Annotated in this window: 26 protein-coding genes (2 of these 26 only partly in view); 17 read left to right on the forward strand and 9 right to left on the reverse strand. The window is 55.9% G+C overall.

Going from position 1 to position 57671, the window contains the following annotated elements:
• A protein-coding gene (locus PH7735_RS21195; RefSeq protein ID WP_058310424.1) for a calcium-binding protein crosses the window boundary here: on the forward strand, positions 1-5141 show its end. Its footprint begins 7195 nt before the window's first position; the window shows 5141 of its 12336 coding nt (coding positions 7196-12336); its start codon lies beyond the left edge, outside the window; its stop codon occupies positions 5139-5141.
• A 141-nt stretch (positions 5142-5282) separates the two neighbouring features.
• Here the strand turns inward: PH7735_RS21195 and PH7735_RS06290 are convergent, their stop codons facing one another.
• From PH7735_RS06290 to PH7735_RS06300, 3 genes are all read right to left on the reverse strand, one after another.
• Positions 5283-7076 carry a DUF3604 domain-containing protein gene (locus tag PH7735_RS06290; RefSeq protein WP_058310425.1) on the reverse strand — a complete coding sequence of 598 codons (1794 nt, stop codon included), beginning with the start codon at positions 7074-7076 and terminating at the stop codon, positions 5283-5285.
• Between the two features lie 64 nt (positions 7077-7140).
• Positions 7141-8751 carry an arylsulfatase gene (locus PH7735_RS06295; RefSeq protein ID WP_058310426.1) on the reverse strand — a complete coding sequence of 537 codons (1611 nt, stop codon included), beginning with the start codon at positions 8749-8751 and terminating at the stop codon, positions 7141-7143.
• The gene (locus tag PH7735_RS06300) at positions 8751-9734 is read right to left on the reverse strand and encodes a SphA family protein (protein ID WP_145865273.1); all 984 of its coding nucleotides are present in this window, start codon (positions 9732-9734) and stop codon (positions 8751-8753) included. Before PH7735_RS06300 ends, PH7735_RS06295 begins: the two co-directional genes overlap by 1 nt.
• Before the next feature lie 105 nt (positions 9735-9839).
• On the opposite strand from PH7735_RS06300, the gene PH7735_RS06305 reads away from it, so the two are divergent.
• Positions 9840-10514 (forward strand): Crp/Fnr family transcriptional regulator, encoded by a 675-nt coding sequence (locus PH7735_RS06305; protein WP_058310428.1) that lies wholly within the window; start codon positions 9840-9842, stop codon positions 10512-10514.
• Between the two features lie 21 nt (positions 10515-10535).
• Here PH7735_RS06305 and PH7735_RS06310 read toward each other — a convergent pair whose 3' ends face one another.
• Entirely contained in the window at positions 10536-13469 is a 2934-nt protein-coding gene (locus tag PH7735_RS06310) for a calcium-binding protein (protein ID WP_058310429.1), read from the reverse strand.
• Positions 13470-13770: 301 nt separating this feature from the next.
• Between PH7735_RS06310 and PH7735_RS06315 the strand changes: the two genes are divergently transcribed.
• The 4 genes from PH7735_RS06315 (at position 13771) to PH7735_RS06330 (ending at position 17536) form a co-directional block, all read left to right on the forward strand.
• Positions 13771-14550: a HalD/BesD family halogenase gene (locus PH7735_RS06315; protein WP_145865274.1), complete on the forward strand. Its 780-nt coding sequence runs from the start codon at positions 13771-13773 to the stop codon at positions 14548-14550.
• Between the two features lie 79 nt (positions 14551-14629).
• The gene (locus PH7735_RS06320) at positions 14630-14893 is read left to right on the forward strand and encodes a DUF3302 domain-containing protein (protein ID WP_058310430.1); all 264 of its coding nucleotides are present in this window, start codon (positions 14630-14632) and stop codon (positions 14891-14893) included.
• The gene (locus PH7735_RS06325) at positions 14890-16017 is read left to right on the forward strand and encodes an HlyD family secretion protein (RefSeq protein ID WP_058310431.1); all 1128 of its coding nucleotides are present in this window, start codon (positions 14890-14892) and stop codon (positions 16015-16017) included. Before PH7735_RS06320 ends, PH7735_RS06325 begins: the two co-directional genes overlap by 4 nt.
• Before the next feature lie 247 nt (positions 16018-16264).
• On the forward strand, positions 16265-17536 hold the full coding sequence (locus PH7735_RS06330) for a calcium-binding protein (protein WP_058310432.1): 1272 nt from the start codon (positions 16265-16267) through the stop codon (positions 17534-17536).
• 146 nt (positions 17537-17682) lie between these two features.
• Here the strand turns inward: PH7735_RS06330 and PH7735_RS06335 are convergent, their stop codons facing one another.
• The 3 genes from PH7735_RS06335 to PH7735_RS06345 form a co-directional block, all read right to left on the reverse strand.
• Complete coding sequence (locus PH7735_RS06335) at positions 17683-18186, reverse strand: hypothetical protein (protein ID WP_058310433.1); 504 nt, start codon at positions 18184-18186, stop codon at positions 17683-17685.
• 83 nt (positions 18187-18269) lie between these two features.
• Entirely contained in the window at positions 18270-18755 is a 486-nt protein-coding gene (locus PH7735_RS06340) for a fasciclin domain-containing protein (protein WP_058310434.1), read from the reverse strand.
• A gap of 275 nt (positions 18756-19030) precedes the next feature.
• Positions 19031-19945, reverse strand: a complete 915-nt coding sequence (locus tag PH7735_RS06345; protein WP_058310435.1) for an MYG1 family protein — start codon at positions 19943-19945, stop codon at positions 19031-19033.
• A 360-nt stretch (positions 19946-20305) separates the two neighbouring features.
• Between PH7735_RS06345 and PH7735_RS06350 the strand changes: the two genes are divergently transcribed.
• The 4 genes from PH7735_RS06350 to PH7735_RS06365 all read left to right on the forward strand — a co-directional run bounded on the left by PH7735_RS06350 (position 20306) and on the right by PH7735_RS06365 (position 24779).
• On the forward strand, positions 20306-21622 hold the full coding sequence (locus tag PH7735_RS06350; protein WP_233488273.1) for an alpha/beta hydrolase family protein: 1317 nt from the start codon (positions 20306-20308) through the stop codon (positions 21620-21622).
• Positions 21623-21923: 301 nt separating this feature from the next.
• A complete protein-coding gene (locus tag PH7735_RS06355) occupies positions 21924-22412 on the forward strand; it encodes a peptidase associated/transthyretin-like domain-containing protein (RefSeq protein WP_058310436.1) in 489 nt (162 codons plus the stop codon).
• Positions 22413-22431: 19 nt separating this feature from the next.
• Positions 22432-23037 (forward strand): ferric reductase-like transmembrane domain-containing protein, encoded by a 606-nt coding sequence (locus PH7735_RS06360; RefSeq protein ID WP_058310437.1) that lies wholly within the window; start codon positions 22432-22434, stop codon positions 23035-23037.
• 251 nt (positions 23038-23288) lie between these two features.
• Positions 23289-24779 carry a calcium-binding protein gene (locus PH7735_RS06365; protein ID WP_058310438.1) on the forward strand — a complete coding sequence of 497 codons (1491 nt, stop codon included), beginning with the start codon at positions 23289-23291 and terminating at the stop codon, positions 24777-24779.
• Positions 24780-24878: 99 nt separating this feature from the next.
• Here the strand turns inward: PH7735_RS06365 and PH7735_RS06370 are convergent, their stop codons facing one another.
• On the reverse strand, positions 24879-26693 hold the full coding sequence (locus PH7735_RS06370) for a BCCT family transporter (protein WP_058310439.1): 1815 nt from the start codon (positions 26691-26693) through the stop codon (positions 24879-24881).
• A gap of 478 nt (positions 26694-27171) precedes the next feature.
• On the opposite strand from PH7735_RS06370, the gene PH7735_RS06375 reads away from it, so the two are divergent.
• Both PH7735_RS06375 and PH7735_RS06380 read left to right on the forward strand, forming a co-directional pair.
• The gene (locus PH7735_RS06375) at positions 27172-27450 is read left to right on the forward strand and encodes a hypothetical protein (RefSeq protein WP_058310440.1); all 279 of its coding nucleotides are present in this window, start codon (positions 27172-27174) and stop codon (positions 27448-27450) included.
• A gap of 203 nt (positions 27451-27653) precedes the next feature.
• Positions 27654-29414 (forward strand): calcium-binding protein, encoded by a 1761-nt coding sequence (locus tag PH7735_RS06380; protein ID WP_058310441.1) that lies wholly within the window; start codon positions 27654-27656, stop codon positions 29412-29414.
• Positions 29415-29439: 25 nt separating this feature from the next.
• On the opposite strand, the gene PH7735_RS06385 is transcribed toward PH7735_RS06380, so the two are convergent.
• Positions 29440-30555, reverse strand: a complete 1116-nt coding sequence (locus tag PH7735_RS06385) for a TIGR03032 family protein (protein WP_082645145.1) — start codon at positions 30553-30555, stop codon at positions 29440-29442.
• Positions 30556-30771: 216 nt separating this feature from the next.
• Here PH7735_RS06385 and PH7735_RS06390 point away from each other — a divergent pair, with 216 nt between their 5' ends.
• From PH7735_RS06390 to PH7735_RS20525, 5 genes are all read left to right on the forward strand, one after another.
• A complete protein-coding gene (locus PH7735_RS06390; protein WP_058310443.1) occupies positions 30772-41460 on the forward strand; it encodes a beta strand repeat-containing protein in 10689 nt (3562 codons plus the stop codon).
• A gap of 418 nt (positions 41461-41878) precedes the next feature.
• Positions 41879-47314 carry a hypothetical protein gene (locus tag PH7735_RS06395; protein WP_058310444.1) on the forward strand — a complete coding sequence of 1812 codons (5436 nt, stop codon included), beginning with the start codon at positions 41879-41881 and terminating at the stop codon, positions 47312-47314.
• A 217-nt stretch (positions 47315-47531) separates the two neighbouring features.
• Positions 47532-47939 (forward strand): GFA family protein, encoded by a 408-nt coding sequence (locus PH7735_RS06400; protein WP_058310445.1) that lies wholly within the window; start codon positions 47532-47534, stop codon positions 47937-47939.
• 225 nt (positions 47940-48164) lie between these two features.
• Positions 48165-48713, forward strand: a complete 549-nt coding sequence (locus tag PH7735_RS06405) for a YaeQ family protein (protein WP_058310446.1) — start codon at positions 48165-48167, stop codon at positions 48711-48713.
• 606 nt (positions 48714-49319) lie between these two features.
• On the forward strand, positions 49320-57671 hold the 5' portion of the coding sequence (locus PH7735_RS20525) for a putative Ig domain-containing protein (protein WP_058310447.1). It continues 2412 nt past the right edge of the window; only the first 8352 of its 10764 coding nucleotides appear in the window; the start codon lies at positions 49320-49322; its stop codon lies beyond the right edge, outside the window.

Consider the following 57671-nt stretch of genomic DNA (forward strand, 5'->3'; position numbering starts at 1 on the left):
TGATCGGGACAAGCTTTGCAGATTTCCTGACGGGTGATGCGGCCGCAAATATCATGCAGGCCGGATTGGGCGACGATACGGTCGATGCGGGGCTTGGCGATGACCTGATTGCCTATTCCGGTGGCATGGACATCGTGCGGGGCAACGATGGTCTTGATACGCTCGACTATTCAATGTTTGGCAGCGCCATTGATCTGGATTTGCGGATCATGGGGGATGCGGTTGTTACCGGCGACACCAATTCATGGGACACAGGCCCACGCCGTGTGATCACCCTGTTGCCCGACATGGATATCGAAAATGCCATCGGGACAGATGCAAATGACCGTCTGCAAGGCAACGACCTTGCCAATATGCTGAATGGCGGTTTGGGCAACGATGAGCTGTTCGGTTTCGACGGCGACGACATGTTCGCTTACTCGGGTGGGCAGGACAGCTGGGACGGGGGCGCGGGTGTCGATACCGCCAACTTCTCGACGTTCCGGTATGCGGTGTCGGTCAACCTTGGCACTGCAAGCCCGGGCTTTAACGCCTCTCATCGCGGCGGCAGCGACCTGTCTTCTGGGACCTTTGTCAACATGGCCCGGATGACGGGCATCGAAAACGTGATTGGCACGACCTTTGATGACCGCCTGACTGGGGATACCATGGACAATGTTTTGTCCGGTTATGGTGGCAACGACATTATGAGCGGCCTTGAAGGGGCTGATGTGCTTCAGGGCGGGTCGGGCGATGACCTTCTGCGTGGCGGTGCCGGAGCGGATACGCTGCAAGGCGGGGACGGGATTGATACTGCGGGCTATGAAAGTTCAAGCGCGGCAGTTTCGGTTGCGTTGTTTGACGGCACCGGATCCGGTGGCGAGGCCGAAGGCGATACGCTGTCACTTATTGAAAATGTCTATGGGTCTGCACATGCGGATTTCCTGTTTGGCGACAACGAAGCAAACGAACTTGTTGGCAACGCGGGCAATGACCTTCTTGCTGGTGAGGGCGGCAATGACCGTTTGCTTGGTGGCACGGGCGACGACGAACTTCAGGGTGGTGACGGCTTTGATCTGGCCTTTATCCGCGCTGCCCAATCGGATGTTTCGGTCGAACAGGGAGACGGCTTCTTGCGGTTGACCTCGGCTCAGGGCGTTGACATGATCCACGATGATGTCGAGTTTATCGAGTTCACCGACGGCATTTTTTCCCATACCCAGGTTGCCGCATTGGCCGGTCCCGGCAATGATACGCTGATCGGGACCTCCGAGGTGGACTACCTTGTGGGGCAGGGTGGTGCCGACCAGATCGAAGGTCGCGAAGGCAACGACCATCTTCTTGGTGGTTCGGGCAACGACACCATGTTGGGTGAAGCTGGCGCGGATCGTCTTGATGGCGGGTCTGGCAATGACGTTCTGGACGGTGGTCTGGGGCGTGATCTGATGGCCGGCGGCTCTGGAAGTGATCTCTATACCGTGGATCAAAGTGACGATCTTGTTCAGGAAGGCCTGAACGCGGGCAACGACACTGTGCAATCTTCGGCAGACTATGTGCTTTCGGACAATCTGGAGAACCTGACGCTGACGGGTGAAGGCGACATAGCCGGGACCGGTAATGCGCAGGGCAATCGTATTGTCGGCAATGCCTATGACAACACTTTGACCGGTGCGGGTGGCGATGACACCCTGTTGGGTGGTTTGGGCGTCGACACTGTTGTTCTGGGCATAGCGCGCAGTTCTGTCAGCATCTCACAAGGCAGCGAGGGCCTGATCCTGAGGTCTTCAGAAGGTGTCGATGTGATTGGCCGCGATGTCGAGGTGATTTCCTTTACGGATGGCGACGCAAGCTATGGCGATCTGGCGGCCACTTTGCCCTCTGCGGTGCAGGGAACCAATGCTGGCGAAACCCGTACGGGGACACCGAATGCGGATATCATTGCGGGTCTGGGTGGCGATGACCGCCTTGAAGGTCGGGCACAGAATGACATCCTGTTGGGTGGAACCGGCAACGATGCCCTTCTTGGTGAAGAAGGCTGGGATCATCTTGAAGGCGGGATCGGCAACGACACGCTGGATGGTGGCACTGGTGCGGATCGCCTGTTTGGCGGGTTTGGCAACGATATCTACGTCGTGGATCGGGCTGATGACGAAGTCTTTGAAGATGAAGGTCAGGGTATCGACGAGGTGCAGTCCGATGTCACCTTCGCTTTGGCGCGCAACGTCGAAAACCTTGTTCTAACCGGATCTGGCGATATCGATGGCCTTGGCAATGAAGGCGCCAATGATCTGACGGGCAACACCGGCCACAACCGTCTTATGGGGGCGGATGGCGACGATACCCTGACCGGTGGCGCCGGTGACGATACGCTTGTTGGCGGCGACGGTGAGGACACTGCGGTTTTTGCAAGCACGCTGGCAGATGCGGATGTCATCTTTGGTGCCGCGAATTCGCTGAGCATTACGGATGGTGCGGGAACAAACCATTTGGAAGGTATCGAAATCCTGAGGTTCACAGACCAGACGATTACGGTGACCGATCTGCGCAACGACCTGATCCGTGAACAGCATGTTCAGGTCGGCCCCGGAAATTATCACGACACAGATTATGGCATCGACAACTCGGTCGAAGGCGGAGGGACACAGTTCCTTAATGCTGGTACGGCCAGTCAGGGCAGCAACCAAGGCAACGAGCTGCACTTTACCACCGCTTTCCTCGATGACGGCGGGCGGGCCTACTATTCCGGCAGCGGTTTCCTCAATCAGGCCACCGCCACGGCGAATGCTCTGCGAGCGGACTTTACTGGTGGCAACACAACCCAGATGTACCTCCAAAGCATGAGCTTGCCTTTGCTCGATCTGATCAATGCGGACTGGGCCTATTTCCAGACGCATGTCTTCAGTGGCGATGACAGGTTGCAAGGGTCCTATTTTGCGGACCATCTTGTTGGCTACGAAGGCAATGACACCATTCTGGGCGGCTATGGCGACCGTGAAAGATATAACCTGCTTACGGAAAACCCTTCGCCACGCCCATCTCCCGAGCGTCGTCCGGGCTATTACACCAATGATCCCGAACACTTTCTTGATGATGGCAACGACACGCTGGACGGCGGCGGCGGTGATGACCTTATCGACGGGGACACCGGTCACGATTCACTGATCGGCGGGTCCGGAAACGACGAACTGTGGGGTGGTGGCGATGATGGCCACGACACGCTGCGCGGTGGGACGGGTGACGATACCCTGCATGGCGGGGGCGGCGAGGATCTTGCCGTTATCATTGCCGTCAGCACGGAAGCAACCTTCCGTATGAACGCCGGGATGCTGGAAATCACGTCGGATGACGGCGTCGACCTGATCGACGCTGATGTGGAAGAGATACAGTTCTACGACCTGACGCTCACCTATACGCAGGCCTTGGAGCTGGCGCGGGTCAGCCCATCGGCGACCGCTTCGGATGACACTCTTGTCGGCACCCCCGCAGGCGAGACCCTGTCTGGGCTGGCTGGAAACGATATCCTGTTTGGTCGTGCGGGCAACGATCAGCTTCTGGGCGGGGAAGGCAACGACACCCTGCATGGAGAAGACGGCGCAGATACATTGAACGGCGGTGAAGGTCGCGATGTGATGAATGGCGGCGGCGGGGATGACACTCTTCTGAACTCTGATGGCAATGATGTGATGGATGGCGGAGATGGCATCGACAGCGTCCGGATCAATGCGAACTATGCCGATGTGGTGGTTGGATATGACAACGGTATTGTCATCTCGTCGACCCAAGGCGTGGATCTGATCGTCAACACCGAGACCTTTATCTTCAATGACCAAACCATTGAAGGTGAAGAGATGTTTATCCGCGCTCTGAACGGCGCGCCGGTCTCGTTGCTGCCTTCCACATTGAGATCGGACGAAGGTGCGGTTCTGCTGGAGCTGTCTCAGTATTTCGTTGATCCGGATGGCGACGCCCTGACGTTTACCCTGTTTGGCTTGCCCCAAGGTGTGACATTGGACGCGGCCACCGGACGGATCAGCGGATCGCTCACGGCAAGCGCAGAGCCGTTTGAGCTGTCTGTGACGGTCGAAGATGCAAACGGCAACTCGGCAACCGAATCCGTGTCGTGGCGTGTTGAAAATGTAAACGATGCGCCAACCGGCGGTCTTGTGATTGATGGCGTTCCAATGGCGGGCCAGACCTTGAGCGTGGTCTCGACCGTGGCCGATGCTGATGGCATCGATCCGGCAACTGTTCAGTATCAATGGCTGCGTGATGGTATCGAAATTGCCGGAGCAAACGGTCAGACCTTTGCACCGGTTGCGGGTGATGTTGGCGACACGCTGACCGTGCGTATTACCTATACCGATCTTTATGGCACGGACGAGGAAGTCAGCAGCGCCGGTGTCGAAGTTCTGGCAAGTTCCGTTTCCCTGACCGGAGACGGCGCCGCCAACAGGCTTGTCGGGGGGATCGGAGATGATCGCCTGAGCGGCCTTGCGGGCAACGACACTCTGATCGGGAACAGCGGCAATGACACCTTGTTGGGTGGTGATGGTGGGGATGTTCTGAACGGTGGCGAAGGCAACGATAGCATTGTCGGGGGCACAAGTTCGGATGACCTTCGGGATGTTGTCTATGCCGGTGCGGGCAACGACTCGGTCGACGGTGGTTATGGTAATGACGAGCTGCGCGGTGATGCGGGCAATGACACCATCGCGGGGGGCTTTGGCGCCGATACGGTGATCGGGGGCACCGGCAACGACACCCTGACGGGGTCTGCCTTTGCCGACCAGATCTTTGGCAGCGCCGGAGATGACTTTGTGAACGGCGGCTTCGGGCATGATCTGTTGAACGGGGGCGCTGGCGGCGACCGGTTCTTCCACATCGGGATCTTCGATCACGGGTCAGACTGGATTCAGGATTACAACGCGGCGGATGGCGATGTTCTGCACTTTGGCAACGCCTCGGCCTCGATCAACCAGTTTCAGGTCAACACAACCCATACGGCCACGGCTGCCGGTGAACGGTCGGGGGATGACGACGTCGAAGAAGCGTTCGTTATCTACCGTCCCACAGGGCAGATCATGTGGGCGCTTGTGGATGGCGGTGGTCAGTCATCGATCAACCTTCAGATCGGGACACAGGTTCACGATCTTCTTGCATAAATCGCCAGACTGTGGTGTCCTTGGGCGTCGCGGTCTTGTTGCAGATACAAAACAAAACGGGCCCCCTGGCATCACCAAGGGGCCCGCTTGTTTTGATAGGGAAGGCGGGATGCTGGCACACCTCCGCACTTGAAAAGAGGTTTAGCTTTCGGGCGCGTACCAGATCGGCGAGCCCCAAGCGCGCTCCTGAATGGTGGCAGGCACATCTTCGAGCAGAGGCAGACCCGCGCGGACCGCATCATAGGTCGACCAGCGTGGTGTCGGAATTTCGATCACACGCGGATAATAAAAGGCGTTCTCTTGGGGATCAAAGTCTTCGTCTGTCCAGCTTCCGGCAAGGGTCGCACCACCGATGTCATTGGTGAACATGGCTGTCGCCAGATCGACTGTGTTTCCGACAGGTGACAGTTTGCCGGTCAGCGGATCAATCTTGCGCGCGCCGGACCAGACAACATCAATGATCTTTTCGTTGACGTCTCCGTATATATCGACCCAGCCCTTGATGATCTGGATACGGTCAAGGTTGGCGCCCTGAGGGTCTTTTTCGGCATAGACCGTAAAGGTTGGCGCGCTTGGCAGTGAAGGCAGATTGCCCCCCATTGGAGTGCCCAGAAGATATCCTTCTTCGGCCATGGCGATTGGATCAGAGGGATCAGACAGACCGACGCCGCCAAACATGCGCACCTTGATGCGGGGGCCAGAGGTCGCAAAGGTTTCACGGCGTTTCATGGCATCCCAGATCGCGGCACGTGTGTTTTCGGTGGCCCAGACGCCACCGATGGACCCGATGGAAAGGTCCTGACCATCAATCCAGCCTGCAACGCTTCCGGTACGGCGGCGCTCGACAGAGCCGTCTTCCGGCCCATGTGCCCCATCAAACGAGTCTTCGGCGACGGCCGACATCAGCCCGTTGTGATTATCCGTGCCCCCCATAAACCCGTATTTGAAAGGGTTCACCCCAAGCGCGAATTCATAGGAAATGCCTTCGATAAGACCCCCGCGGACGAAATCGCGCTGTCGGAAGATGCGTCCTGAGTTTTTCTGGATGGAATCTGCGTTTTCAAAGCCGGCAAATTCATCGGCTGCCCAGAATTTGCGGTGCACTTCCGAGTTGCCTTTGACCTGCATCATCTCAATCAGGGGTTCGTAATACTGGCGAGTGCGGGCGTAATCGAGATCCATGGCGTTCCCGAAACTGTCAGTGTCGGGGAACATGCGCCCTTTCGAGGCGTTGGAATTGTGCGGGATCGCCAAAAGCTTGCGCCCTTCGGATTCTTGCGCCTTCATCCATGCCCAGAGGTTTTCTTCTTTGTTGATGTCGATATAGCTCGGGACGGACGCGGGCACGTTGTCATCGCGAAACAAAACATTGCGGTGCAGGTTTGCGCCATTCGGGGCGGCGGACCATTCGAACCCGATAAGTGCGGTGAAGTTGCCGGGATCATTGGCTTGTTCTGCGGCTTCGACGATCAATTGCCATGCGGATTTCGCGGTTGCTGGTCCGGCAAAGAAGGGCGGGTGCTGGGGCGTTGCGGACCGGTTCGACGAAACCACATATTTGATGAACCAGTTCTGGCGTTCCTCGATATCCGTCAGACCGCGAAGGGCCACAAGGTCTTCGTTATCATGCCCCGGGGCGTCTTCGAACATGGTCGAATACATCTCGCCGATGTATTCGGCGTGGTCGGTCACAGCGGCAAAATCCAGCGGGCGTTTGTGCTGGGCGACCGTGCCATCGGGAAGGGTCACAGCCTCGCCTTTGGCGAAAGCCAGCGAGTCCGCAGGCATCAGGCGGGTCCCGCCGATATAGGCGTCCAAGGAAAACGCCGTGTGCATGTGTGTTTCACCAAAATAGGCGTTGCGCAGGGGATTGGGATCTGCAGTTGCAAGGGTCGCTACGGTACAAAGCGCAGTGGCAAGAAAAAACGGTTTCATGAACTGGGTTCCTTGTTCGGTATGACCATCAAGGCCACAGCGTTGAGGTTATATGTGTGGTGTGTCAAAGGCCAAGATCCTTGGGAGGGAACTTCTTAAAGGTCGCGGCGTGCGCCTTGAGTTCCGCGCCGAGCGAAGCCGTCCATGCGTTCATACGATGACCCACGGGGTATTCTTCTTTCGGGTCGACATAGAGATTGAAAAGCCAAGGGGCGAGACCGGTTGGCACGACGGTTGCCATATCGATCCACAGGAACTTTTCCTGAGCCATGGCGACAAACAGATGGGCTTTGTATTCCCGCATCCGCATTGCCGTCAGTTTTGACCCCAACCAGTTATAGACATGCTCGCGCAGGCTCTCGCCATTATCGGCCAGCAGGAACGAAGTCTGATCGACGCCGTCATAGTAACGGTCATTTGGCAGGTCGGCGAATGAAACACCGCCCAAGGTCAGAGAGGTATTGAACAGGTCCATCAGGTCAAACAAACCATCCGACGTGCGCCCGGGCTCGATCATACCTTTCCAATAGGCAATTCCGGGCACGCGCACGCCACCTTCCCATGTTGTGCCCTTGGCCCCGCGAAAGGGGGTGTAACCACTGTCCGGCCAGCTATCCATCTGGGGGCCGTTGTCGGAAGTGAAAAACACGAAGGTCTCTTCCAAGAGGCCCAGCGTCTCTAGTTTTGCCATGATGTCACCGACATAGGCGTCCACTTCGACCAGATTATCGCGGTAGGGAAACTTGGACGCCGATTTTCCAACAAACTCTTTGCTGGGAAAGTTGTCGGCGTGCAGTTTCATAAAGGAATGGGACAGGTAGAACGGTTTGTCACCCTGTGCCAGCTCTTCCAGACGCTTGAGAGTGTAGTCGCGCAGCATCTTGTCGCCTTCGGCCATTTTCTCAATCGAATCAATGTTTTCGATGACCTGAGTGGTGCCGTCTTTTTGGCCGAAGATCAGGTTGTTGTCCGATCCGATCGAATGATAGCGGGCAAGTTTGTCTTCATCGAGAACAAGATCGGGAAACCGCATCTGGTACACGTCTTGAGTGTATTCCTTTTGGGCTTTGTAGAACCCGTAAAATTCGTCAAATCCAACATCATGGGGGCGCATGCCTTCGCCCTCGCCAATGTGCCACTTGCCGACCAGCATGGTGTGGTATCCTGCGTCCGAGAGCAGACCCGCGACGCTCAATTCCCCCTCCCAAGGGTTTTGTTTGATGTTGTCACCCGCAAGGATCGGGCGGATGAGGCCGGTGCGCATTGGCAACCGACCGGTATAGATTGCGGCGCGTGTTGGGGTGCAGGTGTATTGCGAATAGGTCGACGTCAGCCGCAAACCTTCTGCTGCGAGGTCGTCAATATGCGGTGTGGCGGCGCCGATAACCTCGCCGCCTCCGTATACCCCGGGATCACCAAACCCCATATCATCCACGATGAATATCAGGATGTTGGGCTTTTTACCGGTCTTCGCCTCGAATGCGGCAAGCTTTTCAGCAGCCAGAGCATCTTGTTCGGGGCGGGGAATGGCCGGTTGCATATAGTCGTTTTGCGCAACTGCACGGCTTAGTTTCGAGGCGGGCGGCGGCGCATCCTGAGCCCAAGCATCGTTTACAAGCACAGATGAACACACAAGTGCCACGGCCGTGCACATTGGCTTCAAAGAAAAAAACATCAGAACACCACTCCTACTGTGAGCCAGAACTTGTCGCTTTCAAATCGACGCTTTGCGCCAAATTCGGAAATATACTTTGCCTTGAAGGTTACAGGCGTGCTGGCAATTGTCGTGGACCAAGACACAATGGGGCCGATCCCGAACACGCGTGCCTCAAGGCTGTTTGCGCCCAGCAACGCCTTGGTCGCATCGGCGCCCGCGCCACTGTCGTCACCGATCTGGTGATAGGCGTATCCGGTCAGCCCCAGCGCCAGCTTGTTGGGCAGGTGGCGCATTACGGTTGCCTCAAGGTGGGCCTCGGGCGCGGATTGGTAGTCTGTCGCGTCATTTTTCGCACTAAAGGTGATCCCGAAGGCGCCGGTCACTTCCCAGCCAGACGCAGGATCAAACCATGTCATGGACACTGTCGGATCAAAGGCAAACCTGTTTTTACTGGCATTCAACGCATCAACCGTCCGGTTGGCGACATCAACGCTGGTGCTTTGGTAATGGCCCGTCGGCAAAAAGAACTGAAGCGCCAAAGTCGTGTGCAGCTTGTCTTTGTTCCAGTTGAACAGTGGGGTGACCGTCATGTCCCCCAAGGCCTGTTCGCCCGTGTCATGCAAGGTGCCGGAAAATCCCGAACTCAACTCGCCCGAATAGACGCCGTTCGCAGAGACATAGGGCAGGTTCACATTAAGCCCGAGACGCGTGTTGCCCCATGTCGCATCGAAGACATGGGTGAAATTGAACTTGTAGGTAAAGACATCAACCTCGGGATCGGTGACGACCACGCCCCCTGCGGACAAGCTTGGGGCCGTGCCATTGAAGAAGACAAAATCATTGTTCCAGTAGCTGCCCGCTGGCGGCAACATGCCCGCCATGCTGTCCCGGCTTCCAAGTAGATAGGCCTCGATACCACCCTCGACTGCCCAGGCCTGCACCGGAAGCGAAATCAGGAGACCCAAAGAAACCGCCTTGAAATAGGAGGATTTGTTGTTCATTGCGCGCGCGCTTTCAAAATTGTGAATGTCAAAATCTTGTTTTTTAAAGCGTAAGCCGAAAGAGTGATTTGAAATGTCCAATTTGAGACTTTTGGAGTTCACGAAATGTTACAGCTTTTAAAGGCACAAGAAGAGTTGACGCAAAACTCGCCGTGGCTCGCAGCCATCGGGCCAGAGTTGACCAACAGTCTGATGTCTTGTGCACAGCTGTCGCGGGTCAAACAGGGGGCCAATGTATACGCGCTCGGGGATGATGACGGATGTATCTACGGGCTGTCGGAGGGGGCCGTGGGCATTCAGGTTGACGATGCGGATACAGGCGTCGCCATCGGGCATGTATTCGGTCAAGGCGCATGGTTCGGAGAAGCCTCGGCGATCACCGGCAAACCGCGTCTGATTGGCGCGCATGCACTTGTCGAATGCACCTTGTTGCGGGTCTCCAAAAGCAATCTGACACGTTTGGAAGCAACCCATCCGCAAATCTGGCGGGCTTTGGGGGTGCTTGCCGTGATGAACACAGCGGTCGGAATTCAGATTGCGCGCGATCTGATGGTGCTTGACGGTAAGGCGCGATGCCTGTCCACGCTGTCGCGGATTGCCGTGACCTTTGGACAGGCCAGAATTATTCCGCTGACGCAAAAACAATTGGCCGAGGCCTGCCGTTTGTCCAGAAGCAGCTTTGCCAAAATTCTGGCGGAACTGGAAAGCGAAGGGGCGGTTGAGCGTAAATACGGCAAGCTGATCGTGAAGGATCTCTCGCAGCCAGATGCACAACAATAGTCAACCGCCCTTTAGCGCCCTTTAGGTCAACAAATCAAAAACGTCGCCGCCGATTTGCAGGTTGATAGAGGCTTGGCCGTCCCCGTCGACCAAAGCCCACATAATTTGGCCGGTTGGACGATAGATCACGAAAGCTTCTTCCACACTGTCATCACCGGACCGTTCGCCCTCTGCGGTGGCTGTGTGGGTGGTGTTGACCTGAAACTGGCTGCGGGTTGCAGCGGCGTTACCAAATTGCAAGATGTCTCCTTCAGCGGCGTAATAATCCTGAACCCAGTCCGATCCGTGATCAAAAATGCCAAGGTGGAAGAAACGGTCTGCGCCTGACCCGCCATTCAGCAAGTCGTGACCAAAGCCACCGTTTACAAAGTCGTCGCCGGCCCCGCCAAACATCTGGTCAGCATAGGCCGACCCTGTCAGTGTGTCATTGCCGGTGCCACCAATAACAGTATCAGCACCAAAACCTCCTGCTATCGAGTCATCTCCAGCGTCGCCGCGCAATTCGTCGTTACCATGGCTTCCTTGGATAACATCGTCATCTGCGCCGCCGTAAATGACATCGCGCAAATCGCCTTCGCCCTCTCCGCCTAGCAGGGTGTCGTTTCCGTCACCCCCGATCAATGTGTCCGTGCCAAGACCCCCTTGCAAACTGTCGTCACCGGCGTTGCCGCGTAACATATCGTTTCCATCGCCTCCCGCGAGTGTATCTGGGCCGGCCCCACCATCCAGCGTATCCTCGCCCGAGGTGCCGGTCTGATCCGTTCCGACAAGTTCCAGGATCTGGTTATAGGTCAGCGTTGTATCGGTGAATTCGAAAATCTCGACGGATTCAAGCTGATCGACGCCGTCGACAGAAGTAATTTCGATCCTGTCGATAAGGTCATCGTAGGTGACGTGGATGTCAGTAGAGGCGGCATCGAACACGGCTGTATCCTGACTGCCCCAGGCCCCGCCCAGAAAATCATTACCGCGACCGCCAACCAGAGTGTTATCACCAGACCCGCCAAACAGCATGTCATCACCGGCCAAGCCTTGCATCAAATCGCCTTGGGATTCACCGTTCAGCACATCGTCACCCGAGGTTCCAACAATCAGTTGGCCGAGTTCATTAAACAGCCGGCTCTTCCAGATGAACGTGTGAAGAAACTGGAACTGTTCCACGTTTGTAATTTGGTCCACTTCGCCGTCACGGTGGATGAATTGCGTTGTGTCATCTCCTGAAATAAGGAAGTCACTCGGCCCACTGTTGTAAACAACCACATCACGTTCATTGCTGCCGGAGAGCAAACCTGTTCCACCGTCTATCGTGTCATTGCCTGCGCCGCCGTGAAACTCGTCATTCCCCAATCCACCAGACAAGGCGTCGGCGCCATCTCCACCGATAAGGGTGTCATGCCCGCTGCCACCGGTAAGGGATTCGCCGCCATCGCCCGCCTCGAACAGCCAGTTCCACTGTGCGAGGTCGTCAAAATCATAAGTGTCGTCTTCGCGGGCGTCTGAATCACGGAAGCGGAACAATTCGATATCCGAGAGAAGATCGACACCTTCTTCGGTTGTCACGGTTAACTCGTTCTGAGACCCTGAAAAAACGGCACTGTGTGTTCGAGAGTTGAAAAGGGCCGTGTCCTGACCATCTCCACCTTCCAGGGTGTCGTCGCCCGCGCCACCTTCGAGATAATCGTCTTCGTCGCCGGCAGACAACAGATCATTGCCACCATCACCAAACAACCATTCTGCCCCGTCGGTACCAGAGATCGTGTCATCGTTTGCCGTTCCCGAAAGGGTGTGCAGCAAGATCTGAAACTGGTCGTTTTGCTGCCCGCCCCAAAGGGTTGCCAACGCGCCGTTGTTCAGTACCGCCAGTTCAGTGCCCCACTCGTGCCCCGCCGGATTTTGGGCCAGATTGAACGTCTCACCACGCGCAGAGCCGTCATCGTTAAATACCCGTGCTACAACTTCGCTTGTCGAATCCTCAGAGTTCATTGTGGAGGTTCTGGAGGCGATAAACCCACCATCAGGCAAAGCAACGATTGAGGTGGCAGCCCCGCTGGTCGAGCTCGTATCACCGGCGAAGGGGCTAAACACTGCTCCGATGGCTTGACCTGTTGAACTGAAAATCCTTCCGTAAATCTCGTTTACGGCATCTGCTTCATGCCAGAGCGCGACAAAGTTTCCGTTTGCCAGACCTGTCAGTGAAGCATCTTGTTGATTCGCTGTTCCGGCCTCATACAATAGAAAGTCTTCGCCCCGAGGAGACCCGTCTGAATCAAAGACGCGGCCGCGCACACCAGAGATTGTTTCATAGTCTTCGTCACCGGAAAAACTGGATTGCCAGGCGACGGCAAAGCCGCCATCGGCCAACGCTGAAATGGCACCTTCAACGTGATATCCACGATCCCATGTCTCAACGACAATTTCATTGCCGGAAAGGTTCCCTTCGTTGGTGAAAACCTGTGCATGAAGAACTCGCCCATTGGGCACCTCTGTGGACCAGCTTACGGCATAATTTCCGCCTTCGAGGGCCGCGATTTGAGGTAATTGCTGGGATCCAAGTGTATTGGTGTTAACTTGGAAAACCGGGCTTTGAATGACGCCTTGCGAGTCGAAGGTGCGTCCGAAAATGCCGGTCGTTCCCCCATAGCCGTCAATGTAGTCAACATATTCCTGCCAAACGATTGCAAAGCCACCGTCGTCAGCGGCGGCAACAGAGGGATGCAGTGGAAGAAGTGTCTGATCGCCGGCCGCGATTTCAATGGCTTCGCCGCGTTCTGAACCGTCAGAATTGTAAACCTGCGCTCGTACACGATAAATGCCGTCCGTGTAGTAACCACTGTTATACCAAGTCAGGACATAGCCACCGTCAGACAAAGCAGCGATGTCCCCTACATTTGCTGTGCCACCTGACTCGACAGAAGGGATGTAGGTATCGTCTAGGATTGGTTGATAAACGGTCATCTGAGTCCTCCACTCTGGTTGCACACAATTTTAGTCCGTTAACGGTTTGTTAACCTTGATGCACGTCATCGATAGCACATCACATTTATTTATTTGAATGTTTTTTTGAGGTCGGGGGAAAGATGACACACAAACCGACGATACCCTTTCGCCGGTCTGTAGTTGCGGGCATCCTCACTTTGAAAAACGTCTGTACGTGTGTGAGACCCAAAACCGGACAACATCATTCCTTTTGGTCCGTTGGGAAAGATGGTCTACTGGAACCGACCCCAAATTGCATTTCACGGACAGAGGACAATCCATGGAGTTGAACGAGATTCTGGACTTGGGCACTTATCCCATTTCTGATCCGGCCTTTCGGGCTTCTTGCAAGGCGACCTATGACAAAACCGGCGTGCTTGTGATGCCGCAGTTTGTCACCCCTGAAGCAATTCTCACGGTTCATGCCGAAGGACAGGAAAATCAGGACAAGGTTTTTGCAAAGACGGAACGCCACACGGTTTACCTGAGTGCGCCTGATCCCGCGCTTGATGAAAACCACCCGCGCAACAGGCTTGTTGTGTCGTCAAAGGGCTGCATTACAGATGATTTGATGCCTCGGGACTCGGCCTTGCGGACGCTTTACAACGACGCGAGCTTCAGGGATTTCCTGTGCGATGTCTTGGGAGAGCAGGCGCTTTATGAATATGCGGACCCTTTGTCGTCGATCAATCTGCACTTTGCCAAAACGGGACAGGAACTGGGATGGCACTTTGACAACTCCTCGTTTGCGATCACGTTGATGGTGCAGGCGCCGGAACGGGGCGGGGCCTTTGAATATGTGAGCGATGTGCGCGACGCTGACGCCGGAGAGATGGGATACGAGGTCGTTGCGGATATTCTGGACGGCCGTGCAGAGGTTCAACAGTTGCATGCAGACGCTGGAACGCTTGTGATCTTTCGGGGCCGTAATTCCATACACCGCGTGGCCCCAAACGAAGGGGACCGCACGCGCATGCTGGCAGTGCTGGCCTATAATACCGAACCAGGGGTTGCGCTGTCAGAAGAAGCACGGATGACGTTTTACGGCCGCAGAGGTTAAGGCCCGCGCCGCTGGTCCTATTTTTCTTTGGACAACGCAGGTGTCGGGGTAACGTGCCTTATCGGGTGGAGGATTCTTTGTGAGCGGATTGGATATTTTTGCGTGGATTGTGTTGGTCGTGCTGATCGCGACAGTGATCACAATCTTTGTTTTCTTGGCAATGCTACCGGGGCGTATCGCGAAACAGCGAAACCATCCCCAACAAGAAGCGGTGAATGTGGCGGGATGGCTTGGGGCGATTGCAATGGGGGTCTTTTGGCCGCTTGCTCTGGTCTGGGCTTTTTATGTCTATCCGGGTCAGGCACTGCCAACCCCTGATGCTGATGGGGAGGCTGCGCAATGATCGTCTTTCTTACCCTGATCTACGTCGCTCTTTTGTTCGTGCTGATGCGCATGAAGGTTATCCCGAACACCAAGGCCGTCTGGTCTACGACGGGTGTTTGGATCGTCCTTCTGACGATCTTCCTGTTTATCCCGATGCAGTGGGGCGCCCCGTCAGGACAGGCCCGTGTGCTGACACGTGTGGTGCAGATCGTTCCGAATGTGTCGGGACAGGTGGTCGATATCCAGACCAAGCCAAATGTCCAGATGAAGCAGGGCGACGTTCTGTTCAACATTGATCCTGTCCCTTTTCAGCAGGCAGTAGACCTTGCCGAAGCCAATCTTGTCCGGATCAAATCGCAGGCTGATCAGGATCTGGAAGCCCTCAAAAGCACGGAAGCCAGCCTGCGTCAGGCAACAGCGCAACAAGATCTCGCCCAAGCGCGATTTGATGACGACAAAGAGCTTGTCGAAAAGGGCGTCTATTCCGAGAACCGTCTGGAACGCCGTGAAAGCGATCTGGATCAGGCCAGAGCCGCAGTGGATTCTGCCAGTGCTGCGGTACGCCGCGCCGAGTCCGAACTGGGCTCGATCATGCCGGATGGTAAAGTCGCCAAGGTTGCAGAAGCAGAAACCCGTCTGGAACAGGCCCTTTGGAACTTGGACCAAACCACCGTGCGCGCGCCTGTCGACGGATACAGCACGAATTTGGCCCTGTCGGTTGGGCACCGTGTCGTGAACCTTCCGCTGGCGCCATCGCTTGCGTTTGTGAATACGGCCGAAACCCGCCCCGTGGCGCAGATCCACCAGATCTATTTGCGTCATGTGAAACCGGGTCAGTTGGTTGAAATGGCCATGAAAACACGCCCCGGCCATGTGATTTTCGGCACGGTTGAAAGCGTTGTTCCCGTCGTTTCGGGAGGGCAGGTGCAAGTCTCTGGTTCCGTTGCTGCGGCCACACAGGTCGCGGCGGAACCTTTCATGGTCCGGATCACGGTCACCGACCCAAACGATAACAAATTCCTCGGGCCGGGATCTGTCGGTACTGTGGCGATCTACACCGAAACGATGGGGGCAACCCATATCATTCGTAAGGTGATGATCCGGATGACAGCAATCATGAACTATCTGAACCCGGCATTGTAAACGCGCATTCATTTGGGCCGGTTGAGGCCCAAAAACACCAAGTTTACCAGCCTGTTAGCCTTGTGTCTCTTGGGCATTATAGGCCAGTAAGTGCCTCTCGGTCCAAGCGCCAAAGCGATTGATGCGCGCACTGTGACATGGTCACGTGACTTGATTGATAGTCAAAACGGTTGCATCGTGCCCTATCGGGCGCACGACCCAAAACAGCCTGCGACGTTTTTGAAGAAATTTATTGGAGGGCAGCGGTATGGCTGGGTACGCCTATACAAACGTTTATTCATTGGAAAACATCCGTCTCGGCTATAGCGCGGACCTGTTGGTGAAAACATCCGGGCACGGAACCGGCGGGAGCATTCGCGAGATACCGGCGGACCGTCAGTCAAACTTTTTGGCCGTAGGTGAGACGCTGCTTTGGGATGGTACATCGATCCTGTTCTTTAACGACGACGTGAATGTGCGCTTTGCAGGATTTGCCGGTGGGTCTGGTGGTATCGTTGTAACGACAGCGCGCGACGAAGGCTCTTATGGGTCGGCCTACCTTCTAACACCCTTGGAATTCGCGGCAGGAGATGAGGTCGAAGTCTATGCCTCTGACCGCGATTGGTTTGGCCCTGCCATTCTGGAGGCCGGCACAACCGGTGACGACCTGATCTTTGGCAGCACGGGATTTGACACGCTCTCTGGCGACGCGGGCGCAGATACCATCGAGGGCAATGACGGCAATGATAGCCTCTCGGGGGGCGCGGGGGATGACAGCCTGTCCGGCGGTGCCGGAGAAGATACGATCTGGGGCAACGAAGGTTCGGATACGTTATTGGGCGGTGATGATAGCGACACGGTTTACGGCAATGACGGCAACGATCGAATTGACGGGGGCGACGGCAACGACAGCCTGTTCGGGGGCAATGGCTCTGATACGATCATCGGTGGCGAAGGCGACGACACGATCCAAGCCGGCGAAGATGCACAGGACCGGCGGGATGTGGTCTATGGCGGCGCTGGCAACGACTCGATCGACGGCGGATACGGCAATGACGAGCTGCGCGGGGACGCGGGCCATGATACCATTGCTGGTGGCTTTGGCGCTGACACCGTTATCGGAGGGGCAGGGGATGACACCCTGACCGGCAGCGCCTTCGCCGATCAGATTTTTGGCGGGGCTGGCGATGATTTTTTGAACGGCGGCTTCGGGCACGACCTGTTGAATGGCGGTGACGGAGCGGATCGCTTTTTCCATATTGGTATTTCGGATCACGGCTCGGACTGGGTACAGGATTATTCTGCGGCCAGCGGCGACATCCTGCAGTTTGGAATTGCAACGGCGACGGCAGATCAGTTCCAGATCAATACCGGTCACACCTCTACTCCGGCAGGGGAACGCTCCGGTGACAATATGATTGAAGAGGCCTTTGTGGTGTATCGCCCCACAGGACAAATCATGTGGGCCCTGGTTGACGGGGCGGGCCAAACATCGATCAACCTGCAAATCGGATCTGATGTGTTTGATTTGATGTTATAAACGCATAATTATCAAACCGCATTCAATTCACGTGAGGGTGCCGAAACGGTTTGGGTTTGGCCACGCCTTTTCACGTGGTCAGAGACGTCGAGACGCCGCAAGGCGACACGCAACAAAGATGGACTGGGTTGCGTGTCTTCGGGCGCTTAGGACATGCAGTCACCCGTTTTGACGGTGACCTTGGGGGTATCCCCGATCACTGCGGAATAGTTGTTGGCACCGACCTTCGCGGAAACGGTGGCCCCTTTCATTTCACTGCGCGACACGGTGATTTCACGCGCGCCCGCCGTATCGTCCACATCGATTGTGAACGCGACAGAGCCGTTCTGATCCAGGTTTTCCAACTGCAATGACACGACCTGATCGCCGTCTTTCACGTTCGGCAACTGAACCATATGGTCGCCGCCAAGCACCACTTCAAACGGCTGGAACACTTCAACGCCCGAGCCCGCGCCCGTCACATCGAAAATCAGCCCACCCTGAGATCCGGTTAAATCAATCGTGACCATGGCAGCATCAATCGGGCAGTTTCCGGTGTTGGTCACAACGAAACGGTCTTTCGGGGCGCCTTCAACGAATTCTACGTGCAAATCTGCCAAGCTGGGCGAAGCGAGCAAACAGGCGGCGGTCAGAAGGGGGAGGATTTTCATCAGAGGTGTCTCTTTCAAGTGTGGGGGGCGTTGTCCTGATATAGGCACCGTCACGGGACGGACGGCGCCCAAAGGATTTTGGGTCAGTTCGGCAGGATCACTGCGTCGATCACATGGATGACGCCATTTGATGCCTTGATGTCTGCGGTGATGACGTTTGCGCCATTAACGGTAACGCCGCCCTCGGTCATGATTTTTACATCACTGCCCTGAACGGTTGGGGCCATCATGTTGTTGCTCAGATCGCCGCTCATCACTTTGCCAGCCACCACGTGGTAGGTCAGGATCGATACAAGCTGATCTTTGTTTTCGGGCATCAAGAGGGACGCAACGGTGCCTTCGGGCAGGGCTGCAAAGGCCTCATCGGTCGGGGCGAATACGGTGAAAGGGCCTTCGCCTTTCAGGGTGTCCACCAAACCGGCAGCTTGAACTGCGGCGACGAGCGTGGAAAAGGACCCCGCTCCAACGGCGGTATCCACGATATCTTTCGAGTGACCATCTGCGAATGCAACGGTCGCGGATGCGAGGGCTGCGACGGATGTCAGGGCCAGAAAAGTACGACGGATCATAAAGTCTCTCCATGTTATCAAACCCAGCTCGGTGCTGGTGAAAGAGAGTACGCGGAGTGTTTGGGATCGGATCACATAAGAAAGTCCGGACCGTCTGAATTGTCTGGAAATTTGGTTTGAATGTCAAAAAATATAAATGAAAACAAAGGTTTTGACGCGCGATGAACTAAACGTGATCATGCGTAAATGGTCGTTCATTCAACAAGTACAAGGTCGCACCCCCCCGCCTTAACCGGCAAGGGAGCACTGTGTTTTCTGGTTCTTTCAACGTGGATCTAGGCGGCCTCCACTGCAATCCGAGCCATTTCAAGGATGGCCTCGCGAGAGTTGGCAACAGCAATAAAGCGGGCGTTGTGACAGAATTTTGCGCCTTTTACGCCAGAGGCCTCTTCCAGTGCGGCGTCTGTCAGTCCTGCCCAGCTTTCCGGAAGGTCTGCACGTTGATCAAAGGTGTCACCGGACAGTTTTATCCCGTTCAGCGTCCAGTCCTTGCCGCGTGGATTGACGACAAACAGCATGTGATCTGCGCCCGCTTTCTCAAGCGCCGAGCGATAGGGCATTCCCATAGGAAGCTCGAGAATAGGAGAGGTACCCGCTTTGGCGATGGCCTCTAAAACGAGGGTTTGCGAGCGCGCCTTTGCGGCAAGGTTGCGAATGAAGGCTTCGACAAAGGCCCGCGCAATCGGCAACGCCGCGAAAAAGGCGTCATCATCGGCGGTGGGGGATGTATCGTCAAACACCGGCTTCAGGCTTCCCAACAAAGACGGCAGGGTCAGGACGGAAAGCTCTCCTGCCACCGACGGGTCGATGGCGCCATTGTCCAGAAGATCGATCGGCAGGACGAACTTTTTGTCAAACGTCGTGTGGATGGTCTCGATATCATCGGCCGGCACGTCCAGCGCCGCGAGATACGCCGCGCCATAGTGTTTCCAGACCAGACCAAACGAGCTGTAGGGTTGCTCGTCTTCGCGCAATGGGCTTGGGCGCTGGTGATGATCGAAAATCTGTGCTTCGACATCGTAATCGCCGCCAACATCATAGATGATCTTGTTCGCTGCCGGTGTCAGCATCTCGCGATCGCGTGACCGGCGCAGGTCGGCTTGCGGATAAAGATGTGTGAGAATGACGGACGACAACAGTTCATCCGCATGAAAGCCGCCAGAATGGGTCACAAGTAGGTCGATTGTCATTGGAGGCTCCGAGAGTGTTGTGGAATGAGGGGGGCGGCTGTTCTGGCCGCTGATTTATGGGTCGAGCGCTGTCTTTTCAGTGTCGGGCGGTCAGATCAACAGTTTTATCTCTGAAACACTCTGGCGAGCGCCAGAAAAGTGCTGCGTCTGACGATTTGAGCACCTCAGCGTGGAATGCTGGCAAAGGGGTAGACCCCTGTATTTTGTCATGAAGTCCACACAAGCATGCACAATAACGGTGCTGTCGGGCCTCTTCTGTTTCGAGCGGCGACAGCGGTTTTCGTGCCCCAACGTCACATCACGAATACTTGCCCTGTCACATTGGCTCGCTACGGTAAAAGGCACAACGGGAGAGAAAACATGACACAACGCGCAATAACGACGATGCCGCTTGCCCTTGCTTTGGGTATGACGGGGAGTGTTCTGATGGCGGACAATCCGATTGATACGCAACTGCCCAATGCACCTGAACTGGCCGCTTATGGAGAGATGGCCGTCGGTGTGCGACAGCTTGAACTGGTCAACCCCGGACAGGTCGAAATCCTGTCGATTGACCCAACAGCGGACAAGCCCGAAACACTGCCAACGTATGACCGGCCCTTAACGGTGGAAATGTGGTATCCGGCCCAAGCGGGCGCGGCGGGCGACACCACAATGAAAGCGTTTTTGCGGGACGGAACCACCGAAGTCACGTTGACGGGCCGTGCGGTGCGTGACGCGGCACCCGCCGGAGAAGGGTATCCATTGGTTCTGATAAGCCACGGGTATCCCGGCAACCGTTTCCTGTTGTCGCATCTTGCGGAAAACATTGCTTCAAAAGGGTATGTGGTTGCCTCGATTGATCACACGGACAGCACCTATCGCACGCAGGCCGCCTTTGGGTCGACCTTGGTCAACCGGTCCCTCGATCAGTTGTTTGTACTAGAAGCGATGGCGCAGATAGCCGGTGCGGGCGGTGACTTTGCAGGCCTGTATGATGCAGAGAACACCGGATTGATCGGCTATTCCATGGGTGGCTATGGCGCAATCATTACCGCGGGTGGGGGCGTAACCGCTGCTTCTGTGGCGTATCCGTGGGGTGGGCCGCATGGCACGCTGGCAATCCATCAGGCCGGCAGCGACACCCACAACGCCCTGCCAGATGCGCGGATCAAAACTGCCGTGGCCTTTGGACCTTGGGGTATGAACGCAGGATTCTGGGACGCAGAGGGGCTGGCCGGTATCCAGATTCCGATGATGTTTATCGCAGGATCTGAGGACGACACGTCTCTTTATGAAAATGGTGTACGGGCAATATGGGAAAACGCTTCGGACATGCCACATGCTTTGTTGACCTATGTGAATGGCGGGCACAACTCTGGCGCCCCCATGCCAGCCCCGGCCGAGAGCTTTTATTTTAATGAAAGTAAAGGCTTTGACATCTCAGAGCACTATTCCGATCCGGTTTGGGACACGGTGCGCATGAACAACATTGCACAGCACTTTGTCACGGCATGGCTGGATGATCACCTGAAAGGTGACGCGGACAAAGCGGCTTATCTTGATCTGGTCGAGGACAGCAATGCTGGTGTCTGGTCCATGAACGAAGACGGAACCGAGAAAGAAGACCACACCTATTGGAAAGGGTTTCGTCAGGGAACCGCCAAGGGTTTGAAGTATGAGGTGAAGGGCAAGTAACGTCGCTCAAAGAACAACGTGTTTAGGGGCGCTCTGGCCATGGGTCAGGGCGCTTTTTTGTGCCCTCGCACGGGGCTTTGGGCCTGCACTCAAACAATGCGCAATAAGAAAGAGATGGGGACAGCCGTTTTTCTGTGCTTGGGGCCTGTTCGGTCTGGGCGATCACGTAACGTTGACCGGCTTTGGTGAATCCGGACCCCGCCAGTACTCGAAATCCTGAATTGACCTGCTACACTTGTCACCAGACCTGTTGGTCCCGAACCAGCGTACCATGTCAGGATTTCCAAGGAAGGAGAGCCGAATGCCCGAGAATTTATTCAACCGTCGATCGTTTCTCACCATTGGAGGGGCCTCTGTCGCGACTGTCGGGTCGGGGTTGCTTGTTCCTGCCCGCGCGAAAGGGCTTGATCCAACCCCCACGATGCGTGGCGGTGCCAACAACTATCGTCCGGGCGCGCCGGTTGTTTCGCGGATCGGAGGCGGCGGATTCTGGATGACAGGCACAGTGCGCCGTGCTGGAGACGGGGCGCCGCTTGGCGGACAACGTATCCAGATCTGGGCGCATACCACCGAGGGGCACGAGCGGGACAAACGCAGCCACGGCGCAACGTTGACCGATGCTTCGGGAGAGTTTCGTCTTGAGATGCCCCAGATCGTACCAGCCTTTGGTCAGGCGCACGGGCATCTGGCCTATGACAGCGGTGATTTCGAAACGGTATTTCTGCGCCCGGTGATGCGTAGTTCGAAAGACACCAGTTTGCGCGTGCATTTTGTTCTGAAGCCCGCCTGATGTGTACGCTTGTGGCGCGATGAGCTTGACGGGAAAGATTGTCTTTTGGAGCGCTCTTTGCGCGGTTCTGATGGGGACGTTTTATGAAGCCGCGACAAGCTCGTTGCTGGCTTGGCGCCAGCCCGTCTATATCGTGGCTGGTTTTGCAGGAATTGCGGCGATGGTGTTTTTGTTATGCCAGCCGCTGCTGATCAAAGGCTACGTTCCCGATTTGCCAAATGCGCAGGCCCGCAAGATACACCGCTGGTTTGGCGGCGGCCTTGTGGTGGCAATCGTTTTGCATGTTGCAGGCCTCTGGGTCACAAGCCCGCCTGATGTGGTTGACGCCCTTTTGTTCAGATCACCAACCCCGTTTTCGGTCTGGGGTGTGCTTGCTATGTGGGCTGTTTTTGCGGCGGCTTGTGTTGCCGTTCTACGCAGGCGGATCGGCCCGCGACTGTGGCGTGTTCTGCATATGATATTGGTCACGATCGTTGTTGGGGGCAGCGTTGTGCATGCCATGCGCATTGAGGGCTCTATGGGTATGACCTCAAAAGTGATCCTTTGTGGTCTTGTTCTTGGCGCCCTGATCAAAACGCTGGTCGATTTTCGGGGCTGGCGTGTCATGCCGCGTCGCAGGCCCTGAGGGCGCAAAGTACGCGACTTTGGGGGATGTGCATGCGCAAGGGGCGCGGTTTGGCACGTATTCTGCGCATCCGTCGGCAAGGTTTCTCTCAAATTGCTACGTTTACGTCGTAATCATCACTTTCCGGCCCGTGCCGCTTGCAGGGGAATTGGTAGAAACTATTTCTGGTTATAGAATGTTCTTATCCACGCCGACTGGCGCTCTGTCAGGGTGCCAACACTTCGCACCCAGCGCCCTTCGGGAGATAACGCATGATCCAGTTCCAAGACACAATCGGGCTTGATGACAGCATCACCGGTTCCGAAGGCAACGATACCATTCTGGCCGGAGCGGGCGACGATACAATCCAGGCGTTGGGTGGCGCGGACAGTGTTGATGCGGGCGACGGTCATGACGTGATATCGGGCGGCGCAGGTGTCGATACGCTGATTGGCGGGGCTGGGAACGATGTTTTCACCTTTGAAGACGGCGAAACTGTTGGCGCGGGCGAAGTCTTTGAGGGCGGCTCTGGCACGGACACGTTGTTGCTCAGCTTTGGCACCACGTTTGATGGCCTTACGCTGGACGCTGGCGCGAGCGTAGAAGTGATTGACGGAAGTGACGGGGCTTTGTTCCTGTCCGGCACGGACGGGGACAACGTTTTTGACCTGAGCGGGGTGAGCCGTTTGACCGAAATCTATGACATCGATCTTGGCGGCGGCCATGACCGGTTTGTCGGGGGCGCTCTGGATGATCTCGTCTTTGGAGGCGCTGGCAACGACACGTTTTTTGGCGGTGACGGTGAAGACGAACTTTACGGTGATGGGGGCGATGACCTGTTCGTGGTTGACCAGACTGCGGTCGGTTACGGCGAAATCTATGACGGGGGCGACGGTGTGGACACCCTTCGCGTTCTGTCCGGGACAACCTTCAAGGATCTTTTTGCACCGGGTGTCGAGGTCATTGATGCCACAGCGGACGGTTTCCTGTCTGGCACTGCAGGAGAAGACAATATCGAGCTGACCGATGTCACAAGCATGATCGGGTTCAGCAACATTGACCTTGGCCTTGGACACGACAGCTTTCGGGGCGGTGCGCTTAATGAGGCGGTCTATGGGCGCGATGGCGATGATCATATCCGTGGCGGTGATGGCAGCGATACATTGGTCGGAGACACGGGCGACGACACGCTGATCGGGGGCGAGAGCGAGGACGATCTGCGCGATGTCATCTATGCCGGTGCTGGCGCGGATTCTGTCGATGGCGGGTACGGCAATGACGAACTGCGCGGGGATGCGGGCGACGATACCATTGCTGGCGGCTTTGGTGCAGATACCGTGATTGGCGGTACAGGGCACGACAGGCTTACCGGAAGTGCCTTTGCCGACCAGATGTTTGGAAGCGATGGCGACGACTTTGTGAATGGCGGCTTTGGGCATGATCTGCTGAACGGAGGTTCAGGGGCGGATCGGTTCTATCACATAGGGGTTGCCGATCACGGATCCGACTGGGTGCAGGATTACAACGCGGCAGACGGGGATATTCTTCAGTTCGGCATCACCTCTGCCACGGTCAGCCAGTTTCAGGTCAACACAACCCACACGTCAACGGCGGCCGGAGAACGTTCGGGTGACGATGCCATTGAAGAGGCCTTTGTGATCTATCGCCCGACAGGCCAGATCATGTGGGCGCTTGTTGACGGGGCAGGGCAGAGCCAGATCAACGTGCAGATCGGACAGAATGTGTTTGATCTGCTGGCGTAACCTGTCTCGAAATTGACGTTCGGCGGGTGATTGATCAACCCAAAGAAAAAGGCGCCGCAAGCGGCGCCTTTTATTCATTTAACGGGTTTTGACATGCCGTTAGCTTGAGCTTGACAGCTTGTCCCGTTTGCCGTCGCGAAACAGCGCCTTACCTAAAGCAACGCACATCAATCCCATTACCACTGTGAAAGGCAGCGCACCGATGATCATTGCGCTTTTCAGCGCTTCCATCGGGTCGGCTCCGCCATTGGTTTTACCCGCGATCAGCAAAGCACCAATCACAAAGGTCAAAAGCAGACCCCAAACGATGCGGTGTTTGACGCCCGTGTCCTGCTCGCCGCCGGACATGATGGTGTTCATCACCAGAATGCCAGAGTCCGCCGAAGTCACAAGGAAGGTCATGATCAGAACAACACTCATGATTGTGATGCCAGCGAGGAACCCGCCTGAAATCATTTCCCCCAATGTCACGAACAGTTTGGCGGTGTTGGAAGCCCCGATGATTGCCCCTTCTGCAGCGCCACTCAGCTCGAGATCAATGGCTGTGCCGCCCAGAATGGTCATCCATGCAAAGCAAACCAGCGCAGGCGCAAAGACGCATCCGATGATAAACTCGCGCACTGTACGACCCTTTGAAATGCGCGCCAGAAACAGGCCCACGAAGGGTGAGAACGCAATCCACCAAGCCCAATAGAACGTCGTCCATCCCGCTTGCCAGCCAAATTGGCGCCCTTCGTTACCGGCAGCATACACGGCCGACAGGGTTTCGGCAGGCAGCTCTGCTGCGGCGCCCGTCAATCCTTGGACAAACCCGTCATAGGACCCCCAGGCGTTTGTGGCGCCTCCCATCAGGTCACCTGCCAAAGGCTTTGCCGTTTCGGGCAGGGCGGCGGCAAAGGCATCCGCCGATTGCGGCCCATAGGCCCCAAAGCTGAGCGAGATAAAGTTCAAGAGATAATCAACAAAAGCGCTGGCGTATGTCGTCATGGCAAACAGGAACGATCCGAACACAACGAAGGTCATCAACAGGATGACCGACAACACCAGATTGAGGTTCGAGAGGTATTTCACCCCGCGACCGACACCCGATACAGCGGACAGGATCGACAGGCCCATGATCACCACGAGACCGGAAATAAGCCCCACCGTGCCCGGTGCAGGCGCGTCGCCAGACATATCCATCATCCATTCCATGCCGGTGATCGCATAGACCCCGTCAATAAACTGGCTGACGCCGAAACCGATCGTCACGGACACACCCAGAATTGTTGCAACGACGCCAAGAACATCAACAACATGCCCGAGAAATCCGTTGACCCATTTGCCGAACAAGGGCGTCAATGCGGACCGGATGGTCAGCGGCATATCCCGCGTATAGGCGTAATAGGCCAGAGAAAGCCCGGTTACGACATAGATGGCCCATGCATGAAACCCATAGTGCAGGAACGTATAGCGAAACCCTGATTGCAAGGCCTCAGGCGTGTTGCCAGCTACGTCACCGGACACAACAAGAGGGTTCGAGCCCCACAAACCAAGGGGTTCCGCCGTCGCAAAGACCATCAGACCGACGCCCAGACCGGCGCCAAACATCATCGAAAACCATGAGAAATTTGAAAACTCGGGGGCCTCTCCCGGTTGCCCCATGATCCGTTTTCCCGTCTGGGGCAACACAGCTACAACAAGCAAGAAGAAGGCAAACAGGCCGACAATGATGATGTAGAAGGTGTTAAAGTCTTCAAGAATGCGCCAGTTCAGGCTGCCCAGAACGCCGTTGGCGTTGGCTGGCCAGATCAGGGCCCAGATCACCAAAGCAATGATAATCCCCTTGCTCAACAGGGCAATTTCGACGCTATGGCCCTCGTAAAAGCCGGATGCGGCTTTCTTGATTTCCAGTTCCGTGTAAGGTTGTTTCATAGTCGCTAGGCCCTCCCCGACCAATTGCGAAATATCCGCAGAGCCTGAAGCACTGCCTTGTACAAATCGTGTTCAATTACGACACTCTTACCGTCTCGACCGGCTTCGGGCGCATGAAACCTCATTTTTCCGTACCTTGCCGTATGGGCGCTTCTCTGGCGCCAACGGGGCTTTTGAGAAGAGGCCGCGGTTGACGAAATGACACTGTGGGAAGGGGCAGGACAGAAAAGCGTTCAATAGGCGGGGCACGTCACGTCAAGCCGGCCCCGATTTCGGAAAAGTTGCCTCGACCCGTAAAAAGGGCTGGACGAAATCACCGAACACAGACACATCAAAGACGCACTGCTTTGCCGGACCGGTTTGGAACGACAAGCAAACAGACCTGCTAACCCCGGCGCTCTGATAACGCAAACAAAGCCTGCCCAAACCGCCGCATTCTTTCGGTGCTTTGAACATTCTGCCTTCCAAGGATTTCCTGATGACCTCTTCCAGCGAGACAACCAAAACCCACTACATTTGCCAGACTTATGTGACGACCAAGGCAGGGCGAAACGGTGTAGAGGGGCTGAAGATCGAAAAACAACTTCAGTATACCTCTGCGGCCCAGGCCCGGGAACGCGCCGAAAGAGAAGCCCGCGCAGACGGGTGTGCCGGTGCCGATGCGTATGAGGTTGAAGAAGACCTGAACTCTGGCGAAGTCGGGCCGCCGAATTTCCTTGCGCGAATTGGGAATGTTCCGGAATTTGACGACTTCTGAAGTCTTGCGCGACCTTTGTTCGCTCGGGGCCAAAGCAACGCCGGACCTTCTGCAACCACCGCTTGATGATGATGCGGGTGAGGCCGCTGTCGATCTTCGGTTTGGCAGTTGGTTGTTTTGTGGTAATTTAACTGTGCGCGCCCTAGCGTATTTCAGAGGCGGCGCCAGATTTAGCCACTCTGATCGATTTGAGGAGAAATGCATTGGCCGAGATTACCGGGACTTTTGAAAATGACGATGGCGTTTCGAATGATGCGCTGATCGGGACAACAGGCAACGATACAATTCGGGGCTTGCTGGGGAACGACCTGCTGCGTGGCGGTGCGGGCGAAGATTATCTGACGGGGGACGTGGGCGCCGACACGGTATATGGCGGAGCAGGGGATGATACCGTCTTTTGGCGGTTCCAGACGGGCATTGCAGAGGTCATGGTGGGCGGTGAGGGCGTCGATACCTTGCAGATTTACATCGATACTGCGCGCGTTAATTCCGGGAACATGCGCCTAGACGCTTCGGACATTTCCGGTTTCGAACGGTTAGAGATCAACGCGACCATGGGAGGGTTTGGCGGCACGATGTACATGTCTCCCGACCTGCTGAATGGCTTTAGCGAGATCGACGAATTGAGCAGGGTTATTCTCACCGATGGTGGCCGCGTCGACCTGAGCGGGCTTACCCTGAGTGACGATGCAGACAATCATGGCTGGATAGAAGGCGTTTCCTATGGGCCTGCCACAACATTAAGCGATTACATATCTTTAGAAGGCTCTCAGACGTCTTGGAACATCGTCGGGCACAACGGAAGCGACACCTTGATTGGGGGCGAGCAGGATGATTATCTGGAAGCCCGCGCTGGACACGTAGACACCCTTGTCGGTAATGGCGGAGATGACCTTCTTGTTTTCGGCATCGCCCGCAATCAACAAAATAGCGCGCTCTTGATCGAAGGGGGGGCTGGCAACGACACACTGCGAGGCACCATCGAGCCTGATTTCGTAGGGATACCCGAGGTGTCCGGTGGTGCCGGAGATGATCTTGTGAACCTGACCTACGGATCCACCTGGGCCAACGATTTCCGTGAATTGCAAGGGCTTTTCTCGGGGGGGGAAGGGTACGATACGCTCGAGGTGTCGAGGAATGTCGCATTTGACTTCTCCGGTTTCGAGGTGTTTCGCGGATCATTGAAGGCCTCGGTGGACACGCTGAACAGTTTGGAAGTGATTGAAGAGGTCCGCTATCTCGCACAGTCCGTTGCCGGTGAGGTCGATTTTGAAAGCGCGACGGTCTCTGCTGGAAACGTCCACACAGGTATAAGCTATCAGGCGTCTTATGGAGATGACCGGCTTTTGTGGTCCAATGCAACGGACATGCTGACGGTCAGGCTCTTTGCGGGCGACGATTACACGCGTCTCGGATCTGGCGCTGATACTGTGTTTGGCGGCAACGGAGATGATCTGATCCGATCCGGAGGAGGCGCAGATGAAGTGCGCGGGGACGCTGGCAATGACTCGTTGATCGGGGGCGCTGGCGGCGATTTTCTGATCGGAGGTAGCGGAAACGATGCGATCAACGGCAATGCCTATACGGACCTTATCTACGGCGGCGCTGGCGATGACTATTTCAACGGTGGCTTTGCCCATGACCTGATCAATGGCGGTGACGGGGCTGATCGGTTCTTCCATCTCGGGGTGTTTGATCATGGCTCGGACTGGGTGCAAGACTATGACGCAACTGAGGGCGACGTCATTTGGTTTGGGCTCGAAACCGCCACTGCCGACCAATTCCAGATCAACTATACCCATACGGCAACGCCCGCGGGGGAACGGTCGGGTGACGACGACGTTGAAGAGGCGTTTGTGATCTATCGTCCCACAGGCCAGATCATATGGGCGCTGGTGGATGGGGCAGGGCAATCCTCAATCAACCTGCAGATCGATGAGGATGTCTTTGATCTAATGCTTTGATTTCTAGTTTATAAATGTCGAGGATTTACATCTCGACGCGCACGGTCGCCTTGATCGCGTCCCCGTGAAATCCGATAGCCTCGGGTTGGCGGGTTTCGTGAAGGATGGCGACGTCATAGAGTTCGTCAATGGTGTGCTCGAAACGAAGCCATTCAACCGTCCGGCCCGTGTCGATGTCGATCACCAACAAACCGCTGCGCGGCGCTGTATCTTTCTGTTTCAACAGATCGTCCAGTTGCAGCCCCTCAAACGTCTGGTTTTTGCGCGGGCGGGATAATCCGACGACGGCATAGCGACCGACAAAAGCCAATCCGCGGGCATATCCGGGACAGAACGCAACCGGGGTGATGTCGCCTGTATCAGGATCGATGGTGCACAACTCGCCACGGCCAGAGTTCAACACCCACAGTTTGCCATCATAAAGACGGGGCGAGTGGGGCATGGAAAGGCCCGTAGCGACGGCTTCGCCGGATGCAACATCCAGCACAACACCCCCATCGCGGCGGCGCTCGCGCCATCCATCCGCGACGTCAGACCGGCTAACGGCACTGACAAAGGCGGCGCGTGATCCATCCATTGCGAGACCATTCAGATGGCACCGGTCTTCGCGGATCATTTGGCTGATAAAGGGCGGCCTCCAGAGCGGGCGGAAGCTGGCTTTTTCGCTGGTTGTCGCAAGGCAATTGTAAGCGGTGCAGACAAAGATCGGGCCGGTGGCCTCGGTATCCGCATCGTCGCTGAACTGGTTTGTGTCGCCGACACCGATGTCATGGATATCGATCTGGCCGGTGACGCGCCCCTCGCGCGGCACAAAGCGTTTGTCGACGCCGGTTTGGGAAGTTTCACTGAATTTGACGTCATTTTCGAACCGCCAGAACGAATGCTGACCGCTGGTCCAGAGGGTTTGACCGTCGGTCCACAGCCCCTGACACTGTTCAATTAATCTTTCGTGTGCGCGTAAAGCACCATCGGGTTTACGACCGATCAGAAACAAACGACCCGCCTGATAGGTGGTCAGCGCCACGCTGCAATTGTTCGTCTCAAGCCAGTCCACAAAGCCCTGAGAAGCCAATAAAAGTTGGGATTTCTCGCCACCTTTGAGCGTGGTGGACGAGGACGGATTTGGTCTGTTTGTTATCATTTTTGGGTCCACCAATATTAATTATTTCGATCCTTGCGCCAAAAAAGCAATAAACGCAATGACTTCTCGCTTTGTGTGAAATGATGCGGAAATTAACAATTTAATTGACAGAGTAAGAACAAAAGTTGCCTTATCGATGCAACTTTTGGGTGGGATTTACGTCGACGCGACCGGCTTTCTTTCCAGTTAGAAAATTCTTGATCTGGAAAATTGTTAATGACTGCACCTACTCTGACGGGCTTCGCGCCCACGATTACGCTTACTGAAAACCTCCTCAATGAGACGCCACAGTTACTTGATGCCGATGTCACGTTTACGGATGTCGAAGGTGATTTTGTCGGCGGAGTACTGTCCCTGACAGGACTTCTTGCGGAAGACACGGTCTCGGTGCGTAACGAGGGGGCGGGGGCTGGAGAGATCGGGCTTTCAGGCGCAGCGGTTACTTATGGTGGGGTTACAATCGGCACACTTGCGGGCGGGGCGGGTGCAGCGCTAACCGTCACGTTCAATGCGGCCGCGACCTCGGTATCGATCGACGCGCTGATCCAGAACCTGACCTATGCCAACAGCAGTGACACCCCGACCGCCAGCCGTGATCTGGTGTTGAATGTGACAGATGCAGCAGGCGAAGACCTGGGGCCAATTCAAGGGACACCCGTTTTTGTCGAGCTGACCGGAGCAGCCAATCCTTTTGATGACGCTATGGTCGGCATTTACAGTGCACCGACCTTTGTCGATCTGGATGGTGACGGCGATCTTGATCTGGTCTCTGGGAACTATGATGGCACCCTGGTTGTCTATGACAATAATGATGCCGATGATGGCTTTAGCAATTATGGAACGATTGGCGGCGTTTACACCGTTGGTACGAGTCGTGCTGCCTTTGTCGATCTGGATGGTGATGGTGATCTGGATATTGTTGTTGGGCAAACCGAAGGCGAGTTTCAGGTTTTTGATAACAACGATGGCGATGCGGGCTTCACCGAACTGTTAAACCTTGCCAATCCGTTTGATGGCGTCGATGTCGGCTCATTTAGCGCGCCTACTTTTGTTGATCTGGATGGTGACGGCGATCAGGATATGGTGGCAGGTGCACTCGACGGCACTTTGCGCGTCTTTGATAACAATGATGCCGACGCCGGTTTTACCGAGTTGACCGGCGCTGCCAACACGTTGAACGGCATTGATGCCGGTTATGTTGCCGTCCCGACTTTTGTTGATCTAGACGGCGATGGTGATCTGGATCTGGTTGTGGGCGAGGACCAGGGCGCGGTGTTGGTCTATGACAACAACGATGCAGATGGCGGCTTTACGCAACTTACAGGCACTGCCAATCCGTTTAGTGCTATCGAAACCGGCTATTGGGCCGCTCCAAGCTTTGTCGATTTGGACGGTGATGGCGATCAGGAGGCCGTCATTGGGGATGACTTAGGTATAATAACCTTCAACAACACGACGCCTCATGGCGCGGCCCTAACTGTTGTCGTTACGGCGGAAAACGACGCGCCTGTTTTGACGGACTTTTCGTCGACAGTTTCTTTCGACGAAAATACCGTGAATGCGGATCCTCAACTTCTTGATGTCGATGTCACCTTTGCCGATGCCGAGGGTAATTTCGATGGTGGAAGGTTGTCCCTGACAGGTCTACTTGCAGAAGACGCGCTGTCCGTGCGCGATCAGGGCGCTGGAGCAGGCGAGATCGGACTGACTGGCCTGACCCTCGTTTCCGGTGAGTCAGGGGAACTTCAGCAGAGTGCAAATGTCACTTTTGGCGGGGTCACAATTGGGACGCTTTCAGGCGGCTTGGGCGAGAGCCTGTGGTTTACGTTCAACGCTGCTGCGACGACGGCTGCAATCGAAGCGCTGATCCAGAACCTGACCTATGCCAACAACAGCGACAGCCCAACTGCAAGCCGAAATCTGGTTTTGAACGTGAGGGATGCTGCGGGTGACGATCTGAATGCAGGTGCCGGCCTGACACTCGCCGTTACGGTAGTGGCCGAGAATGATGCACCGACATTGTCGGGGTTTGATCCGGCGATCTCGTTCGACGAAAACACCGTGAATGAAGGTCCGCAATTCCTGGACAGAGATGTCACCTTCTTTGATGCCGAGGATAACTTTGACGGTGGCGTCCTGAGTTTGACAGGCCTGCAGGCGGAAGACACGGTTTCCCTGCACCATCAGGGGACGGGTCTTGGTGAAATCGGAGTATCCGGCGCGAATGTCACCTTTGATGGTGTCACGATCGGGACATTGGCCGGTGGCGCGGGCGCGGCGCTGACCGTTACTTTCAACGCGGCTGCGACGACATATGCGATCGAGGCCCTGATCGAAAACCTGACCTATAGCAATAGCAGCGACGCGCCGACAACAAGCCGCAATCTGGCGCTGAATGTCGTTGATGCTGCTGGTCTTGACCTCGGATTTGCACCGTCCGGCCCGATTTTCACGCAACTCTTGGGCACAGACAACCCGTTTGATGGCATTGACGCGGGATACAAATCCAGTCCTGCCTTTGCTGATCTGGATGGTGATGGCGATCTCGATATGGTTGTCGGGGAAGACTATGGCACGTTGCAAGTCTATGACAACAACGATGCGGATGACGGGTATACCCAGCTGACTGGCGCCGCCAATCCATTCAATTCGGTCGTGATCGCCGGAAGCCCCTATGGGGGCAGTGACGTTTCCCCGGTGTTTGTCGATCTTGATGGTGACGGAGATCTGGATCTTGTTGTTGGCGGCTATGAAGGTACGCTTCGGGTATTTGACAACAACGATGATGATACCGGCTTTACCGAGTTGACGGGGCTGGACAATGTCCTTGCTGGCATTGATCCGGGTAATCGTAGTGTGCCTGCCTTTGCGGATCTCGATGGGGACGGTGACCGTGATGTACTTGTCGGCGATGTTTTTGGCACATTGAATGTTTATGATGGCCTTGAAGAATTGCAACTGGTCCCCAATCCGTTTTCCGGCGTGGATGTGGGCTATGATGCCAAACCGACTTTTTTCGATCTTGATGGTGATGGCGATCTGGATCTTTTGCTGGGATCCTATAGCGGCACAATACGTTTCTTTGACAACAACGATGGTGATCTAGGCTTTACCGAGCTGACAGGGGCCGCCAACCCGTTTGACGGCTTGAATGGCGGAAACAGCAGCCCAAGGTTTGTGGACCTTGATGGCGATGACGATCTGGATCTGGTTGTTGGAAACTTTTTAGGAAACATAACTGCCTTTGAAAACACGCCTGTGCGCGGTGAGATCAGCATCGTTACGGTGAACGCGGAAAATGATGCGCCGGTCCTGAGCGGTTTTGCTCCGAGCGTCACTTTTGACGAAAACACCGTGAATGTTGCTCCTCAGTTGCTGGACAACGATGTTACGCTCGTAGACGCCGAAGGTAACTTTGATGGCGGTTCGTTGACCGTATCAAATCTGCTGTCCGAAGAAACGGTGTCCGTGCGCAATCAGGGCACAGGCGCTGGCGAAATCGGGCTGTCTGGAGCCAACGTCACCTATGGTGGCGCGACGATTGGCACGCTGGCCGGAGGAATGGGCGCAGCTCTGGTTGTCACGTTCAACGCTACCGCAACCACGACCTCTATCGAGGTGCTGATCGAGAACCTGACGTATACCAACAGCAATGACGCGCCTCTCGCCCCTCAAGAGCTGGTTTTGAATCTGACTGATGCTGCGGGTGATGATCTGGGCGCACTGCAGGGCACTCCCATCTACAGCGAGCTGACAGGGGCGGCCAATGTGTTTGACGGGGTGGATGTTGGAGACCGCAGCTCTCCAACGTTTGTCGATCTGGATGGAGACGGTGACCTTGATGTCGTTGTAGGCGCACTTGATGGCAAGCTGCGTGTTTTTGACAATAATGACGCTGACGATGGCTTTACCGAACTGGATGAATTGTCGAACCCTCTGGGTCATATCGATGACGGTGACGTGAGCAATCCTGCTTTCGCAGATATTGATGGTGATGGCGATCAGGATTTGGTGATCGGGTATTCGAATGGGTGGCTTGTCTTCTACGATAACAATGGTGGGGCAGGTGGCTTTACGCGATACATTGGTGGTGACAATCCGGTCGCAGGGTTCGCTGACGGGTTGATTGGCCCCGTTGTCCCGAATTTTGTTGACCTTGATGGCGATGGCGATCTGGACTTTGTCGTCAACGATAACAATGGCACGTTCCTGTTGTTTGATAACAATGACGGAGATGCGGGCTATACCGAACTCACCGGCGCTGCCAATCCGCTTGATGGGCTGGTAAACGGTCTGAGCTCGGTTACCGCAACCTTTGTTGATTTCGACGGTGACGGCGATCTGGATTTGGTCACGGGTGACGCATACGGCTTTAATGTAGTTTACGAAAAAAATGATGGCGACGCAGGGTATACCGAGCTTGTCGGAGACGACTATCCCTTTATTTCAAATGTCTTTCCTTATGTGAGTGTACCGGCCTTTGCTGATCTGGATGGCGATGGTGATCTGGATCTGATTGTGGGTGAAACGGGCGGAACGCTCAGTTCTTTTGAAAACACGACACCGCATGGTCAGGCTATTGCCGTTGCGCTGACACCTGAAAACGATAGGCCCAGCCTGACGGGTGTGGTGACAGACGTTACCTTGGCCGAAAATACCGTGAACGCCACCCCGCAATTGTTGGACAGCGATGTGACATTCATCGATGCCGATCAAAATGTTGACGGCGGATCGCTTTACGTGACCGGGTTGCTGGCCGAGGACACCGTTTCAGTCCGCAACCAAGGCACAGGCGCAGGTGAAATCGGGTTGTCCGGAGCGGCCGTTACCTATGCCGGCGTGACAATCGGTACGCTTTCCGGTGGCACGGGCGCGACGCTTTCAATTGCGTTCAACAGCGCCGCAACATCGGTTGCGGTCGATGCATTGATCGAAAACCTGACTTACGCAAATTCAAGCGATACACCAACGTCAAACCGCGAACTGGTGTTGTATGTCGATGATGCCGAAGGCGAAGCACTTGGCCCCCTAGATGGCACGCCAACTTTTGCTCCTTTGCCGGCTGACTCGGATCCATTTGACGGCCTCGACCTATCTTTTGCAAGCGCACCGGCCTTTGCAGATCTGGATGGCGACGGCGATCTGGATGTGGTTTTCGGCGAGGTTTATGGCACGTTGCGTGTCTTTGATAACAACGATGCCGATACGGGTTTTACCGAATTGGTCGGTGCGTTGAACCCGCTCGACGCCATAGATTCCGGATATGCGAGTGCGCCCACTTTCGTCGACCTGGATGGTGATAACGATCTTGACCTTGTGCTCGGAAACTCCGAGGGCGAGCTGCAGGTGTTTGACAACAACGATGCAGATGATGGTTTTACCCAGCTGACAGGTTTGGCCAATCCGTTTGATGAAATTGCGGTTCCATATGCAAGCTCGCCAGTCTTTGTCGATTTGGACGGTGATGGCGATCTCGATCTCGTTTTGGGAAATGGTTCTGGCACTCTTCAGGTCTTCGACAACGACGATGGCGATTCAAACTTTACCGAGCTGACGGGGGCCGCCAATCCCTTTGATGGCATAGATGTCGGCTATGAAAGCAGCCCAATCTTTTTTGACTTGGACGGTGATGGCGATCTTGATGCTGTGGTCGGCAGCAATTACGGCGTGTTGCGGGTCTTTGACAACAATGATGGGGATGCGGGTTTCACAGAGCTGACAGGTGCAGCTAACGTCTTTGATGGCATAAATGTACCCAGTTTTAGCCGTCCAGGTTTGTCTGATCTCGACGAAGATGGTGATCTTGACCTGATATTGGGCGAAACCTTCGGAACACTTCTAAGTTTTGAAAATATCTCGCCACGCGCACACACAATAAATCTGACCGTTACGTCAGAAAATGATGCGCCAGTTCTCGGCGGTGTTCCCGCAAGTCTCACCTTTGCGGAAAACTCGGTGGATGTGAATGTGAGTCCGCAACGGCTTTTGGAAGGAGTGACATTAGCCGATAGCGAGGACAACTTTGACGGTGGATCATTATCCTTGTCTGGTTTGCTGGCTGAAGACTTTATCTTTATCCCCATAGGGTCAGCGGTCGAAGGAATCGGCCTCACTGGATCAACGATCACGTATGAAGGCGTCGATATTGGTACCTGGGACGGTGGCTATGCTGGTTCCACTCTGACTGCCACTTTCAATGCATCTGCGACTTCAACTGCCATCGAGGCGTTGCTTGGCGTACTGCGTTATGGCAACAGTTCTCAGACCCCAACGGCAAACCGTGATCTGTTGCTGAATGTGGTGGACGGTGACGGCGCTGATTTCGGCGCCATTCCAATGCCTCCAAGCTTCGTGGAGCTCACAGGTGCGGCCAACCCGTTTGACGGGATTTCCGTAGATTACAGCAGCACGCCCGCCTTTGCCGATCTGGATGGCGATGGTGATCTGGATGTGGTGGTCAGCGAAAGCTTGGGCACGCTACGGGTTTGGGACAAAAACGATGGCGATGCAGGCTTTACCGAGCTGACTGGGGCCGCAAATCCATTTGATGGCATTGACATCGGTCCCGTAGACCCAGTTATCTTTGCAGACCCAGCGCCAACCTTTGTTGACCTTGACGGAGATGGTGATCTTGATCTGGTCGCAGGCGAAAGTTACGGAAGTTTTGAGGTCTGGGACAACAATGATGACGATGCTGGCTTTACCGAACTGACAGGCGCGGCCAATCCTCTGGATGGTCTGAGTTCTGGTCGCTGGAGCACACCGGTTTTTGTTGATCTCGATGGGGATGGTGATCTCGATCTGTTATCCGGAAACCGCTATGGCTATATCAAGCTGTTTGACAAGGACGACGTGGGTGCGGGCTTTACCGAGCTGACCGGAGCGGCCAATCCGCTAGACTTTATCGATATCGGCTATGAAAGCCGGCCTGCTTTTGCAGATCTGGATGGTGACGGCGATCTGGATTTGGTTGTCGGAAGCCACAACGGCACACTGCGGGTTTTTGATAACAACGATGCTGATACGGGCTTTACCGAACTTACTGGTGCCGCCAACCCTTGGGATGGTGTCGATTTGGGGTACGTTTCAAGACCGACCTTCGTCGATATGGACGGCGATGGCGATCTGGATCTGGTTTCAGGGTCTAATTCCGGAACGCTTCACACCTTTGAAAATACGGCACCGCGCGGGCAATTTATTGACCTCGCGGTCACGGCCGAGAACGATGCGCCAGCTTTGTACTCGTTTGCAGAATCGGTCACTTTCTCAGAGAACGACGTTAACGTAACCGCACGTTTGCTCGATACCGATGTTACCGTGAACGATTGGGAACAGAATTTCGACGGCGGCGTCCTGTCGTTGACGGGACTATTGCCCGAAGACATCGTTTCCGTTCGTAACCAAGGAACCGCGTCTGGTGAAATCGGAATTTCCGGTGCAAACGTCACCTATGGCAGCGTGATAGTCGGAACGCTGAGTGGCGGGGTTGGGGCTGCATTGACGGTCACATTCAATGCCGCTGCATCCTGGGAGTCCGTCAGCGGCTTGGCGCGAAACCTGACTTACATGAACTCAAGTGATGCGCCGACAGCCAGCCGCGATTTCATTTTGAACATGACGGATGCCGCCGGAGATGATCTTGGCCCTGTGACAGGAACGCCGGATTTTGTAGAGCTTGAAGGTGCCGCCAATCCATTTGACAGTATTGATGTTGGTATTGTCAGCAATCCGACCTTTGTGGACCTGGACGGCGATGGCGATCTGGATTTGGTTGTCACAAACGTCAGTGGCACATTGCACGTCTTTGATAACAATGATGGCGATACGGGCTTTACCGAACTTTCCGGTGCTGCCAACCCGTTTGATGGGCTGACCAGTCTTATTGTCGCGGCCCCGACGTTTGCAGACTTGGACGGGGACGGTGATCTGGATCTGGTCATTGGTTCTTATGACGGGATGCTGCGGGTCCTTGATAACAACGACGCTGATGATGGCTTTACCGAGGTTGCGGGCGCCGCCAATCCGCTTAACGGGGTGGATGTTGGCAACGACAGCACACCAACCTTTGTTGATGTTGACGAAGACGGCGATCTGGATTTGGTCGTGGGTGGCTATGACGGTGCATTGCGTCTGTTCGACAACAACGATGATGACACGGGCTTTACCCAACTCACAGGCGGGGACAACCCGTTTGACGGGGTCTCTGTCGTCAGCAGTACCACAATCGCACCCACCTTTGCAGACCTTGACAGCGATGGAGATCTGGATCTCATCGTCGGCGGCTACTTCGGTGGTTTGCAGGTTTTTGATAACAACGATGCCGATATGGGCTATACGCAGCTTACAGGGGCGGCCAATCCGTTTGACGGTGTCGACGTCGGCTATAACAGCAAACCCACCTTTGTTGATCTCGACGGAGATGGTGATCTGGATCTGGTCGTCGGTGCGTATGATGGCACGGTGTCGGCTTTCGAAAATACAACACCTCACGGCCAGGTCATGACCGTGTCCGTGACGCCCGAGAATGACCCGACCACATTCACGGGGCTGGTTTCCGAAATAACCGTATTGGAAGACACGCCATCGGATCTCGACCTGTCAGCGATCGAGTTGGGGGATGCAGACAACAATGCGGACTTCAGGCTCGCCATTACGGCTGACAGCGGCACCATGAATGCCCTGTCCAGCGGGACGGTCACGGTTTCCGGATCAGGGACAAGTTCACTGCTTCTGACTGGCCTTGCCTCTGAAATCGATGCCTATCTCAACACGGGGTCTGCCGTTCAATATACCGGCGCACCGGATGTCTTCGGAACGCCCGCAGCGCAGGTGACCTTGACGGCGAATGATGGTGCCGGAGGCATCCCTCTGGGCACCGTGCAGGTCAATATCACCGATGTGGTGGACATACAGACCGGAACAAGCGGAAACGACAGGCTTCAGGGCGGCATCGGCGCGGACAGCCTTGTTGGCAACGCAGGCAATGACACCCTTCGTGGTCTGGACGGGGCCGATACTCTGTCCGGTGGCGACGGCGTTGACTGGGTGCAATACACCGGCTCGTCAACTGCTGTGACAGTTGATCTGACCGTTGACGGCTTTGGCTTCCAATCGGCGACGGGTGGCGACGCGACGGGCGATGTTCTCTCGGGTTTCGAGAGGGTGCTGGGATCGGATCGCGCTGATACGCTGAACGGCAACGACGAAAACAACTACTTCATTGGCAGAGCGGGAGCCGATAGTCTTGTTGGCGGTGTAGGCAAAGATACCCTGCGTGGTGGCTTGGATGCTGATACGATCTCTGGGGGAGATGGCATCGACTTGCTGCAGTACGTTGGATCAGCCTCTGGTGTAACCGTTGGCCTTTCGGTAGATGGCTTTGGCTTTCAATCTGCTTCTGGGGGCGATGCGACGGATGATGTGATCTCAGGGTTTGAGCAGGTTCTTGGGTCAGCCCACGCCGACATGTTGTCGAGTAGCAATAACGGAAACACTCTCATTGGTGGGGCTGGGAATGATACGCTTTTGGGTGCTGACGGCAGTGATACGTTGCGTGGCGGTCAAGGAGCCGACTCTCTTGAGGGCGGTAATGGTATCGACTGGCTGCAGTATTTTGGCTCCTCTTCCGGTGTTGCTATTAACCTCTCCGAAGATGGCTTTGGTTATCAATCTGCCAGTGGAGGTGATGCAACAGGTGACGTGATTTCCGGATTTGAGCGGGTTCGCGGATCGGGCCATTCAGATGACCTGACCGGGGATGCGAACAACAATGTTCTGATCGGGATGACCGGAAGTGATACACTTACGGGGGGCGAAGGCAACGATACGTTGATCGGGGGCAGAGATGCCGACACAATGGCGGGTGGTATCGGTATCGACTGGGTGCAATACAACCATTCCTCATCAGGTGTTACTATTGATCTCACTGTAGACGGCTTTGGCTATCAATCCGCCTCGGGTGGTGATGCTGCAGGCGATGTGATCTCAGGGTTTGAAAGGGTAATCGGGTCGTCGCATGCTGATGCGCTGACAGGCGGGGGAGACAATGACTATTTCATTGGCGGCGCCGGGAACGACACGCTTTCGGGCGGCGATGGTGACGACACCCTTCGCGGCGGCGCGGATGCGGATACGCTTTCTGGCGGAGACGACATCGACCTTCTGCAATATGTAGGCTCTTCTTCCGGTGTTACTGTTGATCTCAATGAAGACGGATTCGGTTATCAATCTGCCATCGGTGGTGATGCTGCGGGCGATGTGATCTCCGGATTTGAAGAAGTACTTGGATCGGCACATGCAGACATGCTGACCGGTAACACTGGAGATAACAATCTAACCGGCGGTGCTGGCACTGACTCGCTCTCGGGTGGTGAAGGGAACGATAGCCTTCGTGGTGGTACCGGTGCGGATACGCTTGATGGTGGAAACGGTGCCGACTGGGTTCAGTACATCGGCTCGTCCTCTGCTGTGACCGTTGATCTCAACGCGGATGGCTTTGGTTTCCAGTCTGCTTCTGGTGGCGACGCCACAGGTGATGTGATTTCCGGGTTTGAAAGAGTGCGGGGATCGGATCATGCAGATACGCTGACAGGGGATGCCTCTAGCAACACCCTGTTGGGAGGTGCCGGCAACGATACGCTGACCGGTGGTGAAGGGAACGATACCCTGCGTGGCGGTGCGGATGCGGACACGTTTGTCTTCAGCTCTGGCGACGGAAATGACCTTATGGACGGCGAAGACGGTCTGGATACGGTGCAATACATCGGGTTCGACAGCACCGACTTCCAGATTGTCGATCTGGCTGGCGCGGACTGGACTGTGACCGAAATCGCAACCGGTGATGTGGACACGCTGGTCAGTATCGAAACCTTGGTGTTCGATAACACGTCGCTGTTTGTGCTTTAATTTGGATGAGTGGGGCGGCCTTAAATGAACTGGCTGTCCCACATATATGCTGCCCCTAAAACCTGCGATCTGTGAAGCATCGGTGCCAGAGGCGTTGGTGCTTGTATCCTGTTCGCCAATGCGGGGCGCAATTCTGATTCCCCAGAGCTGCTAGTTCGCGCCAAAAGTCGTGATTTCCGTTGCAAAACGCCATTTTGTCGGCGGGCATCGTCTTCCCTAAACCTGTTCGACTTGCCTGTGTTTCCAGCGTGTGACGCGGATTTGTATGCGGAAAACCAATACCTTCTGTCCGGACGAGCGGAATAGGGGCCCATTTTGCGGCATTTTAAAAGGTGTGCCTCAAACTAGTCTTTTGTTGACCTAGAGGAAACCTCTGATCAACAATGCTCCTGATTTCTAGATTTTATTAGGTTACGCCATGCTGCCGAATTTGAATCAATACGCGGTTAATGTTGATCGCCTTATTTCCTATCTCGAAGATCACGAGTCCAAACTTGAAAATACCGAGATCGTTCTCGATGCTTTGGGCGATCTTCAGGAAGCCATGGAAGAGGCTGCTGGCGATGCCCGGCGGATCGATTCATTCATCGATGATTTGCGTGGGGTGGCGACCTTTATCAAACTGTTCCCGCCAACCCGGTCGATCGGGTCGTCTTTGGATCGTATTCTGGACAAGGTTGCTGCGCGAACTGAAGATATTGCCGAAGCGCTTGAAAACCATTCACGGGAAATCAGCATCTTCGGAGCTGCGATTGATACGGCGTCAGGTGCCGTCACCGTCTTGCAGCTCAGTGTCGCCAACGATCTTGGAGACGTAAACAGCATTCGGGCCAGCTTGCTGGATCTGCAAGAAGCTGTCAGCGAAGATCCGGCCGGACTTGATCCGCGCACCCAAAGTGCGCTGGCATCGATGGAAGAGCTGATGGGCGAATTGAATACCAGATTCCCCGAAGATGCTCTGGAAGAAATGACCGACGCGGTTGATGCGTTGGATGTGGCGCTTGCGGTGTTTGCGGGTATGGACGTTGTGGTCGGGCAATTCCGCGACGCGATTGATTCCGTGGCGGGAAAACTGGCAGGCATCGGTGATCCTCTGGGTGATATTGTCGATGCGCTTGATCCTCTTCTTTGGGTGCTCGAAAGGGCGGAGGCGGCAATTGATGCTGTCGTCAGCCCCATCCTTGATCCCATTACCGAGGCTTTGGGAATTGACGCACTGCTGGATTCAGTCGATGCCGCGATTGGCGGACTGCTGCCGAACCTCAACCTGCTGAATCCGCTGAACGGTTTGACGCCCGATTTCAATTCGATCTTCGGCGAGTCTCCTGATTTTGAGCAACCGATGATCTCTCTTATCGAGGATATCTATGGTGCAAGGGACGATTTGCCCGGAACAGACCCTACACAGTTTGTTGCCGCGCGCATCTTTGGTGAACGCAGCTACCTTGGTCCGCTTCTGGGCGAAGGGTCAGCTGATCCGGATGTGCTGCTTGGACAGAACGATCTGATATTCTGGCAGAACTTCCTGTCGGGTGACGCAGATGATGATGTGCTGAGTGCCGGGATCGGGTCTGACACGTTGTTGGGCGGGACTGGTGACGATGTTCTTATCAATGCGGGCGGCGATGACAGTCTGGTTGGCGGAGCGAATTTCGATACGCTTTACACACACGCGCCCCTGTCCGAGTTCAGCTTTACAACCGAAACCCTGTTCTATGATGGGGCCGAGCACGACATTTTGCATCTGAACCATCTGGGCGGCTATCTGGGTGGATTGATCCTGAACTTTGGTCAGGACGAAGTTGTCGATGTCGAAAGCTTCGTATTCGGGTTGACCGTGGTGACCTATGACCAACTGGCCACCGCAGTGCGGGTCAATTATGACCAGAGCAATGAGGTGCCGGGCACTGCCGATGATGACCTGATGCTGGGCGGCATACAGGCCGATGTCTATAATGGACGGGGCGGAGATGACATTCTGATCGCAAGTCAGGGGTTTGATACGCTGAACGGCGGAAGCGGCACTGACCTGATCGACTATTCGGCCTTTTCCTCTGGGGTGCGGGTCGCGCTTCGGGGGGCGGATGCCAGCCGTTTGGGGGGAATGTCTGACAGCTTTAATTCGATCGAGAATGTTCTCGGATCAAGCCTGAATGATCTGTTGATCGGGTCCGATGGTGCGAACCGTCTGAATGGCACGCGCGGCGATGACACGCTGGCAGGACTTTCGGGCAACGACATACTTGTGACCGGCCAAGGGGCGGACATTGCGGCCGGTGGCGCCGGAAACGACCTGTTGCAAAGCTTCCATGGCCTTGATCTGTTTCTTGCCGGGCGGGGGGACGATACCTACCGGTTCGGACCCGACCAGAACGCCGGTGATTTGATTTTCTATTCCATGGGCAATCCGGATCTCAGGGGCGGGGTTGCGGCCTCGGCCTTCGCGTCGTTGCTAAACGCGGACCCGACACTGTCATTGCCCTACCGGATTTCGGTGAACACGGTTGATCCCGATTTGGCGCGGATCCTGAAATACGACAACGCAGGAACTTTGATTGGCACAGACCAAGCCGCAACAATAGGGGCCAACATCGTAGGCACCGAGCGCAACGACACTTTCACGGTCGGCTCTCATTTCGCGCTCTATGCTGGCGGTTTGGGGCATGACAGCTTTGTGGGTCTGGCCGACAACCTGCGCGACCGGATCGTCGATGACGAGGTTGTCCCCCTCGGTCTTCGGGCCTTTGGGGGTGAAGGCTCGGACAGGTTTACCAGCTACACCATGGAGGAAAACTTTGTCGGTGGGGCGGGCAATGACCGTTACATCTATGTCGAGGATGACACCGCAACAGATGCGATGCGACAGACGTTTGACGACCGCCAGACATCGTATTTCTTTGGCGGGGCGGCTCCGACGGATTTCGGTCAGATCGATGAAACGGTTGATCCAGACACCGGGCTGCCGGTCTTTACGCCGCGGGAACTGGGCAGTTTCGATCCGGATGCACTGGTCGATAGTGGTCTTGATACTTTGGATTTGTCCGCAGGCGAACGGTATTGGTTGATCGACGTTGAAAACGGCCTTGTCACCTCTCGTGATTTCATCGGGCGGGATGGCGTTTCGGCCTTTGGCAACGTTGACAATGAACTTCGCTTCTACGGTGTCGAGGTGTTCCTTGGCGGTGATCTGAATGACTGGCTGGTGCATGGCGACAGCAACATCACCTTCTGGGCCGGTGCGGGGCGGGATACCATCTTGCCGGGTGTTGGCGGCGGGACGGGGAACCTTCGGGCCTATGGCGGTCAAGATGACGACTATTTCAACAGCGGCCTTGGATTGGACAGCCTGTATGGGGATGAAGGCGACGACTTTCTTCGCAACAATGGCAACACATCCCAAACACCGGGGGCCTTTGAGGTGCTCGAAGGGGGCACCGGTAATGATTTCCTGACTGTTGGCAGCAACGGTCGGGTCTATTCCGGCGCGCTGACCAATTTCGACGGCGGCGAAGGGCAGGACTGGGCCGAATTCTATCTCGACACTGGCCAGCGTTTCTCGATCAATCTGGGCGGCACAGGGTATACGATTGACGGCATTGGGGCCGGATTTACCGGTATCGAGGGCATCATCGTTCATGGTGCCAATGCAGAGGTCAACGGCACAATTGGCTCGGATGCGATCCAGACGGGCGAAGGGAATGACCAGATCAACGGTTACACCGGCGATGATATCATTTCCAGCGGAGGCGGCGACGATACGCTGATGGGTGGGGCGGGGAACGACATTCTTGCCCCCGGATTCGGGAATGCAACGGTTGACGGTGGCGCCGGAGAAGACGCGCTGGAATTACATGGCCGGTTTGATTATCGCGACGGACAGGGCGTGTCTTTCCGCGACACAGATACGCGCAATATCGGCTGGTCGATCAATCTTGCAAGTGGCGAGATCGTCTCAAATGGGGGTGACAGGGTCACCTTCTCGGGCATCGAACGTTTCGAAGGGGGCTGGGGGGACGACACGATCCTTGGCACCGCTGAAGGTGACTATCTGAGTGGGCACGGACGCAACGACTCTGTCGATGGCGGACTTGGGGCTGACACCTTGCTGGGGGGGGATGGCAACGACACTGTCTTTGGCGGCGATGGCGACGACATCATCAATCCGGGCACGGGGTATGACCATGTCTATGGTGGTGCGGGCTATGATGTCTTGCAGCTGGATGCCAACATGGAAGGTGTGATCCTGATGGGGCATATGGGTGTCGCGACTGGGGTGGCCTATGAATCTATCGAGGTTGCACCGGGGGTCGGCATTTTCACAACTACGGCCTATCCCAGCGTCGACCATTTCAGCGGTTTTGAAGAAATCATCCTGACCAAACAGGGCGACTATGCCGAAGGCTCCTCCGGGGCGGACAATATTCAGGGCGTTCTTGGGGATGACACCCTTATCGGGCTGGGCGGCTCGGATACCCTGTCGGGTGGTGGTGGCAATGATCTGCTGATCGGTGGCGGGCCTTTCACCCTGCCAGCCATGGCACATATGGATCAAACCGGTGGCGCCGCAGGCCTTCGAATTGATAATTTCGACGACATGCCCATCGACGCTTTGACCTTTGAAGTGTTGGTGCAGACCGAACCATCGTTCCAGCAATACGCGCTCATGTCCTATGCCGTTTCGAGGTCCACCAATGAGTTTCTGCTGATCACGGATGCAACGGAAACAACGCTTGATATCTGGATCAATAACGAGCTGATCCCGACCGACGTCGCCGTGGCAGATATCTTTGACGGGGATCTTCACAGGTTGTCGGTGACATGGACCGCGTCGTCGGGATGGTTGCAGGTCTTCTTGGACGGCAGCCTTCTGTGGGAGGAATGGAACATTGACGAGGCGCGCACCCCGATCAGTGCGGGTGGCACGCTGATCTTTGGTCAGGATCAGGATGGCAACGCGCCCGGCGGAGGCTTTAGCACGGCGCAGGCGCTTCATGGGGCGATCGGCGATATCCGGATATTCGAAGGCCAGCGCAGCGAAGAGCAGATTGCCGAGAACGCTTTGCTGGATACCGGATCATTGCGTGACGACAGCCGTCTTGTTGCCTCCTGGCAGTTTGATCCGGACGCGCCGGACCAACAGATCAGCCTTGGCGATCCTTTGACCACCTTTGGCACGGTCTCAGTCGAGGAATTGTCAGATCGGGCCGGTCAGGATACCAGCGACCTGTTGATGGGCGGCGATGGCGCCGACACGCTTATTGGCGGGGCTGATAACGACACCCTTATCGGGGGCGACAGCGAAGACGACCTGCGCGACGAGATCTATGGCGGCACCGGCAACGACAACATCGACGGCGGCTATGGCAATGACGAATTGCGCGGCGATGCGGGCAACGACACCATCGCGGGCGGCTTTGGCGCCGATACCGTTATCGGTGGCAGGGGCAATGACACGCTCACCGGCAGTGCCTTCTCGGATCAGGTCTTTGGGGGAGACGGCAGTGATTTCGTCAACGGCGGGTTTGGCCATGACCTCGTGAATGGCGGTGCGGGTGCGGACAGGTTCTTCCATATCGGTGTCGCAGACCACGGGTCGGACTGGATACAGGATTATGATGCCGCAGAAGGTGATGTGCTGCACTTTGGCATTAACTCGGCCACGCGCAGCCAATTCCAGATCAACACGACCCATACCGCCACTGCAGCCGGAGAGCGGTCAGGCAACGATAGCATCGAAGAGGCTTTCGTGATCTATCGCCCAACGGGCCAGATCATGTGGGCCTTGGTGGATGGCGATGGACAGTCTTCGATCAACCTGCGGATCGGTTCCGAGGTTTATGACCTGCTGGCATAGCCTTTGGGCGTGATCCTCCCACGATCCTTTACAGTGCTCCAAACCGGCATTGGGGCACTAACGTGTGGGGCTGCAAGGGCCGGGCGGCGTAATCCTTGCGCGCCCTGCATGGGCCCGCCGGGAAAGCACGCACGCTTCAAATCGTTACCATCCTTGATGATCACCTCAAATTCCTTACAGTCGTGCTTGCAATGATGCCTGAAGCAAAGGAAAACCAATGACCAAACTTACCGGCGAATGTCTCTGTGGTGCTGTCTCGTTCGAAGCTGATGGTGAGGTTCCTGTTATGGCGAATTGCCATTGCACCGCTTGCCGCCAATCGACTGGCAGTGCCTTTGCAACTTTGATGTTTATGAAAGAGGGTGACGTCAAAATCACAGGCACACCCAAAACATTCCAGCACAACTCGGACGCTGGGTCGGTGATGACCAAACATTTCTGCGACAAGTGTGGCACGCCGCTGTTCACGCAGAATTCGACACGTGAAGGCATGCTTGGCCTGCGTGCGGGCGTTATTCATGAGCAAGAAGAGTTCGCCCCGAAGGTGAATGTTTACGTATCCAGCAAGATGAAAGCGACGCTTCTGGACGATGCCCTTCCTGCCTTCGAGAAGATGCCAGGCTAAACAATCCTTGCCTCTGGAAACGCAGTTTTCCGGAGGCAAGATCCCGATTGAAAGCGGGCCAGACGAAGGTGAATGTTAGGGCCATCCAAGACCCGGGGCCCGTTGTCTGTTCGGTCCTGCGAAACGCATCTGACAGGTCTATTTAGGGCAAGGTCCGCACTTATGTGCTTTCACATATCTTCCAGACGCATTAGGCATCCCTATCTTCGCTAGTCTGGAAAAATCATGGCGCTCAAAGCCACTATATACAAAGTTGAACTCTCCGTTTCGGATATGGATCGCCACTATTACGAAACGCACAAGCTGACTGTTGCCAAACACCCTTCGGAAACGGATGAGCGGTTGATGGTGCGCATTCTGGCTTTTGCCCTGAACGCACACGACCAATTGGAAATGACGCGTGGCATCTCGACGGATGACGAACCCGACATTTGGCAGAAAAGCCTGAGCGGCGAACTTGAGCTGTGGGTCGCGCTTGGGCTTCCGGGTGAAAAGGTCATTCGCCAGTCCTGTGGCAAGGCAAACGATGTGATCATCTATAGCTACGGTGGCAGAACGGCAGAGATGTGGTGGGAGAAGATTAAAAACAGCACCACACGGTTTGACAATCTCCAGGTTACAAACCTGTCAGAGACTGACACCAAGGAACTCGAGAAACTCGCAAGCCGTTCGATGAAGATACAGGTTAACATTCAGGACGGCGAGGTGATGGTCAGCGTCGGTGACAGCATCGTTTACGTAACACCTGTGACGTGGAAAAAGGCGGATCACTGATCACACCCTTCTCGCGAAATGAGCGAGGGTAAAAGCCAGGACAATGGCCGCACCTTTCGATTTCCGTTAATCGGCGGAAAGGATGTGTTTCGAGATACTTGGGATTGATCTCATCCCCAAAACGAACGTCATCTGTGGCAAACAAGAGGACCAAAGTCTCGACTTCTGCCTTTTTGCGGTCATCCGCATCTTCTGATGGTTTGGAATGATGCATGAAGATCGACAGTTGTAGGTTCAAAACTTCCAACAACCAATCAGAGTTCACCACGCCAATGAACTCTGTCGGCTCTATTTTCAAGTGAATTCCAAACTCTCAAATAGCATCAAGACGGAATGGTTTTTGAACAGACAGAGCATGTCGGGAAAAAGCAATTGAATTTGTGAAAGATCGGGCGCTGGCGAGGATAAATTAAGCGCTAAGAAGTGTTGCGAGTTTCCGAGCCTTAAAGCGGGGAATTTCCTGCCTGGGCGATCGGAAAAATGGGCAAAAACAATTGACTCCCCCAATGGATTAAAACCAATCTAAAATGATTGGGTATTCTTGCGCCCTGTTTATGCTAGCTCATAAGAAATTTTTCAGTACGGCTCGTCCTTCGGAGGCACATCATGGCGAACATCAACGGATCGGCAAACCCGGACATCCTCAACGGTACGTCCTCGGCAGACAGCATTGTTGGCGGCGACGGAGATGATCAGCTGAACGGACAGGCCGGTGCCGATACCCTATTGGGCGGCGCGGATCACGATCTGCTGTCCGGTGGGTCCGATGATGATAGCCTTGTAGGTGGCACAGGCGATGACACGCTTGCCGGTGGGGTGGGTGTTGATACGCTGACCGGTGGCGTGGGCGAGGACGTGTTTCGCGACCGGCCCGATGATCTTGACGGGGATCGCATAACCGATTTTGGCGTTGAAGACGTTATCGAAGTGTCCGGCAGCTTTCTGTTTGATGACAGCTTTCAGAGTTCGGTCTCTGGTGGGGATACCCTGCTTGAAATCAACACCGATGAAACTCCCGGATACGATATCACGCTGACGCTGAGCGGTACGTTTTCTGGCGGGTACTTTGCCGCGCTCGCAGGGACAACTTCGAGCGATATCGTTTACATCGCGGCACCCGGTGGCACGGCGACCACAGGCGATGACATACTTGATGGCTCGACCCTCGCGGATACGCTGGACGGCGGCGACGGGCGTGACCGTCTAATCGGGGCGGCTGGCAATGACGATTTGGCTGGGGGCGCAGGCAACGATTCAATCTATGCCGGTCTCGGCAACGACACGGTTTCAGGTGGCACCGGCAATGACTGGCTCGTCGGGGACGCGGGTCAGGACAGCATCGATGGCGTGTCCGGCAGAAACAATCTTTATGGCGGGTCCGGCAATGACTCTCTGGATGTTGGCACTGGCACCGGAAACTTTGCCGATGGGGGATCGGGCGCAGATCTTCTGACCTCTCAAGGCGGAAATGATGTACTGCGGGGCGGCGCAGATAACGACACGTTGTATGGCAACGCAGGCTCGGATAACCTCTATGGTGATGCCGGTGCCGATACCATGTCCGGTGGTCTGGGCAATGACTATCTGGATGGCGGATCCAGCAATGACACGCTTTCCGGCGGCGATGGCAATGACAACCTCTATGGGGGGCAGGATGACGATGCGCTTTATGGCGATGCCGGTTTTGACTACCTGAGTGGTGGGTCAGGGCAGGACACGCTTGAAGGGGATGTCGGCAATGACACGCTTTCCGGCGGTGCGGGCGATGACCTTCTGGAAGGGGGCGCGGAAAATGATGTGCTCTATGGGGACGGCAATAACGACACCTTGCTCGGACAGGATGGCAACGACGAACTAAGCGGCGGGATTGATGCAGACAGTCTTGATGGGGGTACCGGAGACGATATTCTAAGTGGTGGTCAAGACAGCGATACGCTGACCGGTGGTTCGGGTGCTGATGTTTTTGTCGACACGGCCATAAATATTGACAGCGACCGGATTACAGATTTCGAACTCACCACCGCAGCGGCAGATGGCGACGCGATCACGGTAAGCAATCGCCGCTTTGATGACGGGCACCTGACCGTTAGCTATGCCGGTGGCGATACCGTTCTGACGATGGATACGGATCGCGACGGGGTTGCCGATACGGTGTTGACCCTGTCCGGCGTGATTAATGCGGATTTCCTGACACAGACAAACGGATCAAGCACCACAATCCGTGCCTATCCCACGGCCGGACTAGGCAGCTCCGGCACGCCCGTGCGTGGCACGATCGTTGATGTTTCAACCGCAAACTCCGTCGCCGCTGGTAGCGCGACAACGATCCTTGGCAATGCGGGGGATGACACGCTAACGGGGGATGCATCCACCCGGTCAATTATGGCGGGCCTTGGCAATGACGAAGTGCAGGGCGGCACCGGTGGAGAAACCATCTCTGGGGATCACGGGGTTGATACGCTTTATGGCAATGCCGGCAATGACGTCATCTTTGGCGGAGACGACGACGACAGCATTTTTGGTGGCGACGGCCAAGACAGCTTGCTCGGAGACCGCGGAGACGACTTTATCAGCGGTGGCGCGGCCAGCGACACGATTTCGGGCAATGATGGGGCCGACAGCATTCTTGGCGGTGCAGGGAACGATGAACTGTCTGGAGATGCCGGAAATGACACCATCGAAGGCGGCACCGGTACTGATTACATCTATAGCGGCGCTGATCAGGATCTGATCCGCGGTGGAGATCAGAACGACCAGTTGTATGGCAGCAGTGGCAATGACACGCTGTATGGTGACGCGGGTGAGGACTATATCTCTGGTGATGCGGACGACGACAGCCTGTTTGGCGGGCTTGGCGGCGATACGCTGAATGGCAGCAATGGCGACGATAACCTGCATGGCGAGGCTGGTTTTGACCGGCTGGATGGCGGCAATGGAAATGACGCGCTGGACGGCGGTGACGACAACGATATCCTCAACGGCGGATTTGATGTCGATACGCTGACGGGCGGTGCGGGTGATGACCTTTTCGAGGGGCGCGATTACCATCTGAACGGGGATGTGATCACTGACTTCGCCGCCGGAGACCGTATACGCGTTACTCGTGAAAGCTTCTTTAGTGCCGACGTGACGATCACCGTTGCAGGGGGCAATACGGACTTTGCGATTGATACTGACCAGAACCTCAGTGACGATCTCTTTTTCACCCTTCAGGGTGTCTACACTCCGACCGATTTCCAACTGATCACGGCGGCAGATTTCACCGAAATCTTCCTGCCTTCGCTCGCGGGCGGTGTCTGGGTCGGAACCGAGGGGTCCGACATCCATGTAGGCTCTGTGGGCAACGATAGTCTTGAAGGGCTTGGCGGGAATGACCAGCTGACCGCGCTTGGTGGCAATGACATCATTGATGCGGGCGAAGGCGACGACGACGTCTTTGGCGGAGATGGCCGTGACCAGATCAGCGGCGCGGGGGGCGACGACTTCCTGCGTGGGGATGCCGATGCAGACACCATTCTTGGCGGAACCGGAGATGATGAAATCTACGGGGATGCGGGCAATGATCTGATTTCCGGCGGGGCCGACAACGATAGCGTTTATGGCGGGATCGGAGAGGACCTGATCAGCGGCGACAGCGGTAATGACAGCCTCTATGGAGAAGACGGGTTCGATACCATTTCCGGTGGAGACGGGACCGACGAAATCACGGGTGACGGTGGCAACGATGACCTGAGTGGTGGCGCCGGCAACGACTATATCTATGCGGGAGCAGATCAGGACACGGTTTCTGGCGGCGACGGTAATGACCAGCTTTATGGCGGCACGGGCAATGATGTTGTGCGCGGTGATGCCGGAGACGACTGGATCAGCGGCGACAGCGGCGACGATATTCTTGAGGGCGGCGCCGGAAATGACACGCTTAACGGATCAAACGAAAGCGACTTCCTTGATGGCGGCGCGGATGATGACAGCCTCTTGGGGGGGAATGCCAGTGATACGCTCTTGGGGGGCGATGGCGATGATACGCTTGCTGGAGGCAATGAAACCGATACGATGACCGGCGGCGCTGGCGCTGACCAGTTCGTTGGGCGTTCTTATGAACTGGATGGCGACCGGATCGAGGATTTCACAGGCGGTGAAGATCGCATTCTTGTGACACGTTCGCGGTTTACGGATGTGGATATTTCTACGATCGAACTGAACGGTGATACCCTCTTGCGGGTGGATCAGGACGGCGACGGGACCGTTGACCTGACGCTGACGCTGGCGGGAACAGGTTACACTGGTACTTGGATTGCCCAATCCCATGAACACTCTTCCACAGGGACTACGATCCGTTTGGAATCCACGTCCGGAGTTGGCCCGTTTGCAGGCACATTGGATGACGATGACATTGTGGGAACGTCGGTTTCAGATTTGCTCGAAGGGCAAGACGGCTCTGATACAATCTCCGGCGCGGCAGGCAATGATTTCCTGAGCGGCGGCACGGGACAAGACTTTCTTTATGGTGGCGCAGATGCCGATACGTTGCTCGGTGGGGATGACGACGATGTTCTGACCGGCGGAATTGGTGCGGATCTCTTGAACGGCCAGTTGGGGGACGATCAGGTTCACGGTGATGAAGGAAACGATACCCTCACCGGTGGCGAAGGGCGCGACTCCCTCTATGGGGACGACGGTGAAGACGACCTTCGTGGTGACGGCGGCGATGATACGCTCTCGGGTGGTACCGGCGATGACATTCTGTCTGGTGGCGCGGGAAGCGACGAGTTGGACGGTGGGGCCGGCAATGACCTGCTGCAGGGCGGAACCGACGCCGATTATCTGTACGGCGGTGCAGACGAGGATACGCTCGAAGGCGGCGATGCCAATGATCAGCTTTATGGCGGCTCTGAGAACGATGTTCTTTATGGCGAGGGTGGCGAAGACTATCTCTCGGGCGATTCAGGAGATGACCTGCTCTATGGAGGGGCAGACGCTGACACACTCAGCGGGGGCAATGAGGACGACACGCTGTTTGGCGAAGCCGGTGAAGATTCACTTAGTGGTGGCAATGGCGATGACAGTCTGGACGGTGGGGTAGAGGACGACACCCTTTCCGGTGAAAACGGGCTGGATACACTGACCGGTGGCGCAGGTGATAACCTCTTTACCGGGCGCGACTATCACCATGATGGCGATGTCATTACGGATTTCGACCTTGGGGACCGTATCCGCGTCACCAGTGAAACGTTTGGTGAAACCGATCTGGTCATTTCGGATGACGGGGTGAACACAACCCTCGGAATAGATGTCGACGGCAACAGCACGACCGATGTCACCCTAACCCTAAACGGCGTGTTTACAGAAACCTTTGCAACGATCAGCACCGGAAGCTTTACCGAAATCCTGTTGGTCGGAAGTGCGGGCGGCGTGATCAACGGCACCAGCGGGGCCGACAACCTCAGCGGCTCAAATGGCGCTGACGTGATTTCTGGCTTCGAAGGCAATGATGAAATTATCGCGCTGGACGGCAATGATGCCGTGAGCGCGGATGAAGGCAATGACACGGTCAACGCCGGCGGCGGAGACGACGTTGTTGGCGGTGGTGATGACAATGACACCATCAATGGCGGCGATGGTAATGACGCGCTGAGCGGTGATGCTGGAAACGACCGTGTTCTTGGCGATGCCGGGGACGATACGGTGACCGGCGGCGCTGGGCGTGACACGCTTTACGGGGGCGCCGATCATGACAGTCTTGAGGGCAATGACGGTGATGACTCGCTTTATGGCGACGATGGTAATGACACGCTGTTGGGCGGACAGGGCAGTGATGATCTGGTTGGCGGCGACGGTGCCGACTTTATGCAAGGTGATGCCGAATCTGATTACCTTTATGGGGGCGATCAGCAGGACACGTTGTATGGCGGTGAAGGCAATGACCAACTCTACGGCGGGACTGATAACGACACGCTGTTTGGGGGCTTGGGCAATGATTACGTCAGCGGCGACTCTGGCGACGACAGCCTTCAAGGCGAAGAGGGCAACGACACCCTGAGCGGTGGTAATGAAAACGATACGCTCGACGGCGGCATTGGCGACGATAGCCTAACAGGTGGAAACGATGATGACCTTTTGCTGGGTGGAGATGGCAATGACACCTTGGATGGGGGCAACGGCATTGATACGCTCACGGGCGGTGATGGCAGCGATGTTTTCCAGGGGCGCTATTATCAACTCGAAGGCGATCTGATTACGGATTTCACAGATCAGGACCGGATCGTGGTGACCCGCGAACGGTTTACCGATGTGGATATCTATGCGACGTCCACGGTTGAGGGAAACACCCTAATCAGTGTTGACCTGAACGGGGATGGTGACACATCCGACAACACTGATTTCAGCATCACGCTTCAAGGCACGTTCACAGGCACCTGGGCCGCGACCGAGGCCACGTCCGGCGTTGGCGGAACCGACATCGTTCTGGTACCGGTGTCTGCGAGTGTTTCAGCACCCACCACCACCGACGCGGACGAGATCGCTGGTACGGCTGGTGATGATACAATTCTTGGCGATGTCGGGGACGATACCCTGATCGGGCTTGGTGGTGACGACAGCCTGACTGGTGGCACCGAGAATGATTTTGTCTTTGGCGGACGTGGCGACGACACCCTAACCGGTAACGATGGTAATGACTTGCTGACGGGGGATGCGGGCAATGACAGTCTTGTCGGCGGCTTTGGCAATGACACGCTTAGCGGTGACGAAGGGCTTGATACGCTCGAAGGGGGCTTTGGCAACGACACCCTCAGCGGCGGAGAGAACAACGACCTCTTGCTGGGAGGTGAAGGCAACGACTCGCTGAACGCAGGGGCGGGCAATGATACACTGGACGGCGGGATCGAGTCAGACGACCTTGATGGTGGCGATGGCAACGATCTGCTCGATGGCGGCAATGGAGCTGACTATCTCTATGGTGCGGCTGGTGATGACACGCTGGAAGGCGGCATCGACAATGACCAGCTTTATGGCGGTCAAGATAACGATGTTCTGCGCGGTGAGCAGGGCGACGACTATGTCAGCGGAGACTCGGGAAATGATAGTCTCAACGGCGGTGACGGAAACGACCGGCTGAGTGGCGGAAACGAAAGCGATACGCTGCGCGGAGACGCCGGTTATGACACCCTCAGCGGCGGCAATGACAACGATGTGTTGTTTGGCGGAGACGGTCAGGACCGGCTTGAAGGGGGCAATGGCGAAGACAGCATGGCGGGTGGTGCTGGCGACGATACCTTCTTTGGCCGCTACTACGAACTACATGGTGATGTTATCACCGATTTTGCGATCGGGGACCGGATCACTGTCTCGCGCGAACGCTTCTCGGATGTGGATATCCACACCAGCTTTGATGGCACCAACACAGTTTTGACCGTGGACACCAACGGCAATGGTGTGCTTAACGATAACGTTGATTTCTCGCTTACGATTACCGGACAGGTCATCGGCACGTTTGCCGCGATGTATAGCGCCACTGAAATTCAGGCGACCGACATCTATCTGACAAACGGGGCATTTGGATCGTCTACGCTGAACCCTGATTTCTTTGGCGGAAGCGCGGGCGATGACACGCTTGACGGTGGGGTGGGCGACGACACCATCCTTGGACTGGACGGCGATGACAGCCTGCTTGGTAGCACAGAGGATGACCATCTGTATGGCGGACGCGGCAATGATACCATCGGGCTTGGCGATGGAGATGATCTTGCCACGGGCGATGTCGGTGACGATGAGATCACGGGCGGGTTCGGATCTGATACCATCTATGGGGATGCCGGGAACGATCTGCTCTCTGGTGAAGCCGGTGCAGATACGCTCTATGGTGACGGCGGAAACGATACCCTGTCTGGTGGCGCGCTTAACGATAGGTTGCTAGGCGGCGACGGGGATGACCTGTTGAATGGCGGTGACGGCAGCGATGATCTGGAAGGTGGGGACGGCCGTGACACGTTGCGCGGCGATGCCGGTGCAGATTACCTTTACAGTGCGGATGGTGACGACAGTCTGGAAGGCGGATCAGGAAATGATCAGCTTTATGCCGGTTCCGGCACTGACACTCTGCGTGGCGGTCTTGGCGACGACTACATGTCCGGTGGCGCAGGCACCGATTATGCCATCTACGCCGGAAATTCGACCGAGTATACGATTTCACTCGGGTCTTCGGGCTCCAGCACGATTGAGCACACCGGCGGGACGACGCTGAACGGGTTGGATACGCTGTCTCAGGTGGAACGCGTGATCTTTGACGACACCACCATTGTGATGTTCAACGATGCGCCCACCTTGCTTGATACGATTGACACCCAAAGCTGGCGCGAAGGTCTCAGCTATACGCTGGATGTGTCCTCTCTGTTTGAAGATGTGGACGAGATTACCTACTCGGCAACCCTGTCGGATTCGTCTGCGTTGCCTGCGTGGCTCAACTTCGATGCTTCCACACAACAGTTCAGTGCAGATCTGACTGGTGTGGCCGCAGGCTGGTACGGGGTTACACTGACCGCGACAGATGCGCTGGGCGATGCCAATTCGACGACCTTCTATATCAACCTCTCGGCCAGCACCGTAAACGGGAATGCAAACAACAACACGCTCTATGGCAGTTCTTTGTTTGACCAGATCTATGGCTTTGAAGGCAATGATACGCTTCTGGCCGGCGACGGAGATGACAGCCTGTTTGGTGGGGCCGGCGCGGACCGTATCGATGGCCAGGGCGGCAATGACACGATGAGTGGCGGCACCGGACAGGATGTGTTTGTGCTTAGTGCAGGCATGGGCGATGATCGGATCGACGATTTCGAACTGGGTGTGGATTTCCTTGATGCCAGCACGGTGACGGTGGCAGGGCAATCAGAAGACGGCGCAGGCAACCGTGTCGTGACACTGGATGACGGGTCCACGGTGACCTTGGTTGGGGTGTCG

The sequence above is a fragment of the Shimia thalassica genome (assembly GCF_001458215.1).
Lineage (GTDB): Bacteria > Pseudomonadota > Alphaproteobacteria > Rhodobacterales > Rhodobacteraceae > Shimia > Shimia thalassica.

Excerpts from the sequence above, each read along its gene's own strand:
- PH7735_RS06355 (WP_058310436.1), top strand. The coding sequence starts at position 21,924 with ATGCCCGAGAATTTATTCAACCGTCGATCGTTTCTCACCATTGGAGGG.
- PH7735_RS06395 (WP_058310444.1), top strand. The coding sequence starts at position 41,879 with ATGCTGCCGAATTTGAATCAATACGCGGTTAATGTTGATCGCCTTATT.
- PH7735_RS06300 (WP_145865273.1), bottom strand. The coding sequence starts at position 9,734 with ATGAACAACAAATCCTCCTATTTCAAGGCGGTTTCTTTGGGTCTCCTG.
- PH7735_RS06305 (WP_058310428.1), top strand. The coding sequence starts at position 9,840 with ATGTTACAGCTTTTAAAGGCACAAGAAGAGTTGACGCAAAACTCGCCG.
- PH7735_RS06295 (WP_058310426.1), bottom strand. The coding sequence starts at position 8,751 with ATGTTTTTTTCTTTGAAGCCAATGTGCACGGCCGTGGCACTTGTGTGT.
- PH7735_RS06365 (WP_058310438.1), top strand. The coding sequence starts at position 23,289 with ATGATCCAGTTCCAAGACACAATCGGGCTTGATGACAGCATCACCGGT.
- PH7735_RS06315 (WP_145865274.1), top strand. The coding sequence starts at position 13,771 with ATGGAGTTGAACGAGATTCTGGACTTGGGCACTTATCCCATTTCTGAT.
- PH7735_RS06330 (WP_058310432.1), top strand. The coding sequence starts at position 16,265 with ATGGCTGGGTACGCCTATACAAACGTTTATTCATTGGAAAACATCCGT.
- PH7735_RS06405 (WP_058310446.1), top strand. The coding sequence starts at position 48,165 with ATGGCGCTCAAAGCCACTATATACAAAGTTGAACTCTCCGTTTCGGAT.
- PH7735_RS06325 (WP_058310431.1), top strand. The coding sequence starts at position 14,890 with ATGATCGTCTTTCTTACCCTGATCTACGTCGCTCTTTTGTTCGTGCTG.
- PH7735_RS06350 (WP_233488273.1), top strand. The coding sequence starts at position 20,306 with ATGACACAACGCGCAATAACGACGATGCCGCTTGCCCTTGCTTTGGGT.
- PH7735_RS06290 (WP_058310425.1), bottom strand. The coding sequence starts at position 7,076 with ATGAAACCGTTTTTTCTTGCCACTGCGCTTTGTACCGTAGCGACCCTT.
- PH7735_RS06335 (WP_058310433.1), bottom strand. The coding sequence starts at position 18,186 with ATGAAAATCCTCCCCCTTCTGACCGCCGCCTGTTTGCTCGCTTCGCCC.
- PH7735_RS06390 (WP_058310443.1), top strand. The coding sequence starts at position 30,772 with ATGACTGCACCTACTCTGACGGGCTTCGCGCCCACGATTACGCTTACT.
- PH7735_RS06370 (WP_058310439.1), bottom strand. The coding sequence starts at position 26,693 with ATGAAACAACCTTACACGGAACTGGAAATCAAGAAAGCCGCATCCGGC.
- PH7735_RS06360 (WP_058310437.1), top strand. The coding sequence starts at position 22,432 with ATGAGCTTGACGGGAAAGATTGTCTTTTGGAGCGCTCTTTGCGCGGTT.
- PH7735_RS06340 (WP_058310434.1), bottom strand. The coding sequence starts at position 18,755 with ATGATCCGTCGTACTTTTCTGGCCCTGACATCCGTCGCAGCCCTCGCA.
- PH7735_RS06400 (WP_058310445.1), top strand. The coding sequence starts at position 47,532 with ATGACCAAACTTACCGGCGAATGTCTCTGTGGTGCTGTCTCGTTCGAA.
- PH7735_RS06310 (WP_058310429.1), bottom strand. The coding sequence starts at position 13,469 with ATGACCGTTTATCAACCAATCCTAGACGATACCTACATCCCTTCTGTC.
- PH7735_RS06345 (WP_058310435.1), bottom strand. The coding sequence starts at position 19,945 with ATGACAATCGACCTACTTGTGACCCATTCTGGCGGCTTTCATGCGGAT.
- PH7735_RS06385 (WP_082645145.1), bottom strand. The coding sequence starts at position 30,555 with ATGATAACAAACAGACCAAATCCGTCCTCGTCCACCACGCTCAAAGGT.
- PH7735_RS06375 (WP_058310440.1), top strand. The coding sequence starts at position 27,172 with ATGACCTCTTCCAGCGAGACAACCAAAACCCACTACATTTGCCAGACT.